This is a genomic window from Bacillus sp. RC252 (assembly GCF_044909215.1).
GTDB classification, from domain to species: domain Bacteria; phylum Bacillota; class Bacilli; order Bacillales; family Bacillaceae_G; genus Bacillus_A; species Bacillus_A mycoides.
In genome coordinates this window covers 115,344-173,014 of the sequence record NZ_JBIYDV010000011.1, presented here as the reverse complement: position 1 = coordinate 173,014, position 57,671 = coordinate 115,344, and the positions used below count along the sequence as shown (strand labels likewise).

At 38.4% G+C, this 57,671-nt stretch carries 26 protein-coding genes, 1 pseudogene and 1 riboswitch (2 of these 28 cut by a window edge); of the genes and pseudogenes, 24 read left to right on the top strand and 3 right to left on the bottom strand.

All coding sequences use genetic code 11. The features are described from left to right. The 8 genes from gatA to ABH960_RS17105 form a co-directional block, all read left to right on the top strand. On the top strand, positions 1 to 308 hold the 3' end of the coding sequence (gatA, locus tag ABH960_RS17140; RefSeq protein WP_002010048.1) for an Asp-tRNA(Asn)/Glu-tRNA(Gln) amidotransferase subunit GatA. 1,150 nt of this gene lie to the left of the window's left edge; the window shows 308 of its 1,458 coding nt (coding positions 1,151-1,458); its start codon lies beyond the left edge, outside the window; its stop codon occupies positions 306 to 308. 14 nt (positions 309 to 322) lie between these two features. Continuing rightward, positions 323 to 1,750, top strand: coding sequence for an Asp-tRNA(Asn)/Glu-tRNA(Gln) amidotransferase subunit GatB (gene gatB, locus ABH960_RS17135; protein ID WP_002063571.1), 1,428 nt, complete (start codon positions 323 to 325; stop codon positions 1,748 to 1,750). A gap of 612 nt (positions 1,751 to 2,362) precedes the next feature. Then, entirely contained in the window at positions 2,363 to 3,268 is a 906-nt protein-coding gene (locus ABH960_RS17130) for a diacylglycerol kinase (RefSeq protein WP_002010051.1), read from the top strand. A 195-nt stretch (positions 3,269 to 3,463) separates the two neighbouring features. Continuing rightward, positions 3,464 to 4,210 carry an HAD family hydrolase gene (locus ABH960_RS17125; RefSeq protein ID WP_404446955.1) on the top strand — a complete coding sequence of 249 codons (747 nt, stop codon included), beginning with the start codon at positions 3,464 to 3,466 and terminating at the stop codon, positions 4,208 to 4,210. A gap of 155 nt (positions 4,211 to 4,365) precedes the next feature. After that, entirely contained in the window at positions 4,366 to 5,730 is a 1,365-nt protein-coding gene (gene gabT, locus ABH960_RS17120) for a 4-aminobutyrate--2-oxoglutarate transaminase (protein ID WP_404446952.1), read from the top strand. A gap of 306 nt (positions 5,731 to 6,036) precedes the next feature. Next, the gene (locus ABH960_RS17115) at positions 6,037 to 7,404 is read left to right on the top strand and encodes a sigma-54 interaction domain-containing protein (protein WP_404446949.1); all 1,368 of its coding nucleotides are present in this window, start codon (positions 6,037 to 6,039) and stop codon (positions 7,402 to 7,404) included. Beyond that, positions 7,397 to 8,848, top strand: a complete 1,452-nt coding sequence (gene gabD, locus ABH960_RS17110; RefSeq protein WP_002091321.1) for an NADP-dependent succinate-semialdehyde dehydrogenase — start codon at positions 7,397 to 7,399, stop codon at positions 8,846 to 8,848. Before ABH960_RS17115 ends, gabD begins: the two co-directional genes overlap by 8 nt. Before the next feature lie 47 nt (positions 8,849 to 8,895). Then, positions 8,896 to 9,219, top strand: a complete 324-nt coding sequence (locus ABH960_RS17105) for a DMT family transporter (protein WP_000263259.1) — start codon at positions 8,896 to 8,898, stop codon at positions 9,217 to 9,219. A gap of 40 nt (positions 9,220 to 9,259) precedes the next feature. Here ABH960_RS17105 and ABH960_RS17100 read toward each other — a convergent pair whose 3' ends face one another. Continuing rightward, positions 9,260 to 10,489, bottom strand: a complete 1,230-nt coding sequence (locus tag ABH960_RS17100; RefSeq protein WP_404446945.1) for an aminopeptidase — start codon at positions 10,487 to 10,489, stop codon at positions 9,260 to 9,262. A gap of 116 nt (positions 10,490 to 10,605) precedes the next feature. Then, positions 10,606 to 11,688, bottom strand: a complete 1,083-nt coding sequence (locus ABH960_RS17095; protein WP_404446942.1) for a polysaccharide deacetylase family protein — start codon at positions 11,686 to 11,688, stop codon at positions 10,606 to 10,608. A gap of 502 nt (positions 11,689 to 12,190) precedes the next feature. Here ABH960_RS17095 and ABH960_RS17090 point away from each other — a divergent pair. After that, positions 12,191 to 12,898: a hypothetical protein gene (locus ABH960_RS17090; RefSeq protein ID WP_404446939.1), complete on the top strand. Its 708-nt coding sequence runs from the start codon at positions 12,191 to 12,193 to the stop codon at positions 12,896 to 12,898. 51 nt (positions 12,899 to 12,949) lie between these two features. On the opposite strand, the gene ABH960_RS17085 is transcribed toward ABH960_RS17090, so the two are convergent. Continuing rightward, positions 12,950 to 14,146, bottom strand: a complete 1,197-nt coding sequence (locus ABH960_RS17085; protein ID WP_404446936.1) for a NupC/NupG family nucleoside CNT transporter — start codon at positions 14,144 to 14,146, stop codon at positions 12,950 to 12,952. Between the two features lie 197 nt (positions 14,147 to 14,343). Further along, positions 14,344 to 14,445, bottom strand: a riboswitch (purine riboswitch). A gap of 121 nt (positions 14,446 to 14,566) precedes the next feature. Here ABH960_RS17085 and rlmD point away from each other — a divergent pair. The 15 genes and pseudogenes from rlmD to ABH960_RS17010 all read left to right on the top strand — a co-directional run. Further along, entirely contained in the window at positions 14,567 to 15,943 is a 1,377-nt protein-coding gene (gene rlmD / locus ABH960_RS17080; protein WP_404446933.1) for a 23S rRNA (uracil(1939)-C(5))-methyltransferase RlmD, read from the top strand. Positions 15,944 to 16,258: 315 nt separating this feature from the next. Next, positions 16,259 to 17,221 carry a tRNA dihydrouridine synthase gene (locus tag ABH960_RS17075; protein WP_404446930.1) on the top strand — a complete coding sequence of 321 codons (963 nt, stop codon included), beginning with the start codon at positions 16,259 to 16,261 and terminating at the stop codon, positions 17,219 to 17,221. A gap of 2,770 nt (positions 17,222 to 19,991) precedes the next feature. Beyond that, positions 19,992 to 20,570, top strand: a complete 579-nt coding sequence (gene loaP / locus ABH960_RS17070) for an antiterminator LoaP (protein WP_404446927.1) — start codon at positions 19,992 to 19,994, stop codon at positions 20,568 to 20,570. A gap of 158 nt (positions 20,571 to 20,728) precedes the next feature. Beyond that, positions 20,729 to 21,487 (top strand): 4'-phosphopantetheinyl transferase family protein, encoded by a 759-nt coding sequence (locus tag ABH960_RS17065; RefSeq protein WP_404446924.1) that lies wholly within the window; start codon positions 20,729 to 20,731, stop codon positions 21,485 to 21,487. 241 nt (positions 21,488 to 21,728) lie between these two features. Then, complete coding sequence (locus tag ABH960_RS17060; RefSeq protein ID WP_404446921.1) at positions 21,729 to 21,884, top strand: MBL fold metallo-hydrolase; 156 nt, start codon at positions 21,729 to 21,731, stop codon at positions 21,882 to 21,884. 2 nt (positions 21,885 to 21,886) lie between these two features. Beyond that, complete coding sequence (locus ABH960_RS17055; RefSeq protein WP_404446919.1) at positions 21,887 to 22,396, top strand: MBL fold metallo-hydrolase; 510 nt, start codon at positions 21,887 to 21,889, stop codon at positions 22,394 to 22,396. A gap of 19 nt (positions 22,397 to 22,415) precedes the next feature. Beyond that, on the top strand, positions 22,416 to 25,850 hold the full coding sequence (gene fabD / locus ABH960_RS17050; RefSeq protein ID WP_404446916.1) for an ACP S-malonyltransferase: 3,435 nt from the start codon (positions 22,416 to 22,418) through the stop codon (positions 25,848 to 25,850). Positions 25,851 to 25,861: 11 nt separating this feature from the next. Next, the gene (locus ABH960_RS17045) at positions 25,862 to 26,110 is read left to right on the top strand and encodes an acyl carrier protein (RefSeq protein ID WP_404446913.1); all 249 of its coding nucleotides are present in this window, start codon (positions 25,862 to 25,864) and stop codon (positions 26,108 to 26,110) included. Then, positions 26,088 to 27,323, top strand: coding sequence for a beta-ketoacyl synthase N-terminal-like domain-containing protein (locus tag ABH960_RS17040; RefSeq protein WP_404446910.1), 1,236 nt, complete (start codon positions 26,088 to 26,090; stop codon positions 27,321 to 27,323). Before ABH960_RS17045 ends, ABH960_RS17040 begins: the two co-directional genes overlap by 23 nt. A 15-nt stretch (positions 27,324 to 27,338) precedes the next feature. After that, positions 27,339 to 28,598, top strand: coding sequence for a hydroxymethylglutaryl-CoA synthase family protein (locus tag ABH960_RS17035; RefSeq protein WP_404446907.1), 1,260 nt, complete (start codon positions 27,339 to 27,341; stop codon positions 28,596 to 28,598). Further along, complete coding sequence (locus ABH960_RS17030) at positions 28,595 to 29,371, top strand: enoyl-CoA hydratase/isomerase (protein ID WP_404446904.1); 777 nt, start codon at positions 28,595 to 28,597, stop codon at positions 29,369 to 29,371. Before ABH960_RS17035 ends, ABH960_RS17030 begins: the two co-directional genes overlap by 4 nt. A gap of 71 nt (positions 29,372 to 29,442) precedes the next feature. Then, positions 29,443 to 38,628, top strand: a complete 9,186-nt coding sequence (locus ABH960_RS17025; protein WP_404446901.1) for an amino acid adenylation domain-containing protein — start codon at positions 29,443 to 29,445, stop codon at positions 38,626 to 38,628. Positions 38,629 to 38,667: 39 nt separating this feature from the next. Then, entirely contained in the window at positions 38,668 to 39,570 is a 903-nt protein-coding gene (locus tag ABH960_RS17020; RefSeq protein ID WP_404447002.1) for a pentapeptide repeat-containing protein, read from the top strand. 22 nt (positions 39,571 to 39,592) lie between these two features. Beyond that, a pseudogene (locus ABH960_RS17015) lies at positions 39,593 to 57,220 on the top strand (beta-ketoacyl synthase N-terminal-like domain-containing protein); the annotation flags it as partial. 234 nt (positions 57,221 to 57,454) lie between these two features. Then, positions 57,455 to 57,671, top strand: partial view of an amino acid adenylation domain-containing protein gene (locus tag ABH960_RS17010; protein ID WP_404446898.1) — the beginning only. 22,100 nt of this gene lie beyond the right edge of the window; only the first 217 of its 22,317 coding nucleotides appear in the window; its start codon is at positions 57,455 to 57,457; its stop codon lies beyond the right edge, outside the window.

Genomic DNA, 57,671 nt, shown 5'->3' with positions numbered 1-57,671 from the left:
TTAAAAATGACTTTGAAAATGTATTTGCTAACTACGATGTTATTATTGGACCAACAACGCCAACTCCAGCATTTAAAGTAGGCGAAAAAGTGGACGATCCAATGACAATGTATGCAAATGACATTTTAACAATTCCAGTAAACTTAGCGGGTGTTCCAGCGATTTCTGTTCCATGTGGATTCGGTGCTAACAACATGCCACTTGGTCTACAAATCATTGGTAAACACTTCGATGAAACGACGATTTACCGCGTTGCACATGCGTTTGAGCAAGCAACAGACTATCATACAAAAAAAGCAAGTCTGTAAGGAGGCGAGCATAGATGAATTTAGAAACAATTATTGGGTTAGAGGTTCACGTTGAGTTAAAAACAAATTCGAAAATTTTCTCTGCGAGTCCAACAGAATTCGGAGCGGAGCCAAATACACAAACAAGTGTAATTGACTTAGGATACCCAGGGGTACTTCCTACTTTAAATAAGGAAGCAGTTAACTTTGCAATGAAAGCCGCAATGGCATTAAACTGTGAAATCGCAACGGAAACGAAGTTCGACCGTAAAAACTATTTCTACCCAGATAATCCGAAAGCTTACCAAATCTCTCAATTTGATAAGCCAATTGGTGAAAATGGTTGGATTGAAATCGAAGTAGACGGTAAAAAGAAACGTATCGGTATTACACGTCTTCATTTAGAAGAAGATGCTGGTAAATCAACGCATGCAGCTGACGGTTCATTAGTAGACTACAACCGTCAAGGTATGCCTTTAATCGAGATCGTATCTGAGCCAGATATGCGTACTCCAGAAGAAGCATATGCGTACTTAGAGAAGTTAAAATCAATCATTCAATATACAGGTGTATCTGATTGTAAGATGGAAGAAGGTTCTCTTCGTTGTGATGCGAATATTTCACTTCGTCCAGTTGGACAAGAGAAGTTCGGTACAAAAGCAGAACTGAAAAACTTAAACTCTTTCACTTACGTGCAAAAAGGTCTTGAGCATGAGCAAGTGCGCCAAGAAAAAGAATTATTATCTGGTGGTATCATCCAACAAGAAACACGTCGTTATGATGAAGCAACGAAGAAAACGATCTTAATGCGTATAAAAGAAGGATCTGACGATTACCGTTACTTCCCAGAGCCAGACTTAGTTGAACTTTACATCGACGATGAGTGGAAAGAAGAAATTCGTGCTTCTATTCCAGAACTTCCAGATGCACGTAAAGCTCGCTATGTTGAAGAAGTTGGCTTACCAGCTTATGATGCGCATGTATTGACATTAACGAAAGAGATGTCTGATTTCTTTGAAGCAACAGTTGCAGACGGTGCTGATGCGAAATTAACATCAAACTGGTTAATGGGTGAAGTACTTGCATACTTAAACAAACAACAAAAAGAATTAAAAGACGTTGCATTAACGCCAGCTGGTTTAGCTAAAATGGTTCAATTAATTGAAAAAGGTACAATTTCTTCTAAAATCGCGAAGAAAGTATTTAATGAATTAATTGAAAAAGGTGGAGACCCAGACGAAATCGTTAAAGCGAAAGGTCTGGTTCAAATTTCTGACGAAGGAACACTTCGTAAGGTTGTAACAGAAATTCTTGATAATAATGAGCAATCTATTGAAGACTTTAAAAACGGTAAAGACCGTGCAATTGGCTTCTTAGTTGGTCAAATTATGAAAGCTACAAAAGGACAAGCAAATCCACCGCTTGTTAATAAAATCTTACTTGAAGAGATTAATAAGCGCTAAAAAAAGAGAAGAATTCTTATTTTTGAACGCTAAAATAGTATAGATTCTTAAAGATTAAACAGAAAAAACACCCGTATTTGGGTGTTTTTTCTGAGTTAATCAAACGTTTGTTTAAATGGTGAAAAATAATTTAAACAAACGTTTGATTAACTGTCAAAAGTGAAAAAATGTTTGTATAGCAACTATGGTATGATAGTTGCAAAAAGGTGGGAATAATGATAAATCTAGACATAGAGAGTTTTTTCATCTCATGAAATAATAGATAATTATTATTCATTATATGTAAATTGATGTGAGAGAATGGATAGACATAAAGTGAAACATCGGGCATTTACGGGCAGCCCGACTCCCACATAACTTCTTTGCCCCAGCCGAATTTTGAGGTGGGAGTTTTACTGCCCGCAAATAGCGGGATAAATTTCTTGGTTAAATAAAGCAAAACTATCAGGAGTGAATAGTTACTTTTGATGGGCTACACGAATCGGGTTCTTACTGCCTGTTTGAGCGGAATTAAAGAAGGATAGGAAGATGAGAGGAGGTAAGCATAGGGATACTGAATAAGGGTTCGGTGTATTCGTTTTTCAATGAATAAGGAATTTCCTGTGCTAATAAATGATGAAGCGAGCAAGAATTATTTATAATCCTACTTCTGGGCGCGAGCTATTTAAGAAGAGCTTACCAGAAGTATTACAAAAATTAGAACAAGCTGGATATGAAGCGTCTTGTCATGCGACAACTGGTCCTGGAGATGCGACTGTGGCAGCGAGGCAAGCTGCGGATCGTAAGTTTGATGTTGTTATCGCAGCTGGTGGTGATGGTACATTAAATGAAGTAGTGAACGGTTTAGTAGGACATGAGCATCGTCCAAAGTTTGGAATTATTCCAGTTGGAACGACAAATGATTTTGCGCGTGCGATCGGTGTACCTCGTGTTATTGAAGAGGCTGCGGATATTATTTGTGAAGGAACAACGGTACCGTTAGATCTTGGTAGAGCGAATGATACATATTTCATTAATATCGCTGGTGGCGGCCGTATTACAGAATTAACATATGAAGTACCAAGCAAGCTAAAAACGGTATTAGGCCAACTTGCTTACTATTTAAAAGGAATCGAAATGTTACCATCATTACATCCAACATATGTTGAAATTGAGTATGATGGGAAACTGCTACAAGAAGAAATTACGATGTTTTTAATTACGAATACTCGTTCAGTTGGTGGATTCGAAAAAGTAGCACCATATGCATCTATTAACGATGGATTATTTGATTTATTAGTACTGAAAAAAGGTTCTATCGCTGATTTAATTAAAGCAGCAACACAAGCGCAGCGTGGGGAACATATTAACAATCCGAAAGTACTATATACACAAGCGAATCGTATTAAAGTGCATTCACCTGATAAATTAATGATCAACTTAGATGGTGAATATGGCGGAGATGCACCAATGGAATTTGAAAATATATATCATTGTCTGGAACTATTTGTTCCTGAACATCAAGAGGATGCCCTGTAAAGGCATCCTTTTTTTTGCTTTCACCTCACTATTTGCGAGCAATAAGATTCCCCCACTGATTAAAGTTTCTCTATGTGCAGATGAATTGTAAATTGTAAGTTAGTTTGATTTTTATGGTATTTTTACAATCCGTTTATTTTATATCCATATTTTATTGATACACTGGAAGAGATAAGAAATGAGAGGTAGGATGCTATGGAGAAGGTAAAAGCAATACTATTTGATAAAGATGGGACATTAATGGATTTTCATTCAATTTGGATAAAAGTAGCTGAAGAGCTTGTCGCTGAATGTATAAAATTATATCAACTCCCACAGTCAATGCAGCAGGCTTTATTAAAAGAGATTGGCGTAGATGGAGCATTTGTTCATCCGCGTAGTGCGCTCGCTGCTGGAACAAGTCTTGATGTGGCCAAGGGGCTTTGTAAGTATGTTGCATCATCTAGAGAAGAAGAGATGCATCAATGGGTGAGTGAAAAGTTGTTTGCTCTTATGTACGAGCATCGTTCACATATGAGAATGACGGCAGATTTACCGAAAGTTTTACAAGCGTTAAAGGATAGAGGGTTTATTCTAGGTGTCGTTACAGCTGATGATTTCGCGCCGACAGAATTATTTTTAAAGCAATATCAATTGGAAGCTTTTTTTGATTGTGTTATAGCTTCAGATACATTTCCAGCACAGAAGCCAGATAAAAAAATTGTAGAATCGTTTTGTGAGAGATTTAATTTAGAGACATGTGAAGTAGCAGTCGTCGGGGATACACCGACGGATTTACATTTAGCGAAAAATGGTGGCGACTGTTATGCGATTGGCGTACTATCTGGTACGGGTGATCGTCAAACGTTAGAACCACTTGCAGATTTAGTATTACAATCTGTTGAAGATTTAATTTCTCATTCAGGTGAGTTTATTTGGGAAGAAGGAAAGTCTAATGTATAAATGGATAAGTCTATAAGGACTCTATATGAGTCCTTATAGACTTATTTTTTTATGCCAAGATAGTAAGAGAATGGGATGAATACTAGAAAGAGGAAGTTGGCATACATCTTGCAATATAAAGAGAAAACATTGTATAGAAAAGGATGGGGTACACAATGAACACAAAAAAATTTGCTAAGGTAAATGAACAAATTCCAGGACCGAAAGCAGCGTCTTTATTAGAACGCCGCCAAAATATAGTACCAAAAGGAGTAAGTAATGGTATTCCAACATTTGTACAGTCTGCAAATGGTGCACTCGTAACAGATGTGGATGGAAATCATTACATTGATTTCGCAGGAGCAATTGGGACAATTAATGTAGGACACTGTCATCCAGCTGTTAAAGAAGCGCTTCATAAACAAGTAGATCAATATATTCATACTGGATTTAATGTGATGATGTATGAGCCGTATATTGAATTAGCGGAAAAGCTTGCCGCATTAGCACCAGGTAATTTCGATAAACAAGTGCTGTTTTTAAATAGTGGGGCAGAAGCGGTTGAAAATGCAGTGAAGATTGCTCGTAAATATACGAAGAGACCTGGAATTATCGCATTTTCTAAAGGATTTCATGGGCGTACATTAATGACAATGACGATGACAAGTAAAGTAAAACCATATAAATTTGGATTTGGCCCATTTGCTCCAGAAGTATATAAAGCGCCATTCCCATATGAATACCGTCGCCCAGAAGGGTTAACAGAAGAGCAGTATGATGACTTTATCATTGAAGAGTTTAAGAACTTCTTCATATCAGAAGTAGCACCAGAAACAATTGCAGCTGTTGTAATGGAACCTGTTCAAGGGGAAGGCGGATTTATCGTTCCAAGTAAGAAATTCGTTCAAGAAGTACGCAGCATTTGTTCAGAGCACGGTATTTTATTTGTAGCTGATGAAATTCAAACAGGCTTTAGTCGTACCGGAAAATACTTTGCAATTGATCATTATGAGGTCGTTCCAGACTTAATTACGGTATCTAAATCATTAGGTGCTGGTGTACCGATAAGCGGCGTGATTGGGCGTAAAGAAATTATGAATGAGTCTGCACCGGGAGAACTGGGCGGAACATATGCAGGAAGCCCACTAGGATGTGCGGCTGCATTAGCTGTGCTTGATGTAATAGAAAAAGAGAAATTAAATGATAGAGCGATAGAAGTAGGGAAAGTCGTAATGAACCGATTCCAAGAGATGAAAAACAAATATAATTGCATCGGTGATGTGCGTGGCTTAGGGGCAATGTGTGCATTCGAGCTCGTTCAAGATCGCAAGACGAAAGCGCCTGATAAAACACTAGCGTCTAATTTATGTGCAGAAGCAAATAAGCATGGATTACTTCTACTATCAGCAGGAACATATGGAAATGTTATTCGTGTTTTAATGCCATTAGTGATTACAGATGAGCAACTTGAGGAAGGTTTAACAATAATTGAAGAATCATTGCAAGCTTGTTATGAGCAAGCAAATATCGCTCGTGTTTAAAGAATTGGGATAACTTAAAAAAGGGCATAAAGCTTTTCTTTTTAGGCGGAAGAGAGCATCTGGTCATATATAGAATCGATCAGCCCCTTTTCCTGCTCCATGCCAAGCTAAAACAAAGTGAGGGTGTGGTTGCGATGGCATTCTGTATTTTTCAAGGCAGCGAATTATGTGTTGAAAAATATAAATAGATTTGTATAAATAACAAATTGAAAACATTCTAGCTTACTCTATATAAAATGCAGAAAATTCACTTTATAATAAAGGTAGTGAAGTGAATCGATGGATTTAAAGTAAGGGGTGGCTAGGATGGTTGCAGAAAAGGAACGAGTGTTGATGGATTTACAAGATGTATTTGAATATGCATTTGACGAAATTTTTGTTACGGATGATAAAGGAATCGTTGTACGTGTAAATAGCATGTGTGAAAGACATTACCAGCTCTCTGCTAAGGAATTGGTAGGAAAGCATGTAAAAGAACTACAAAAAGAAGGGATTTTTTATCCGTCTGCAACGTTAGAAGTAATTGAAAAGAAAAGGCCAGTTGAACTTGTTCAAACAACGAAATCAGGAGAGTATTTGCATGTTCGTACAAGGCCTGTTTTTGATGATGAGGGAAATTTAAGAAGAGTGATTAGTTATTCTCGTGATCTTACAGAACTCTATCAATTACGTCAAAAGGTAGAGGAAATGGATAATCAGTTAAAAACATATAAAAAAGAATTAAGAGAAACATATGAACACGAAGGACTTATTTTTAAAAGTATCACTATGCAAAAAATAATCGAAACAATAAAAAAAGTATCTGTAGTAGATAGTACTGTTCTCGTATTAGGTGAGACTGGAGTGGGGAAAAGCCGATTAGTACGCCATTTGCATGAAGTGAGTCACCGGAAGAATGAAAGTTTCTATGAAATTAATTGTGCGGCATTGCCGACGAATTTAATCGAATCTGAGCTTTTTGGATATTCAGGTGGGTCTTTTACAGGTGCAAATCGTGAAGGGAAAAAGGGGCTATTAGAATCAGCGCATAAAGGAACCCTTTTCTTAGATGAAATTGGTGAAATGCCGCTTGAAATTCAAGCGAAGCTTTTGCAAGTATTGCAAGAAAAAACGTTTCGTCCTATAGGCGGAAGAGAATTAAAAAAGGTGGACGTTAGAATTGTAGCGGCAACAAATAGAGATTTAAGTACGATGGTGAAACAAGGAACATTCCGGAAAGATTTATACTATCGTCTGAATGTCATTCCAATTTCAATTCCGCCACTTCGGGAGAGAATAGAAGACATTTTGCCGCTCATCTATCATTATTTACAGCATTTTAATAAAAAGTACGGACGTGATGTGAAGTTAGCACCTAGTACGTTACAAATGTTTGTAGGGTACCCTTGGGAAGGAAATAATAGAGAGATTGAAAATGTAATTGAACGAATTGTTATCACTGCAGATGATTTTGTAATGGTAGAAGATTTGCCACTATCTATGCAAGAGGCCACAGTTGAACAATCCGGACAAAGTCTTTATAGAATGCTGGAAGAGGTAGAGAGAAATATTATTCTTAAAGCGTATAAAACGTATGGATCAAGTTATAAAGTGGCTGAGTTTTTACAAATAAGTCAATCTGCTGCTACTAGGAAGATTAAGAAGTTCATAGAGGAGGAAGAAAACATTGGATAAAAAAGCGACGTTCGTAAACTTAGAGAAAAAAGCGATGTATATAAATGGTGAGTGGATTACACTGCAAGAACAAATCGAAGTGAATAATCCAGCGACAAAGGAAGTATTTGCAACTGTACCAAAGGGCGGGATTACAGAGGCAAAGCAAGCAGTTGATGCTGCACATGAGGCTTTTAAATTATGGTCAAAATTAACGGCAGCGGATCGCGCAGTAAAGTTAAAAAAATGGTTCACGCTCATTGATGAAAATAAAGAAGAAATTGCAGCAATCATGACGAGAGAGCAAGGGAAGCCGTTTGCAGAAGCACTTGGTGAAGTAAATTATGCAAATAGTTTTGTTGAATGGTACGCAGAAGAAGGAAAGCGAATATACGGTGAAATGATTCCTGCTTCTCATCCGAATAAGCGTATTTTAGTTATGAAGCAACCAGTTGGGGTTATGGCAGCTATTACGCCTTGGAATTTCCCGGCTGCTATGATTACGAGAAAGGTAGCTCCAGCACTTGCAGCAGGCTGTACGGCAGTTGTGAAACCAGCGAGTCAAACGCCATTAACTGCATTGAAGTTAGTTGAATTAGCACATGAAGCAGATATTCCAAAAGGTGTAATAAATATTGTAACAGGTAGTGCAAAAGCAATTGCTGATACGTGGATGGAAGATGAGCGCGTTCGAAAAGTTTCCTTTACAGGATCAACTGAAATTGGAAAAGAATTAATGGCTAGCGCTGCGCAAACGATGAAAAAGGTTTCGCTTGAATTAGGTGGTCACGCTCCATTTATTGTTATGAATGATGCTGATTTAGATAAGGCGGTAGAAGCGGTAATTGGTTCGAAATTCCGTAACGCAGGACAAACGTGTATATGTACAAACCGCATCTTTGTTCAAGAAGAAGTGTATGAAGAATTTGCAGGGAAGTTCACAACAGCTGTAGAGCAGCTTAAAGTCGGAGATGGATTCGGCGAAGGAACAACTGTAGGTCCACTTATTGATGCGAATGCAGTTTCGAAAGTACAAGAACATATTGAAGATGCAATTCAAAAGGGCGGAGAAGTTTTATACGGTGGCCATAAATTTGCAGAGTTAGATGGTTATTTCATTCAGCCAACAGTAATTGGATTGGCAAATGACACGATGCTTTGTATGAATGAAGAAACATTTGGACCGGTTGCACCAGTTGCGAAATTTAAAACAGTTGAAGAAGTAATCGAACGAGCAAATAATACACCATATGGCTTGGCTGCTTATATTTTCACAAAAGATATTAGCCAAGCATTCCAAATTAGTGAAGCGTTAGAGTACGGAATTATCGGCTTAAACGATGGCCTTCCATCAGTTGCACAAGCACCATTTGGAGGCTTTAAAGAAAGTGGTATCGGCCGTGAAGGAGGCCATTTCGGTATCGAGGAATATTTAGAAATTAAATATATTTCGTTAGGACTATAAGTAGTATACTAGAATCTCTATAAGGTAACAGAGAAGGAGATTCTAGTATGGTATATTGGCTATTATTACTCGTAACAATTATTTTTGAAGTAGCTGGAACGATTGCGATGAAGTTATCGAACGGTTTAACAAAGCTTGTTCCAAGTGTACTTATTTTCGTATTCTATGGAATTTGTTTCAGCGTGTTTGCTATCGTTGTTAAAAAGATTCATTTAAGCATTGCTTATGCAATTTGGTCTGGTGTGGGAACGCTACTTATTACAATCATTAGTGTGTACTTTTTTAAAGAGCATATTAATTTATTCCAAGCATTTTGTATTCTCTTTATTGTTTTAGGAGTAATTGGACTGAAAGTGTCATCGGCATCATAAAAGGCTATCTTCCGGCGTGGAAGATAGCCTTTTATTTTTATTAAAACGCCCAGTTACCTTTACGGAAGATCGGTTCATGTCTTCCATCAGCTGTAATACCGTCGATATCAAGCTCAGCTGATCCAATCATGAAGTCTTCGTGTGTAATACTAGCGTTTGCGCCATTTTCAGCAAGTTCTTCTTTAGACATTGTTTTTCCGCCAACTAAGTTAAATGCATAAGCATTTCCGATTGCAAGGTGGCAAGATGCATTTTCGTCAAATAGCGTATTGTAGAATAAAATATTTGTGTTTGAAATTGGTGAATCATGAGGTACTAAAGCTACTTCGCCTAAGAAGTGAGAACCTTCATCTGTTTCCACTAAATGTTTTAAAGCTTCCTCACCAGATTCAGCTTTATAGTCTACGATACGTCCGTTTTCAAATGTTAACGTAAAGTTATCGATAATGTTACCTGCAAATGCTAACGGTTTTGTGCTAGATACTTGGCCGTTCACGCCTGTTTTAAGAGGCATTGTAAATACCTCTTCAGTTGGAATGTTAGCCATAAATGCTACGTTCTTTTCATTTAAGCTACCAGCACCAGCCCATACATGCTTCTCTGGAAGTTCGATTGTTAAGTCTGTTCCAGGGCCTGTATAGTGAAGAGCTTTATAATGTTTTTCGTTTAAGTAATCTACTTTTGTATGTAGTGTTTCATCATGTTCTTTCCATGCTTCCACAGGATTTTCTAAATCAGCACGAGTAGCTTTGAAGATAGCATCCCATAGTTTTGTTTCTTGTTCTTCTGGCGCTACGTCAGGGAATACTTTTGCAGCCCATTCTTTCGTAGGAACAGAAATTACGCACCAGCTTACTTTATCTGCTTGTACATAATCACGGTATACTTTCATCGCTTCTCCAGCTACTTTATGAGCTGTTGCAATTTTCTTTGGTTCTACACCTTTTAATAGATCAGGATTCTCTGCATAGATGGACATAAATGCAGCGCCTTCTTTTGCTAATTCTTCACGAGCATGTGCTTTCCAAGAAGGGAATTCAGAGAAAGCTTCTTCAGGAGCTAGATCGAATTTTAAGCGTGTTAACGTCTCATCATTCCAATCAACATATACGTGTTTTGCACCAGATTGATATGCTTTTTCTGTAACGAGGCGTACAAACTGTACAGCCTCAAGAGGTGCACTAATTGATAAAGTTTGTCCGGGCTGAATATTAATACCAACATTGACTGCAAGGGCAGCATACTTCTCTAACGTTTGTTCAAATGACATATGTATAATCTCCTTTAGTTTGAAAGATTTCTTACTATATATAATACAAGAAAATTCTAAAAATATATATAAATATAACGTAAAAAGAGAGCTCAAAATGTATTGAGCTCTCACATTTATTTAATGGAAGAGGCGAATTGCTCCACAGTAGTTGTATGGTGTATGCGAACACGCTTCATTTTTAACAACTCATCAGGTTCACCCTTCGTAATGAATTGTCCAGGCTTCGTTGTTGTTGCAAATTGATAGTATTTCTTCGTTTCTGCGACAACGTTATCGTCTACATGACCGAATGGATAAGCAATTGCGATAACAGGCTTACCTGTTATTTTTTCTAGCTTTTCTTTTGATCCTTTTAACTCTTCTTCATAGTTTGTAATTTTCGGCAAGTCTGCATGTGTTGCTGTATGAGATTGTACAGAAAAAATACCTGAATCAACCATTTCTTTTATTTCAGATGTAGAAAGGGCGCCTTCTACATCAACGTTATCAACAATCATATATTCCGTTGCCGCTGGTTTAAAAGTATCATCTTTTAGCATTTGTAAAATGTGAAATGCATTCATATTATTTTTCATACCGTCATCAAATGTAACGAAAATCGGCTTGTTTACTTTATTTATATCGCCCCAGCGTTCAAATGTTAATAATGTATAACCATTGTCTTTTAAATACTTCATTTGTGCTTCAAAGTTAGCGGGCGATACGAATAAATCTTTAATACCTTGTCCATGATAATCATCAATTGCGTGGTACATAAGAACAGGAACTTTTTGCTCGAAAGTAATAGTAGATTTTGTAAGTGGAATAGCTTTTCCACCCTCTGTTGTTCCTGTAGCTTCAATTTGATATTCACCGCGTTTCCCTTCAAATTCTTTTATATCAAAGGGCAGTGTAAATTGTTGATCTTTCTCTTTAGAAGAAAAAGATTTAGCACTTTCCTTTCCATCAGCAGTGCGCCAAATTTTATATTGTACTTCGGTTAAAGAATCCTTTATGTCTGTAATATGAATATTTGCGTTTGTAGATTCGTGCGTAATTGGATTATAAGAAATTTTACCTTGTGTTTGTACAGTCGCTTCTTGTTTTTTTACTTCTTGTACCTTTTTCTCTTTTGCAGATTCTGGGCTAGCATTATTTGTGTTACAGCCTGCTAGAATGGCAGACGTACATAAAGCAATTGCTGCGTATTTTCTCATAAAATCACCTTCTATTGTGTATTATGTTGCATACTTACATTAAAATCCCCACCTCTGTAAGAGAGGTGGGGATATACCCTTGTTCATCATATCATTTTTAGATATGGGATAGGTTAGTGACTTTGAATAGAGGTATTCTTTCGTTTCTTATTTGATTTGATAATGATATAACCTACTACAAAAATAAGAGGGATGATGAATACATAGATTGGCATTCCCCACACATAATAGCTTTTCATGCTTAAAACTAGTAAGTGTAAGAAGTCGAAAAGGGCGTGGGCTTTCATAATATCCTCCAATGTTTTTTACAAATTATAACATTATAAGTTTCTGATTTGTATATTTTGGTAATTAATTTAAGCTAATTTTAAAGTGAGAGAAAGGCTTGTTAATATGTAATTTTGCATATATGGATAGTTTTTATTAAAACATCAGGATTTTAAACTATAATAAGAAACGCTATAAATTTAAGTAAGAATGATGTACGGAGTGGAGAACAGAGATGAAGTATAAAAAATTAGTATATATCCTGCTCATATCGCTATTCATAGTCGGTTGTCAAAGTGAAACGAGTAAAGCGAATAGTGTGGAAGAGTATATTCCACAGCATCTTATGAATGCGGAAGTGACGGCGGATATTATGACATTAGAGATGGATCCAGATGCTCTTAAAAAGGTAGGGAATATTGGTCAAAGAATGAGAGAGCATCTAGTGAATAATATGGAATGGTATTTAAAATACGTAGAAGAGCATGCAGAGAAAAAAAGTTTTCCATATCATCCTAATTTCGGTGTTACAAAAGAAGAGTATGAGTTTGTACTAAATGCAATTGATCAAAGTAAATTGGTTAATACAAAGGATGGAAAGCTGAAATTCAAGAAAAAAAGTGACCATGAAGTAGAGATTTTTTCAAGTGAAAGTATAAAACTTCTTAAATATATAGTTATTGATACGGAGAAGAATACAGTAAAAACATCTCTAGGCGAATGTGAATATTTTGGAGAAATACTGGCATCGCCAGAACAGAAGTTAACTGGTCCTTGGCACGGAAAACAATGGATGTTAAAAAAAGATGACTTAATATATATGTTTTCTTTAGGGAAAATGGAAACAGGAAATAAATCAATTATTGATATTTCGGTGAAAGGTGAATATAAGGGAGAAATCCTTAATAAGGAAGAGGTATTAGAGTTTTCTTCAGTTTCTTAAATGATGATAATAAAAAAATCACCTTGCTGTCTAAGCGAAGGTGATTTTTTATTAAATAAACAATCCAGCGATTGTTGCAGATAAAATAGAAGCAAGTGTTGATGCAAATAGCATTTTCCAACCAAATTTAGATACGATGCTTCCTTGTTTTTCAGAAAGGGCACGGATTGTACCAACAATCGCACCAATTTGGCTAATACTTGCGAAGCTAATTAAGAATACTGTAACGATTCCAACTGTACGTGGAGATAATGTTGCAGCAGCGCCTTTTAAATCAAGGATTGCTACGAATTCATTTAAGACAATCTTCGTACCCATAATACCACCAGCTGGGATAATATCTTGAGTTGGAATACCCATTAAGAATGCGAATGGAGAAAGTATATAACCGAAGATTTGTTGTAAAGTAACAGCATATCCCATTGCACCTGAAGCAGCGCTAATTACGTAGTTTACAACTTCCATAACACCAATGAAGGCAATCATTAACGCAGCAACGATACCAGCTACTTTTAAACCATCAAGCGCACCGTTAATCATAGCGCCGATAAGGCTATCTCCGAATAGGTTTCTATCAAATTTTTGAACCACTTCGTCTTCTTTTTTCGTATCAACTGGTGTTAATAATGAACAAACGATTAAGCTTGAGAATAAGTTTAGCGGAAGAGCCGCTAATACATATTTCGCATCTAACATCATAACGTATGATGCTGTTACAGAGGCAGAAACTGAGCTCATTGCAGAACAACAAATGATAAACATACGGTTTTTATTAAAATGTTGTAAATCATTTTTAATAACGATTAACGCTTCACTTGAACCGAAGAATACAGAATTTACTGCGTGGAATGATTCAACGCGTGGTAAACCAGTAATTTTTGAAAGTGCACCGCCGACAATACGAACGATGAATGGTAAAACACCTAAATAACTAAAGATAGAAAGTAGTGCTGAGAAAAATACGATAATTAATAATACATTTAAGAAAAAGACAAAATCTCTTTGAATTCCATTAAAGAGAAAATCGACACCTGTCGTACCAAGTTTAATTAGTTTGTTGAAAACTTTACTAATGAAGATGATAATTTGCTGTCCGATCTTTGTGCCAAACATAAACCAACCGATTAAAATTTGGAAACTAATCATAATAGCAATTGCACGGAAGTTGATTTTACTTCTATTGTTTGACAAAGCAAAGCATAAACCTAAAACGACAAGAATACCGATAATGCTCATTACATATTGCATGTAGTTGCCCCTTTCAGAAGTTCGTATAAAGTTTTTACATAAAACGCTCGTTATATTACTAAAAATAAAGTAATGGAAGTTTCATGTCATACGTAAGATGTCTGACCTTTTTGAAAAATAAAAAAAAGACTCCTATTGATTCACTTTCATCTATAAGAGAAAGCTAATCAATAGGAGTCTTTTTTATACATAGGCTAATATTCATTAGTTTTCCCCATAGTCCAGCAATTTAAGGTTGCCGGGTAGAAACTCTCGATCCATATTATCGACTATATATGAGGTAACATCGTCCGTATTAAATTAGTAGTAGCGTAACATTAGTAGAGAACTATCGTCAATAGCTTTTTTTCTTCCAATAGAAATAGACCATATAAGTATGATAAAATGTAACGCAGTGTTATGAAAAAGAGAGGTCGGAAAATGAGTACAAAAATGACGCCACCAGTTGAAAAAAACGAGTTTATAGATGTAGTGTTTGAAGATTTAACACATGATGGTGCCGGTGTTGCGAAAGTGAAGGGATATCCTATTTTCGTAAAAAACGGATTACCAGGTGAGGAAGCGCAAATTAAAATTATTAAAGTGAAGAAAAACTTCGCGTTTGGTCGTTTAATGAAGCTTCATCAAGAAAGTCCATATCGTAAAGATGCAGAATGCCCCGTGTACAACGAGTGCGGAGGTTGCCAGCTTCAGCACTTAACGTACGAAGGACAATTAAAAGCGAAAGAAAAACAAGTACGTGACGTTATGCAGCGCATCGGCGGATTAAGCGATGTTCCTGTTCATCCTGTACTTGGCATGAAAAACCCGTGGGTATACCGTAATAAAGCACAAGTACCAATTGGAGAACGCGAAGGTGGACTTGTAGCTGGTTTCTATCGTCAAGGAACGCATGACATCATTAATATGGAATCATGCTTAATTCAGGCGGAAGAAAACGATACATTAATTCAAGAAGTAAAACGTATTTGTGAAAAGAACGGTATCTCGGCTTACAATGAAGAGCGTAACAAGGGAACACTTCGCCACGTAATGGCTCGCTACGGACAAGTAACAGGGGAAATTATGCTTGTCTTCATTACACGTACAGCTGACCTGCCAAATAAAGAAGCAATCATTGAAGAAATCGCAGCGAAATTCCCAGAAGTAAAATCAATCGTTCAAAACGTAAACACGAAACGTACAAACGTTATTTTCGGAGACAAAACGACAGTACTGTACGGATCAGAATATATTTATGACTTTATCGGTGACATTAAATTTGCGATTTCAGCACGTTCATTCTATCAAGTAAACCCAGAACAAACGAAAGTGCTATACGATAAAACGTTAGAATACGCAAAGTTAAATGGTAACGAAACAGTAATCGATGCCTATTGCGGAATCGGATCAATCTCCTTATTCCTAGCGCAAAAAGCGAAAAAAGTGTACGGTGTTGAAATTGTTCCAGAAGCAATCGAAGACGCAAACCGAAACGCAGCACTAAACAACATGACAAACGCTGAATTTGGCGTGGGAGAAGCAGAAGTAGTTATTCCTAAATGGTATAAAGAAGGCGTAATCGCCGACACAATGGTCGTCGACCCACCGCGTAAAGGCTGTGATGAAGCACTACTAAACACAATCATCGACATGAAGCCAAAACGCGTCGTATACGTATCATGTAACCCAGCAACATTAGCACGTGACTTAAAAGTACTAGAAGAAGGCGGATATAAAACGCAGGAAGTACAACCTGTTGATATGTTCCCGCATACGACTCATGTGGAGTGTGTAGCTTGGCTTAAGTTGGTATAATAGGAAAGCAGTTGATATAGAAAAAATCTATGCCATCTGCTTTTTGGTTTATCCCGCTATTTGCGGGCAGTAAGACCCCAACTTCAAAATTCAGCGAAAGCAAAGAAGTTAGGTGGGGGTTAGGCTGCCCGTAAAAGCCCGATTGGTGAAGGCTAATAATCAGTGGGGGATGAAGAAAACCCCCACTGATTAAAGTTTCACTTTATAAAAATACCATTCATAAGCGATTTTAGTTAAAATAAATATTACTGATTTTCACAAATTATAAATTGAGAGTTTGAAGATGTATTCATAGTGAGAGGATTTGAATTTGAAATGATAAATAATTTTTGGCGTGATTTACCACGACCATTTTTTGTACTTGCACCAATGGAAGATGTGACAGATGTTGTTTTCCGTCACGTAGTAAGTGAAGCTGGTCGCCCAGATGTATTTTTCACAGAGTTTACAAACTCGGATAGCTATTGTCATCCAGAAGGTATGAAAAGTGTACGTGGCCGTTTAATTTTTACAGAAGATGAACAGCCGATAGTGGCGCATATTTGGGGAGATAATCCTGAATATTTCCGTCAAATGAGTATTGGTATGGCAGAGCTAGGATTTAAAGGTATCGATATTAATATGGGCTGCCCTGTACCGAACGTAGCATCAAGAGGAAAAGGTAGTGGCCTAATTCTACGTCCAGACGTTGCGGCAGAACTTATTCAAGCAGCAAAAGCGGGCGGACTACCTGTCAGCGTAAAAACACGACTTGGCTTTAAAGAGTTAAATGAGTGGGAGGATTGGTTAACGCACATTTTCAAACAAGATATTGCAAACCTTTCTATTCACTTACGTACAAGAGAAGAAATGAGCCAAGTAGATGCACACTGGGAACTAATTCCAGAAATTAAAAAATTACGTGATCGCATTGCACCAAATACGTTAATAACAATCAATGGAGACATTCCTGACCGTCAAACTGGAATGGAACTTGCTGAAAAATACGGTATCGATGGCGTTATGATCGGACGAGGTATCTTTAAAAATCCGTTTGCTTTTGAAAAAGAGCCGAGAGAGCATAGCAGTAAAGAACATCTTGATCTTCTAAGACTGCAGCTTGATCTTCAAGATCAATATGCAGAAGTACTACCACGTTCAATCACAGGGCTGCATCGCTTTTTCAAAATTTATGTAAAAGGATTCCCTGGAGCTGCTGAATTAAGAAATCAATTGATGAACACGAAATCAACTGATGAAGTGCGTGCGTTGCTTGATAAGTTTGAAAAAGAATGTTGATGGGGACAGTGAAATTCCTTTGTAACCGATAACCCTTCTTTTAATAAAGTTTGTTTTCTGAAAGGTACAGCAGTGTAAACTGTACCTAATGTCAAATTATCTTAAGGTGCGAGATTGTAGTGGATATCAATCACAGCATCTTCAAATACCGTAATCTTCACAATGAAGCGTTGAAGAACTTGTTTCATATCTTGCTGGTCTTTAAAATTAAAAAACCTTTTACTATTTTTTGAAGGCTTGGGTGTTAATACCTAAGTCCTTTTTTCTTCTAATTGAAATTTCAGTTCTATTTTTCGACTTGTAAGGAACATTTGCTAATCAGCAATTAATTGATTCTTTTCTTTAAACCATTCCTTAGAGATGGTGCCTTCCGCATGTAAACTGACAGGCTGTTAAATTGATTACTCAGCTTTTCAGCTTCAAGTCTAATTACTTCTTTTAATAGTTCTGTTTGTGCTCTAGAAGCGTTTTTCTCTGCAATAACATAAAGTTTATTAATTTTAATTAGACCTTTTATACGCTGAATAACCGACCATTTCAAGCAGTTTCTTTTCCTCTATAATGTGACTTTCACAGAAACTGGAAGATTGTTTAACAGAGCTACCGCAAATATAGGATCCGTTTCTTTGATCTGATTTGAAGTGCCATAAAAAATTGAGAGCGATTTATGGATAGAAAAGAGTACAAGTATACATGAATTATTCATCCAATTGTTTTAGTTGTTATAAGGATTTCTTCGATTTGCATGAGACTACTCCGAGATAATAAAAATGCCTTCTTTTAAAATAATACAAAAATAAATAAATGAAATAAGATAATTTTACTCTTATCAAAATAAAATATGAGAGTAAAATTGTGAGGTTTTTATAAGTTAGGTTTTAATCTATGGCATAAGTATGTTGTTGACATTTGTGTCAGAAGAAAAGTTCTACATGCTACCTGAGGGATACTAGTTCCTTAATGCATAATAAATAGAACGATTATTAATGTTTTTCGATAATTAATATACCTGAGCACAAATAATTACTAACAAAATAAAAACTAATACCTAGTAGGAGCAGAAATTTTATCAATTTTTTCTTTCTATATGGAATTTTATTAGGATACTTATGTTTTTTATGTAAACGTTAGGCGAATATGGAGGCTGGGCTATAAAGCTTTTCATCGGAAATAAAAATCCTCCATGTTTCTTGCTGTTTATCTTATCAAGGTGAAGTAGCTGTTTGTGATTTAAGTAGTTTTTTTATGTATAAATTTTTAATTTTTTTCACAAGCACCTGAAGGACTAATAACATGAATACCATGTTGAACAGCAGATAGCGAAACATTCTTGCAGCAATTACTCCTTTCTAAATCATAAGGGATGATTTGTTAATATAATACATGTTAATTCCTACTGCATGTATTATAGCAAGAAATGAGGGATATGAAGCAGGAAAATTTATAGGAAGAACTTATTATAGTAAAATAAATCTGAATATCTTTAAAACGTGCAAAACATATACGCTTTGCTTGGATAGAACTAAGATATTATTTTAGCATATGTTAAGAGTTCACCATTCTACTAATAGCATTGTGTGCACTTTTATAAAAGGAATTGAATTTTTTGGTTCAAAAGGTAGGTATTCAAATAATAACTTAATCTTATTTGTGATTTGTTTTTTTAAGGTGAAGTTCGACCTTTTATGTAGAAAATGTAAAGGTGACTATCTTGGATGGTCCTTTTAAAGGGGAAGAAGGAATTATTTAATAGATAGATAGTCCATATAGCACTCGTATTTATGGGAGGTAAAAGATTTCTCGATATAGGTATCCAAATGTTGACATCGAAAAAGGGGAATGGTACCATTTAAATAAAATAAAAGTGAAGCTGATCATTATTGTGGTATATTGGTGTAGGTTTGACTTCATAGTACTCCATCGTAGTGTATATGTGAATATAGACGATTGGGCGAAGTTATGTCTATTAAAAAATAAAAAAGAAGTTCTGATAAATATAGTTGATAAATTTCTATGAGATAGTAACAATTTTATCATAAGTTGCCCGGCGGTTAAATCTGGTGCAATACAATTATAATAGTTAGAAGGTAATATATAACGTTTAATTCTCTAAGGGTGATTGCGAAAATTTCCTATTTATAGCTCATTTTTTTATTCAATACTAAAAGAAGTATAATACGACTCGCTTTACAGAAAATAAATTACAAACTGATATTCAGCGGAAAGTAGTATATACAGATAGACATCTAGAATTATTAAAGATTAGAGCAGATATAGAAAACGTTATTTCTGCATCAAGGAGGGGATTCGGAATTGATGATATCCCCTTTCTTGATTTAATTTTGTGAAAAATAAGGATGTAGTCTGAGATATTGGTATACAATTTCAAATCAGTGGTTAAATACAAAACAATATTGGTACCCAGGTGCCAATATTGTTTTGTAAATTTAGAGATATCCAATCGTTAAATCTTAATAAAATAATAGGTAATAAAATTAAAAGCTATGCTTTTTAGAGCGAATCATGAACTAAATGAAAAAGCGCAGTTTCTAATCCAACTCTTCGTCAGGGACTAGACTAAGTAGCAAATCTACAAATTTAGAAAATGATTTTAAAAGAAAGTTTTTCATCGTTTTTATCTAGTAAATTATTCGTAACACTAGATTTCTTAATTAATATCCTTTTTATAATTTTATGGTGTATAGGTTGGACTACAAATGAATTACGATTGTTTTTTATTTGAATATTTTGCGGAAGGTAGGAAAAGGGGATGGGTTGGCATGCACTTTTTGTTAACACAGGAGAAGAAGACAAAGTACGGAAGATGATCTATCAGTTTCTTGATGAGACGGATATTCATGTAATCGTACCTAAAAGGAGACTAACAGAGCGGAAGCAAGGGAAGAGTTACGAGATTATAAAAAAAATCTTTCCTGGCTATGTTTTTTTAAATACGCAAATGAACGTTGAAATTTACTATGAGCTTCAACAAATACCACAGTATTGTCGACTGTTGAATCAATATGACAATCATATAAAACCGGACAAAAAGAAGAGCAAGATTACAATGGGGAATAGCGTAGAAAATACAAATGACGTCTTCTCGTTTTCAAAAATTGATGAAGAGGAAATGACTCAAGTTTTGCAACTTATCGGAAACGGCGAAGTAATTGACTATTCGACCCTTTATGTAGAAAATGCAAAGGTGACTGTCTTGGATGGCCCACTAAAAGGGAAAGAAGGAATTATTAAAAAGATAGATAAACGGAAGAAAAGAGCCCGTATTGCACTCACATTTATGGGAGATGAAAAAGTCCTTGATATAGGTATTCAAATGTTGACACCGTAAAAGGAAAATGGTACCATTTAAAGAAAGTAAAAGTGAAGCTAATCGTTGCTGCGGTACGTTAGTATAGCTTTGACGTCATAGTACTCCATGGTAGTGTATATGTGAATATAGATGATTGGGCGAAGCTATGTCGATAAAAAACAAAAAAGGAAATTCTGATGAATATAGAGAACAACTGTGACTTATGGTCCGTTGCGATTACAGATAAACAAGAAAAGGGTGCGAGTGCGTATTTGTCCGTATTTCAAACAGCGGAGCTGAGTTCATTCTCACCGGAAATTCATTGCTTGCATCCCCTTGAACGTAGTTACTTTGATTCATTAAAAAGCAAGCGGAGAATCCAGAGCTACCTATCAGGAAGAATGGCCGCAAAACTGGCGGTCTCTATGAGTATACACGAGAATCGACTAGAAACAATCTGTATTGATCGAGGGTTATTTCAACAACCAGTGATTGTGCATCCGAGTAAGGGGAATTATCAGGTCAGCATTACACATAATGTCAAGCTGGCTGCTGCTATTGCCCACACGGAGCACGTACCAATGGGAATTGACTTGGAAAGCATCGACGAACGTTTACTTTCATTTTTTAAACCTTATGTAACCGACTTGGAATTAACGCTATGTCGTTCTCTGATATTTCATGATTCGTTGCTCTTTACAATATTGTGGACAACAAAAGAAGCCTTATCCAAGGTTTTGCGGACAGGGCTTACGGTTCCGATTCAGCTGTTTGAATTGAATCACATGGAAGAGCGACAAGGTTACATAATTAGCCGATTTACAAATTTCCCTCAATATGAGGCAGTTTCTTTCCTTTTTCAAAATGAGGTATGTTCAATTGTTTATCCGAAACAATTGGAGTTAAATAATGAAGTTATTCAACAGTTGTTTGTTAAAGCAGGCTGTAATACATAAATGAGAATAGAAGTGATGTTTTTCTGCTGCTGTTGATTTGATCTAACAGTGGCTTTTCTTTTGAGAAAAATAGCAAATTACTTTAAAATAATGAAGTTATTCAAAGATTATTTGTTAAAGTAAGCTGTAATACATAAATGAAAATAGAAAAGGTGTTTTTCTGCTGCTGTTAATTTGATTTAACAGTGGCTTTTTCTTTTGAGAAAAATAGCAAATTACTTTAAAAAAGAGGTACAAATCTATGACTTATGATGTGCGGGTATTGAGAGTAGGAAAAAAAATCATTAATTATGTATATATTATTATTGATCGTTTGACAAAGCAGGCAGCTATTGTCGATCCAGCTTGGGACATGCCTGCGATATGTAGTGAAATAGAAAAAAAAAAATACAAGTAAAGATGATATTGCTCACCCATTCTCATGAGGATCATGTGCAATTAGTTGAACCCTTAGTATCAAAATATAACTGTAAAGTTTACATATCGAGAAAAGAAGCAGATTATTATGGGTTCCAACGTGAGAATATGGAGACCTTAGAGGATCAAAGAATAATATTATTGGGGGATACATCCATTCGTTGTATTTTGACACCAGGTCATACGGTAGGTGGAATGTGTTATTCATTGTCGCACAGCTTGTTTACAGGAGATACGCTATTTATAGAAGGATGTGGCATATGTAATTCGGATGGTGGCGATCCCTATAAAATGTTTGAAAGTATAAAGAAAATAAAATCCATCATTGATCCGAATGTTTTGGTCTATCCGGGCCACTCTTTTGGTAAATCTCCTGGTTTATCTATGGAAGTGTTAATGGATCATAACCTATATTTTCATATAGATGATGTAGAAACTTTCGTGAAATTCCGAATGCGTCCTAATCAACAATTAAATTATAATTTTGTTTGATTATTAAAGGAGTGGGGATATGGAGCATAAACATATTATTTTTATGTTTTCAGGACAAGGCTCACAGTACTACCAAATGGGGAAGCCTTTATATGAGAATGTGGATACTTTTAGGAAATGGATGAATCAATTAGATCGTATTGTACAAGATTTTCTAGGAATATCTATTGTACAGCTACTTTATTACGAAAATAAGCCCAAAAACGAGATGTTTGATCGTTTGGTCTATACTCATCCTGCAATTTTTATGGTGGAATACGCATTGGCGCAAGTATTAATTACGCATGGGTTGACGCCTGATTATGTGATTGGAACAAGTCTAGGAGAATATGCTGCAGCTGCTGTTTCTGAAGCGGTGGGGGCGGAGGATATACTGAAATGTATAATCAAACAAGCGCAACTCATAGAGGCAGAAAGCCCTATAGGTGGGATGACAACTATTTTACATGATACCAGCCTATTTGACCGAACACCAATTATTTCAAAAAATAGTGAAATGGTTGCAAAAAATTATAAAAATCATTTTGTTATATCAGGTTTATTAGATTCGTTACAACAAATTGAAAGTTATTTGAATCAACACCATATTTTATTCCAAAGGATTCCAGTGAGATATGGATTTCACTCTCGTTGGATCGATCAAGTGCACCCTGAATTCTTGAAAATTTCGAAAGATATAGCCATAACTAAACCAAAAGTACCTATTATTTCGTGTGTAGATGGACAAATCGTTGATCATCTGTCACAGGGCTATTTGTGGTCTGTCATTCGCAAGCCTATATTGTTTCAAGATGCTATAAAAACATTGGAAAAAACAACATCAGGCGTGTATCTCGATTTGGGGCCAAGTGGAACTTTGTCTCATTTTCTGAAGCGAAATCTTCAACCCGAATCTACTTCCAAAGGGTTTCCTATTATGAACGTTTTTCATCAGGATACTCAGAATTTAGAAAAAGTATTACAAGGGTGCAAGCCAGTAAAAAAACAAATCTCAATTTCGAAAAGGAGAGATTATGATAGGATGTTAACTTATCTATTTCCAGGACAAGGGTCTCAGCAAAAGGGGATGGGTGGCAGTTTATTCGATGAATTTCAAGAAATTACGGACAAGGCCAGTAGCATATTAGGATACAGCATCAAAGAATTATGTCTGTCTAATCCCAATAACCTTCTTCATCAGACCCAGTACACTCAACCTGCTCTTTATACTGTAAATGCATTGAGTTATTTAAAAGCGATTTCGGATTCTGGTAGGAAGCCAGACTTCGTGGCAGGACATAGTTTAGGAGAGTTTAATGCTTTATTCGCCTCGGGGTTGATAGACTTTGATACGGGCCTCAAGTGGGTAAAAAAAAGAGGAGAATTAATGAGTCAAGCGACGGGCGGCGGGATGGCAGCCGTGATTGGTTTGACTCAGGAAAAGATACAAAACATATTAATTGAAAATGGACTAACATCTATTGATATAGCAAACTTGAATAGCTTAACACAAAATGTAATCTCAGGTTTGAAAACAGATATTATAAAAGCACAAACTGTTTTTGAATCTGCTGGTGCTTTCATGTATATTCCGTTGAACGTAAGCGGTGCATTTCATTCAAGGTATATGATAGAAGCAAAGAACAAGTTTGAGGAGTATATACAGAGCTTCAATATGGAGTCATTCAATATACCAGTTATATCCAACTTTACGGCAAGACCATATAGCTTATCAGAGAGTAAATCCAATATCGTTGAACAAATTGTCCAACCTGTACGTTGGATGGAGTCTATACAATATCTCATGGGCATGGGAGTTTATGATTTTACAGAGATTGGTCCCGGATCAGTTCTTAGTAAAATCATCGGAAAAATAAAACAAGAAATGCCGCCATTACAACTTGATGTTGAAAGAGAGTTCCGACTATGGCGTGAAAAGAACACCATGAAGCCAATTGGAGAAGCGTCCCATTTTGGTGGAAGGGAGGAGCAATATATTAACCAAATAGAAGTGATCCATAAGACAGTCGACGGGGTGAATAAAAGGAATCATTCATTCCAGCAATCAGAACAAACGTCTATAGAAGCATCCGGGATAGATGCTCCAGATAGAAATAGAATTACAGCCAAATCTTTAGGAAGCTCCGAGTTTAAAGAAGACTATAACCTGAAGTATGCTTATTTGGCTGGAGGAATGTATAGGGGAATCGCTTCAAAAGAATTGGTGATCAAAATGGCGAAAGCGGGAATGATGGGATTCTTTGGAACTGGAGGGTTGAGTTTACAAGAAGTAGAGGATGTAATCTCATATATTCATAGCCATCTAGCAGATGGACAACCCTACGGGATGAATATGGTACATCATTTGAAGAATGAAGAACTCGAAAATCAAATGGTTGATCTTTTCCTGAAAAGAGGTATTAGACATGTGGAAGCATCTGCCTTCCTGAACGTTACGCCTTCGTTAGTAAGATTCCACGCGAAAGGATTGAAGCGAGGTTCCGATGGAAAAGTGATTACCTTCCATAAGGTCATTGCCAAAGTATCACGACCAGAGGTGGCGGAAGCTTTTCTTAGTCCTGCACCAGAGCATATGATTCAGCAATTATTGAATCAAAACTTAATTACACCAGAAGAAGCTGAATTAACTAAAGAAATTCCTGTGGCAGATGATATATGTGTGGAAGCAGATTCTGCCGGACATACAGATGGTGGCGTAGCATACACCCTGATTCCCACCATGTTAAGATTAAGGGATGAAATGATGGAAAAGTACCCATATCATAAAAGAGTGCGAATCGGTGCTGCTGGGGGAATTGGTACACCTGAGGCGGCAATGGCGGCGTTCATGCTAGGTGCAGATTTTATCCTGACTGGCTCCATAAATCAGTGCACGGTAGAAGCAGGGACAAGTGATAAGGTAAAAGATTTGTTACAGCAAATGAATATTCAGGATACGGAATATGCACCAGCAGGTGATTCATTCGAAATGGGGAGTAAGGTACAAGTGCTAAAAAAGGGTTTGTTCTTTCCTTCTCGTGCTAATAAACTGTATGAATTATATCGGCGATACAATGGGTTACATGAAATAGATAATCAGACGTTAAACCAAATTCAGCAAAAATATTTTAAGCGCAGTATCGATGAGGTTTATCAGGAAATTAAAATTTATTATCCACTCCAAGAGATTACCAAGGCAGAACAAAATACGAAACATAAGATGGCGTTGGTTTTCAAATGGTATTTTGGTCACTCCACACGTTTGGCCTTAAGTGGAAGTGAAGAATCTAAAGTAGACTATCAAATTCATTGTGGTCCAGCGTTAGGTGCTTTTAACCAGTGGGTGAAAGGCACAGAGTTAGAGAATTGGCGAAATCGACAGGCTGACAGGATCGGTGTAAAACTAATGGATGCCACTGCTGAATTAATCAATAATCGATTTCATTCGTGGTTTGGTAAAAACAATCTTTATTAGGGGGAATATGTATGAGTAAGCAGGAGATTTTCGAATTAATTGTACGCATAATTTGTGAAGTAATACCGGAATTGGAGGGTCATCAATTTAACCCTGAAGACAAACTGGTCAACTTGGGTGCAGACTCTGTGGAGCGTGCAGAGATCATTACAAATATAATGGAAGAATTGTTACTGTTATTTCCCCGTGTAGAGTTGCATGGAGTCAAAAACATTGGGGAATTGGCAGAGGTAATGTATGAAAAATTGCAATCAGCATGATCTTTTTATCACAGGCGTGGGGGTATCAACCGCAATTGGTCAAGGGAAAGAAGCTTTTACCTCTTCGTTAATGCAAGGAAATCATGCATTTGGATATATGAAGCGTCCAGGGAGACAAAAAGAGACTTCATTTATAGGAGCGGAAATTTCTTCATTGTCTTTCCCAGACGAGCTTTCAAAGAAGTTGCTTCGAAAGGCATCGCTCTCAGGTCAAATTGCGATGATGACGCTTCATGAAGCATGGAAAGATGCAAATTTGGATGCAGCAGAGCCTGAACGTATCGGATTGATTATCGGAGGCTCGAACATTCAACAGCGTGAGATGTTGAAAATCTATCAATCCTATCAAGAACGAGCACTGTATATTCCTCCAACTCATGGGATTACTTTTATGGATAGCGATTTATGCGGTTTATGTACAGAACAGTTTGGGATTCGAGGACTAGCCTATACCGTTGGAGGTGCTTCAGCAAGCGGGCAACTTGCTTGTATTCAAGCGATTCATGCTGTTTTATCAGGTCAGGTCGATATTTGTATTTCGATGGGAGCGTTGATGGATATTTCCTATTTGGAATGTCAGGCGTTCCGTGGGTTAGGAGCTATGGGAACAGATCGTTTTGCGAATAAACCTGATTTGGCCTGTCGACCTTTTGATAAAAATAGAGATGGTTTTATATTCGGAGAATCCTGCGGCGCAATCGTGATAGAGCGGCGAGGAACTGCTGAAAGTAGAAAAGCAAAATCATACACAAAAATTTCAGGCTGGGCGGTTCAAATGGATAGTAATCGGAATCCGAATCCTTCATCGGATGGTGAAATGCAAGTGATTCAGAAAGCTTTGGAGAAAGCAGGGCTCTCATCGTATGATATCGATTATATCAATCCTCATGGATCTGGTTCGGTAGTTGGTGACGAGACCGAGATCAAAGCACTTGAAGATTGCCAACTGTCGCACGCTTTTATCAATGCAACGAAATCGATTACAGGTCACGGGCTGAGTGCTGCAGGCATCATAGAAGTGATTGCAACCGTGATGCAAATGAAAGAGTCACGTCTTCATCCAACCCGCAACTTGGAAGATCCAATTTCCCCTTTGTTTCACTGGGTAAGAGATGACTCTATTTCGTATCGTATGAAACATGCTTTAAGTTTAAGTATAGGATTTGGTGGGATCAATACAGCAATTTGTTTGGAGAATATTGTAAATACTTAAAGGGGATTAATAAACATGGTTTCTGTTGGAATAGAAGCAATGAATGTGTTTGGTGGGGCAGCCTATCTGGATGTAATGGAGTTAGCGAAACATCGTCAGTTGGCTGCAAACCGATTTGAAAATTTATTAATGAGTGAAAAGTCAGTGGCATTGCCTTATGAAGATCCAGTCACCTTAGGGGTGAATGCAGCAAAACCAATCGTAGATGCATTATCTGAGGAAGAGAGAAGTCGGATAGAATTGCTGATTACTTGTACAGAGTCAGGAATCGATTTCGGAAAATCAATGAGTACCTATATGCATCATTATTTGGGTCTGAATCGGAATTGCCGCTTGTTTGAAATTAAACAGGCTTGTTATTCAGGAACCGCCGGATTTCAGATGGCGGTTAATTTTGTTTTATCCCAAACTTCTCCTGGAGCGAAGGCTTTAGTCATTGCAAGTGATATTTCACGCTTTTTGATAACTGGAGGAGATATTTTGGAAGAGGAATGGTCCTACGCTGAGCCGAGTGGAGGAGCAGGTGCTGTCGCTGTTTTAGTCAGTGATACCCCCCATGTGTTTCAAGTGGATGTAGGGGCTAATGGTTATTACGGTTATGAGGTAATGGATACATGCCGTCCGATTCCAGATAGTGAGGCAGGCGATTCGGATCTCTCCTTATTATCTTATTTGGATTGTTGTGAACAGACATTTTTAGAATATCAAAGAAGAGTAGCGAATGCAGATTATCAAAAAACCTTTCAGTATTTATGCTTTCACACTCCCTTTGGAGGAATGGTAAAAGGAGCACATCGCTCAATGATGCGTAAGTGGTACAAAATGAAACCTGACAGTATCGCATCAGATTTTCAAAATCGTGTAGTACCTGGTTTGAACTACTGCCAGCGTGTAGGGAATATTATGGGGGCATCTGTGCTTTTATCACTTGTAAGTACCATTGATCAAGGAGATTTTCAAGAACCAAAACGTATTGGTTGTTTTTCTTATGGATCAGGCTGCTGCTCGGAATTTTATAGTGGAGTTGTAATGGCACGGGGCCAAGAGAGAGTACGTCGTTTTGAAATCGAAAAACAGTTAAACGAGCGTTATCGATTATCAATGGACGAGTATGATGCTTTATTAACAGAGAATAGTATGGTGAAATTTGGAACGAAGAATATTAAATTAGATCTCAATCTATTCCCAGGGGCACTGGATATACAGCGTGGAAAGCATATGTTGGTTTTACAGGAAATTCGTGATTTTCATCGGGAATATAGGTGGTTAGATTGACCTATCAGACATTGAAGGTTCGTTTTGAAGAGAAGGTATGCTTTGTGCAGCTATACCGCCCCGAGGCAAATAACACTATCAATGACCGTTTGATCGAAGAATTTCATCAAGTTTTGAATCGATGTGAAGCTGATTTATATACGGTTGTCGTTTTGGAGGGATTACCTGAGGTATTTTGTTCGGGAGCTGATTTCCAAGCTATCCATCAGAAAATAGCTAATGGAAATCGTACTGAGAGTGAACCCGACCCTTTATATGGTCTATGGCTGAGGCTGGCAACTGGCCCATATGTAACCGTTTCTCACGTTCGCGGAAGAGTGAATGCTGGAGGGATTGGCTTTGTTGCTGCCAGTGACATAGTCATTGCAAATTCAACAGCCCAGTTTAGTCTTTCGGAGTTATTATTTGGACTGTTTCCAGCCTGTGTATTACCGTTTTTAATTCGGCGAATAGGAGTGCAAAAAGGACATTATTTGACATTAATGACATGGCCGATAGACATTCAACAGGCTTATGAATGGGGACTGGTTGATGCATATGATACGAGAAGTGATATGCTGCTTCGTAAGCATATACGACGACTTATGTTTTTATCCAAATCTGGAATTGATCAATATAAGCAATATATGAATCAATTAAACGATTCACTATACCAATCCCAACCATTAGCGTTAGCAGCTAACAAGAAGTTATTTGTCAATCCAGATAATCTCGAACGGATCTATACATATGTAGAGACGGGGCGTTTTCCATGGGAGAGTGAGCATTCGTAGCATTAGAATCATCGTATGGATTGTTGTAAAAAAACTGAGTATTCGATATCAAAGTTAGGGAGGGCAGATCATTGGATAGTGTATTAAGTAATAAAAGTCTTCAAAGTGTAATCGCTAAGGTAAACTCAATGCCTATTGATAAGCAGCAAGCATTGATTGCACTCTTAAAAAAACAAGGGATTGACATTACCCCATATGTTGCTATACCCAAAAGTACATACGAAAGTGATAAAGATATAGAACTATCATTCTCACAGCAAAGGCTATGTTTTTTAGCGAAGCTGGAAGGAAACAGCGGTTATTACAACATTCCGCGAGCATGGCGGCTTAGCGGGAGATTGGATAAGCAGGCACTATTTTGGGCTCTTGAAAAAGTAATCGAAAGGCACAGTGTACTTAGAACTCGATTTGTAGAACGTGATGGTATCCTCTACCAATCTATTGATCAACCTAAGCGATTTAATATACAAGAAGATGAGGTTTCAGAAGGACTTCTAAACAAAAGATGTGAGGAAGAGGCAATCACCCCTTTTGACCTAAGTTCAGAAAAGCTAATTCGTTTGAGGCTGCTCAAATTGGGAGAAACCGAACATGTTCTCCTAGTTACCATGCACCACAGTGTATCTGACGGTTGGTCTTTGAATATTTTTTTAAATGAAGTTAAAAGTTTATATACTTCGTTTTGTAATGGAGGGGCTGTGCAGTTAAAGGCGCTTCCTATTCAGTATTCTGATTTTGCGCGCTGGCAGAGAAAGTGGATATCCGGAGATCTTAAGGAGAAGCAGCTTAACTATTGGAGAAATCAGTTGAAGGATGTTCAATCCCAACTGGTGTTACCAACAGATCGTCCACGCCCCGCTGTAAAAACTTACAACGGGTCTCATGTGGGATTCTTTTGTCCACCCGAGTTACTTTCGAAATTACATCAATTAAGCAACAAGCATGGGGTCACTCTATTTATGACTCTATTATCCATATTTAAGGTCTTGCTCTGGAATTATACCCAACAAACAGACTTGACCGTTGGAACCCCGAGTGCTAACCGAAATCGATCCGAAATTGAAAATCTGATTGGCTTTTTCGTAAACACTCTTGTATTAAGGAGCGATTTATCTGATGATCCAACATTTGTTAATCTTTTGGATCAAGTGAAAACAACGGTGATGGATGCTTATAGTAACCAAGATATCCCGTTTGAATCGGTTGTCGATGCATTAGATCTTGAACGAAGCATGAGTTATTCTCCATTGTTTCAGGTCATGTTCGTATTACAAGAGTCGTTGCCAGTGTATGATAACCAATTGGTTGAATTAACGATTTCGCAAGTTGATTATGATTATAAAATTGCCAAATTCGATATAACACTTGATTTGCAGGAAACGGAAAGTGGACTTTATGGTCATGCTGAATACAATAGTGATCTGTTTGATCGTTCAACGATACAACGATTTATTCAGCACTATTTGAGTTTACTGAAGCAGGTGGTAGAGAACTCTAATCGTAGAATTTCTGAATATGAATATATAAGTGAGCAAGAACGAAGTCAGTTATTGGTTGAGTGGAGCCAAAAGAAGAAATATGACGATGCCCGGTGCTTGCATGAGATGTTTGAGTATTCATGCGAAAAAACACCAGATCGTATTGCAGTGACATTTGAAAATCAGACGTTGACTTATCGGGAGTTGAATGAGAGAGCGAATCAGCTCGCCCATTGTATTCAATCCAGGGGAGTCCAGCCTGATGATTTGGTAGGATTATGTGTTGAGCGTTCACTGGAGATGGTCGTCTCTATCCTTGGCATATTGAAAGCTGGAGGTGCTTATGTCCCTATTGATCCAGATTCTCCAGTAGAGCGAGTTCGCTATATTTTGGAGGATTCAGGAGCAAAACTATTGCTGACTCAGGGGAAATGGATCTCACAGTTGGCGGTAAGCGATAAGCATGTCCTATGTCTCGATGCCCATGACTTCCATCAATATGATACTGTCAATATTCCTTCTTCATCCTTTGGGCTAGAACCTAAACATCTTGCGTACGTGATCTATACATCGGGTTCTACTGGTAAGCCGAAGGGTGTTTTGGTAGAACACCGAAATGTCACTCGTCTACTACATGCGACTGAGAACCAATTCGGGTTTACAAGTGATGATGTATGGACCATGTTTCATTCATTTGCATTTGATTTTTCAGTTTGGGAGCTATGGGGTGCGTTGGCTTATGGTGGACGTGTTGTCGTAGTACCGAAAATTACGACGCAGTCTTTGGACGATTTTTATACATTGCTTGTAAAAGAGAAAGTCACTGTTTTGAACCAAACACCAACTGTGTTCGAACAACTGGCATCAATCGATGCAGATAGAAATGATCAGCTTTCTCTTCGATATGTGATATTTGGTGGAGAAGCATTGAAGCCCGCAATTCTCAAACCTTGGTTTGAAAAATATGGCGACGAGCCCATTCAATTTATAAACATGTACGGTATTACGGAAACAACTGTTCATGTTACATATCATAGGCTTCGTAAGGGGGATGCCTATAGCAATCAGAAGAGTGTCATTGGGAAGAAAATACCGGATTTGACACTGTATGTGCTTAACGAGCAGATGATGCCAGTTCCGATAGGAGTCACGGGGCGTATGTATATTGGAGGAGACGGGGTAACAAGAGGTTACCTGAACCGACCAGAATTGACAGCACAGCGTTTTATTCCTAATCCATTCGTTGATAACGATGGGGCTCGAATGTACGATACAGGTGATTTAGCATGCTGGTTGCCGGATGGAAATTTGAAGTTTATTGGAAGAGCAGATGATCAGGTGAAGATAAGGGGATTCCGAATTGAACTTGGAGAGATAGAATCCCGATTGTTGAAGCATCCGATGGTAGAGGCATGCTGTGTGATCGCGCGCGAAGATGTTTCTGGCAATAAGATGCTAGTGGCATATCTCGTACGTTCAGATGATAGTGATACACAAGACCCAAGCTTTAATCATGAGTTAAATGGATTTTTGAAGTTAATGTTACCGGACTATATGTTACCGAGTGCATATGTGATACTTGATAAATTACCCGTCACATCCAATGGAAAGGTCGACTATAGAGCTTTGCCAAAACCAAGCATTGACGGTTTTGGCTCAAAATTATATGTTGCACCTTCTTCAGAAACGGAAATCACTCTTGCTCGTATTTGGAGCGAGCTATTAGGCTTTGAAGAAAATAAAATTGGTATACATGATAACTTCTTTGCATTAGGTGGCCATTCGCTTCTCATTATGAAATTGATTGCAAATCTGAAAACTCACGGATTAAATTGTGATGTTCGGACAGTGTTTACAGCTCCTTCGCTGGAGGTGCTTGCTGCCTCCCTTAATCAGCAAAGGCGTGGAGAAGTCTATCAAGTGCCGGAAAATAGCATTCCTTATGGATGTGATTACATTACTCCCGATCTGTTGCCATTGATTGACTTAAGTTTAGAGGAGATTGAAATCATTCGTTCAACAGTAAATGGAGGTTCGCGAAACATACAAGATATATATCCTTTAGTGCCGTCACAAGAGGGGATCTTGTTTCATCATATGATTGACGTTGGGAAGGATCCTTATGTCATACCCGTGCTTTTCCGTTTTCAATCCAAGGAAAGATTGGATCAATTTATTGGTGCTTTGCAAACGGTGATTAATCGCCATGATGCCTTACGAACAGGGTTTATTACAGCGGGCCTGACTAAGCCTGTGCAAGTGGTTCATAGACACGCAGCGTTGCCGATAGAGTCAATTATGCTTGATGCAAATGCTGACGCAGAAAAACAAATGTTTGAAAAGTTAAATGAGCCTACGCTGATAAATATTGCACATGCTCCCTTGTTGCGCCTAAAAGTATCACATGATTCTAGCTCGAATGTATGGTATACATTATTTTATATGCATCATTTAATTGAAGATGCGACGTCTCTGAAGTTGATCTTTAATGAGATGCTGGCTCAATTCACTTCTATGGGAGATGCACTTGCTGAACCAATACCATACAGAAATTTTGTAGCCCATACACTGCATCGTCTAGCAGCCTATGATGCAGAGGCATTTTTTCGAAAAAGACTTGGTGATATTACTGAAACCACAGCTCCGTTTGGGTTGTATGATGTACGTGGGGATGGGAGTAATACTAATAGTCTCAGGTGTTCACTTCCAAAGTGGCTTTCAGATGAGATTCGAATACGGGCAAAAGAGATGCATATTAGCCCAGCGAGCATCTTTCACGCTGCTTGGGCATTGGTTGTTGCTAGTTGCAGCGGACGTCAAGACGTCGTATTCGGTACGGTATTTTCTGGACGTCTACAAGATGTGGTAGGTGTAGAAAATATGGTGGGGAATTTTATTAATACGCTGCCAATCCGTCTTTCCCTTGGAGGGAAAAGTGTAAGTGAATCGGTACGAAATGCAGATGCAGAGCTTAAAGAGCTGATACAATATGAACAATCCTCTCTGATCCTTGCTCAAAGCTGCAGTAGTGTAAACAATGAAGTTCCTTTATTTACAGCTATGTTGAATTATCGTCATTTTGAAGAAAATTCACAAGCTGAGGGGAATGGAGGTATTCGTGATTTTGGGGTGGAATGGCTTCATTCACTAGATCGTACGAATTATCCTTTTGGCCTGTCAATAGATGACCTGGGAAGTGAATTTTCATTGAATGTACAGGTCGACAATTCGCTGTCAACTGAGATGATCTATTCTTATATGGAAACTGCACTTCAGGGAATAGTTAGGGGATTATCTGATAGCAAGTCCGATATACTTTTATTGGACATCGATATCTTGTCCGCTAAGGAACAAAAAACCCAGCTTGTTGACTGGAATCCCGAAACCAATCCCTATCCTTCAGAGAACAGTTTACGTGAGTTGTTTGAGGAGCATGTCCGTTCCACACCAAATCGAATTGCTGTGGAGTTTGGGAATGAAGTGCTCACCTATGGTCAGTTGAATGCACTTGCCAATCAGGTAGCTGATTATTTATTAGATCATGGCATTGAAGCAGATACGTTAGTTGGGTTGTGTCTTAACAGGTCGATAGAAATGGTGGTAGCTATGCTAGGCATTCTGAAGGCTGGAGGTGCCTATGTTCCAATAGATCCAGATTATCCCGTTGAACGGATTAACCACATTCTGAATGACTCAGGATTAAAGATACTGATTACAACAAGAAACCTAGCAGAATGTTTACCAGTTTCTACTCAATTAGTAGTCTATATGGATGCAGACAGCAAAGATTCCTTGTTCGCATATCGCTCTACAACAAATTTATCTGCCAAGCAGAGTAGAATTAGACCGGATCATCTAGCGTATGTGATATATACCTCTGGATCGACAGGTAAGCCGAAAGGGGTGCTCGTTGAGCAACGTGGGGTCGTAAGGCTTGTACGTAATCCAGATTACTTTAAGGCCGATAATCATACCGTGATGCTTCAACATATGTCCATTTCATTTGATGTGGGGAGTCAAGAAGTGTTAATCCCCCTTTTAAACGGAGGTAAGTTGGTGATTTTCCCAGGTGATTCCAAGGATATTCATCAAATCATTGATTGCATTCATCATAAAGGCGTAAATATGATGTCGTTGTCAGCGGCATTTCTCCCTGCATTTGCAGAGGCTGTTCAAAAAAGACCTGTAGGTTTAGAATACCTTGGGGTAGGGGGAGAATCTTTCTCTGCACGTGATGTGAAGAGGATTTACGATTGTTTGGATGCTATTACCATCGTCAATGCTTACGGTCCCACTGAAAACTCGATTGCCTCTACTTGCTATGAAATACCGAGAGATGTCGATCCGGATAGCATTATTCCGATAGGTCAACCGATTGCCCAAACGGAGGTATATGTTGTCGATAAGAATTTGCACCTTGTACCCACTGGGGTGATTGGAGAGCTATGTGTTGGTGGCGTTGGAGTGGCTAGAGGATACTTGAACAATCCTGATCTAACGATGGAGCGATTTGTTTGTAATCCATTTAGTCAAAAGGAGAATGATCGATTCTATCGAACAGGGGATTTGGTTCGCTGGCGTTCAGATGGCCAATTAGAGTTTAAAGGCCGTATTGATCACCAAGTGAAAGTACGGGGATATCGAATTGAGCTAGAAGAAGTTGAGAATGCACTTGCGGCACATCCTGATGTCAATAATGCAGCTGTTTCTACGCATTCAACTGAAGGTGGTGACAATAGGCTAGTAGCACATCTCGCTCCTACTTCCAGATATCTTGATAGATTGTCTAAGCTACATAATGATGATCACCTTAAGCGATGGACCACGGTATTTGATGATCAATATGCAGATGGTTGTCAAGAGGAAAACGATGCAGTGGATGATTATATCGGCTGGAATAGTAGCTATACAAATGAGCCAATACCGCAGGAACAAATGCAAGAGTGGGTTTCTGGTACTGTAGACAGAATCAAGTCGTTGAATCCGAGAAAGCTGCTTGAAATTGGCTGTGGCACAGGGCTATTACTCTATCGATATGCTCCGATATGTGATTTTGTACAGGCGATTGATATATCCGCTTTAGCGCTATCCGGCATTCAAAAGCAACTTGAACAAAAACAATGGAATCATGTTAAGCTAGCACAAAGTGATGCGCTACATTTAGAAGCATTTGCAGCGGAACGTTTTGACACGGTAGTGGTAAACTCTGTCATTCAATATTTCCCGAATAGGCTCTATCTTGAACAGATGATTTACAATACGATTCAATGTATGATGCCTGGTGGGAAAATATTTATTGGAGATGTTAGAAACCTAGATTTATATGAAGTTCACTTATATGGTGTTGAGCGTAGTCAAATCAATTCTCCAACGAAGTATGAGACGATGGCAAGCAGAATTTACAAACGAGCACAACAAGAAACGGAATTACTGGTTAGTCCATCATTCTTTACATCCCTGACAGACCACTTCCCAGAGATTGAGCGTGTGGATATTCTGGTCAAGAAAGGCGTCGGCGACAATGAAATGTTAAGTTATCGATATGATGTCGTACTGACAATGAAAGATAGATCTTACGGAAATACTTATGAAAGCCCTGCTATCGAGTGGTATGCTTTCAACCATCTAAAAGACGTTTATAGGTTGATTGAATCAAATGCTCACACGGCATTTGGAATATCCGGGGTAGTCAACGGTCGAGTTGAGGAGGATGTAGAGTGTTCTGATAAAATATTACGTTCCGGTGCAACGGGAGTCATACGTTCTATTAAGCGAGGACAGCGCTTGACAGAACGTGCTGCTAATCAAATAAAGAGTCTTAACGATTTGATCCAGTTCGCAGAGAAACAGGGCTATCGTTGTGAATTAACATGGTCACAGGCATATGTAGCTCACCTCGATGTTATCTTTGCAAAAGGATGTATGCCAGTGGTTCAGGCAAGAGACCCATATCGTGTAAAGAAATTTACCAATTACCCGCAGATTGGATCATTAAGACAAACTTTATCAAAGGTACTTAAAGAATATTTGTCAAGTACATTACCTGACTACATGATTCCAAGCACCTATGTGATACTAGAAAAGCTTCCTTTGACACCGAATGGTAAGGTTGATCGATCTAGTTTACCTCAACCAGATGATGCTGACTTTATGAAAGTTGATTATGCTGAGCCGCGTAATGAAATAGAGAGAATGATATGTAATCTGTTTCAGGAATTGATGGATGTCAATCGCGTGGGAATATATGACGACTTTTTTGACTTGGGGGGGCATTCGCTAACTGCTGTACAGTTGGTCAGTCAATTGAAACAGTTGCTAGGTAGAGATCTTCCATTAAAGTTGATATTTGAGAATACGACAGTCGAATCGATTGCAGCTGCGGTCCAGTCACAATCGCTACTTATTGATGATAAGCCATTAATCACATCTAAGCGTACAGATTATGGAGTTTCACTATCCCATGAGCAGCAAGAACTATGGTTCCTGTACAAAGATAATGATTTTGTCCCTAGTCAAGAAAATGTACTTAGTGCCTATTCAGTAACAGGTAAGGTCAATGTAGAGGCGCTTATTAGTAGCATCGGCGAAATTGTTAGAAGACATGAGATTTTACGTACCAGTTTTATTGATTATGGTGGGGAAATAAGACAAATTGTAAATTCTCCATCAGCATTTAAGCCACAGATTATTAAGATGGAAACTAAATCGCAATTTATTGATTTGTGTCAAGAAGAAAAACATCGTTCTTTTAACAGAAAGGATCGCTACTTATTCCGATTCTATTGGATAGAACTTAAAAATGATGAACAGTTCGTTTTAATTTCTCGTCCTTGGGGGTTATTTGACGGATGGTCGACAGGCCTGTTCATGGGGGAACTTGTGGTTCTGTATGAACATTATGCTCATGCTCGTTCCTTAGATTTGCTTCAACCTGTTATTCAATACAGCGATTATGTTATATGGCAACAATCTGTCTATTCCAATACACTTCTTGATAATCAGGTAGATTACTGGTGTGATAATTTGGAAAAATGTGCTGGGGAATTGCATTTTACTTCGGATATTATTAGCAATGAGCTGAGAAACTCAGTAGAGGAGAGCTTGGAATTCGCCTTGCCTGCAGAGTTGGTGCATGTACTCAAGCAGTTCTGTAGGCAAAACGATGTGACGTTGTATATGGTACTTTTATCTGCCTATTCTATACTCTTGACGCAATATACAGATCAACGGGATATTTGTATTGGATCCCCTGTCTCCAAAAGGTCCCGTCCTGAGCTGGAAGAAGTTATTGGATATTTTGTAAATATTGTCGTGATGCGACTCCGTATTACAGATGAAATGCGATATAGTGAACTGGTTTCCTTGACTAAGAAAGTCGCTATCGAAGCATTTGAGAATAAGGACGTTCCTTTTTCTCGGGTGAAAGAAACTTTATGGTCAGAATCAACAATTGAGAAACAGTCACCATTATTTAATGTGATGTTTAATTTGATCCGAATTCCTGAAGCAAATCAAGAAATTTCGAAATTAACATTAATGCCTATAAAAACGAATAAAGATACGACTAATTATGATCTGAATCTAGTGCTACACGAGACCTCTACCTCTATCCAAGGATATATGGAATACAATACTGATCAATTTAATCAAGATACAATCAAATCGATGGTTGGCCAGTATTTAGAGATTCTCAAAAGGGTGGTAGAAGAACCGGATATAATACTGTCGAACCTTGTATTAGAGTCCGATTTTGATTCAGATTCAATAAGCCGGAGGTGATAGAGATTGAATAATCGATATGAACATGAGGAGGACAATATTTCGTCCGAAGTGGATGCCTCCCTACTCGAAGATGGGCGACACCATCTTCGAGCCAATTGTGAGAAGTGTTTTGGATTGTGCTGTGTAGCATTATGCTTCTCTGCTTCAGATGGCTTTCCAATTGATAAAGAGGCAGGTCAGCCTTGTATTCATTTACAATCAGGCTTTCGTTGTAAAATTCACGAAAGTCTCCGCGGACGCGGGCTAAAAGGTTGTACAACATTTGATTGTTTTGGTGCAGGACAGAAGGTTTCACAAGTTAGTTTTGCTGGACTAGATTGGCAGAAATCTCCCGATAATAAGGGGAAGATGTTCAAAGTGTTTACTATTATGATGCAGCTTCATGAATTGCTTTGGTATTTAGCAGAAGCATTGACGCTGAAACCAGCATACCTGATTCATGATCAGATCAAATATATGTTTGAAGAGATAGAACGACTTACCAGTCTTAGTCCAGATTCACTGTTGGAATTGGGTATGGAAGAACATAAGGCTTCCGTTGATGTTCTCCTCTTAAAAACAAGTGAACTTGTACGAGCCGCAACTCGTCGAAGTCAAAAAAATCATACAGGACAAAAAAGACAATCTGGTCTTAAAAAGAAAATTGGTCCTGGGGCAGATCTTATCGGAGAAGACCTTAGAAAAATCAATCTTAGAGGAGCAAATTTACGAGGAGCATACTTGATTGCAGCTGACCTCAGGGGAGCCAGCCTAAGAGGAACTGATTTTATTGGGGCGGATTTTCGAGATGCAGATCTTAGAGGAGCAGATCTGTCCGACAGTATTTTTGTTACCCAATCTCAGGTTAACGCAGCCAAAGGTGATCGTAGTACGAAATTACCTTCGTCACTTGATCGTCCGGAACACTGGAATAATACCAATTATTTAGATTTTCTTTAGGGGTGAAAAGATGTTAACTATTTTAAATAATTATTCACACGGCTATGTCACCATCCCAGTTATTCTTGCCTGTAAGAAACAAGGTCTTTTTAATAAGCTAGGTACTGAAACGCCTACACCTTTTACTAAATTAGCAAAAGAGCTTAAAGCGAATCATGGATATCTTCGGGTGGCGTTGCATATGCTAGAATCTTTAAATTGGGTTTACCGTAACAACAATGATGAATATATTCTAACCCCAGCGTCGAAAATTTATCATCAAATTCCGAGGGATATCGTGGAGCTGATGACGTATCCAATGGATAACTATTTCAAGCAGAAACAAATATATAGCCTTGAAAAATGGATTAAATTATCTGGTGAGCGTTGGAATATTTCGAACCCGATGTTTGCTGAATTTCTTGATGGCATGCTTGTGATACCACTTTTAATTGCATTGAAAGAGAACGATCTGTTTTCCAGCAAAGATCGTTTGAATGAAGCTGAATTTTCAAAATTAAAACCTGTAGTACGTGAGGAAATCATTTCATTATTTATTAATCAAGGCTGGTTGTCAGATAAGGAAGGAGAGATGAAATTTACTGACACCGGTCGTTTTATTTTGGACAGAATTTTTATTACAGCAACAGTTGCTTCTTACAAGCCGATGCTATCCAACATTTCTGAAGTAATATTCGGTGATTACAACTCCGTTTTTGAGCGAGATCAATCGGATCATGAGTCACATGTAGATCGTACTCTTAATGTATTAGGTAGCGGTTTTCAGCATAAAAAATATTTCTCGGATATGGAAGAAATGATTCTTTCTATATTTAATCAAGAGCCGGTTGCTGAACAGCCTAGATACATTGCAGATATGGGATGTGGAGATGGAACGCTTCTTGAAAAAATCTATACCATCATTAAAAATAAATCATTAAGGGGTAAAGCTCTTGAACAATATCCGATTAAACTTGTGGGTATTGATTATAATGAAAAAGCTTTGCAAGCAACGACCAATACATTGAAAGATATCGATCATATCGTGTTAAAAGGAGATATCAACGAGCCTGAAAAGGTGATTGTTAATTTAAAAAATATAGGTATTCATGATACTGAAAATATTTTACATATCCGTTCATTTCTAGACCATGATCGTCCATATCTTCCTCCTGTTGATATTTCAGCAGCAGAGCAACGATCTAATATTTCATCAGAAGCCGTTTATGTTGACGAGAGTGGGAATAGCATTCCAGGAACATTCGTAATGCAAAGTTTAGTAGAGCATCTCAACAGATGGTCGGCTGTTGTAGGTAAGCATGGATTAATTGTATTGGAGGTACATTGTCTACAACCTAAGACCATAAGTAAATTTATTGATAAATGTGAAAGTCTGCATTTTGACGCCTATCATAGATTTTCACAACAGTTGTTAGTCGAAGCGGATAGATTTTTAATGGCTGCTGCGGAGATAGGCTTGTTTCCTAACCCGGATACATATAATAAATATCCAAAGACCCTTCCATTTGGACGAATTACGCTTAATCACTTTATGCGAAGAGAATACTGTGTGAGGTATGCGCGAGAAAAGGATTTACCAGCACTGGAATTATTAGAGAACAAATGCTGGGATCCGGGGATGCGAACCTCCTCTTTCGTGCTTAGAGATAGAATAAAACATTATCCTGAAGGACAATTAGTGCTCGAACTAGATAACCAAGTAGTTGGCGCGATATTTTCTCAACGAATTGTGAACGCAGGAGATTTGATGTTTCACTCGATGGAGACGGTGGATAAACTTCATAGGAAAGAAGGAACGATTATCCAATTATTAGGATTGAATATTCTACCTGAAATGCAACATCGTAGTTTAGGAGATCAATTATTGGAGTTTATGTTGCAGCGTTGCAGCCTGATGGATGGAATCGAATACGTTATGGGTGTATCAAGATGCAAAGATTATCACAATCATACTAACATTCCACTTGAAGAATATATTAGAATGCGAAATGAACAAGGAAGATTAATCGATACAACATTAAGATTTCATGAAATGCATGGTGCTCAAATTAAGAAACTAGTACCTGACTTTCGTACTCATGATAGAAACAATGCTGGATATGGTGTATTGATTGCTTATGATATTGCTAAACGTAAACGTTCAGCTCTTCAAGTGAAACCAAAATATACAGAAGTAGTAAACGAAGCTTATAGGAATGAGAAGAAACAAACAATTCTAAATTTTATCGAAAATACAATCACGACGATTCTAGGTAATACAAAAAAAGAAGGCTTTTCCTTCGATCGACCATTGATGGAAATGGGGCTGGATTCGGCGGATTTATTAGAACTCAATGAACAAATTAGTTATCGATATCAGATTCCGCTCAAACCTACTTTTTTCTTCAAGTATAATACGGCAGGGCGGATTATTTCTTATTTACAGGAGCATGTAGATATAGAGGTTGAAGTGGATATCGATATCAAGGAGCCAGCCACTTCGAGTCAAGGAGTTCAGGATGATCATGTTATAAGCAGTGGCAAACCAAGAGTTACGGAATCTCCTTCAGATGGCCCAAATGATGGTGTTGCAATTATCGGAATTTCTTGCCGATTGCCAGGAGGAATAGACCATCAACAACAATTATGGGAATTGCTTAAAGAAGGTAAGGATGTCATTGGTAAGATGCCTTCAGAAAGATGGAACTGGCCAGACTCGATAGATCCGGAACACAAGCATAAGGGAATCAATATGGGAGGATTTTTAGAGGATATCACCCATTTTGATGCCTCTTTTTTCCGTATATCACCTAAAGAAGCGGAATTGATGGATCCGCAGCAACGCATACTTTTAGAGCTTAGTTGGGGATGTATTGAAGATGCAGGTTATTCATCCAAAGCATTGTCAGGCAGTAAGACAGGGGTTTTTATTGGTGCTAGTGGATCGGATTACAACAAATTTCTTGATAAGAAGATAGATGAAATTGAAGCCCATTTTGGCATTGGTACTTCTATGGCGGCTATGGCCAACCGAATATCGTATTTCTATGATATAAATGGTCCAAGCCTGCAAATGGACACAGCTTGTTCAAGCTCATTAGTTGCAGTTCATGAAGCTGTGAAATCCATACAGCGAGGTGAGTGTGAGCAAGCATTGGTAGGCGGTATACATATTATGTGTTACCCATCCAATAGTATCGCTTATTACAAGGCAGGAATGTTGTCTAAAGATGGAAAATGTAAAACCTTTGATCAAGACGCGAATGGTTATGTACGTGGTGAAGGAGCGGTAATGTTTCTGTTAAAGCCGTTAGAACAAGCCCTTCAAGATCAAGATTTAATCTATGCTGTTATTAAAGATTCAGTAACTAATCATGGTGGTCAGTCAGGTGGACTAACTGTTCCCAATCCCGAAAAACAAGCGGATTTATTAGTCGAAGCTTATCAATCATCGAATGTCAAACCGGAAACGGTAAGTTATATTGAAGTGCATGGAACGGGTACCTCGTTAGGAGATCCAATAGAAATCAGTGCAATCAAAGACGCATTTTCTAAGTTGTCAAAGGGAAAAGTGGAAAATCAGGAACCATACTGTGGATTGGGATCGATTAAGACTAATATTGGTCATTTAGAAGCTGCTGCAGGCATAGCCGGATTACTCAAAGTTGTCTTGAGTATGAGGCATCAAATGCTTCCTGCTTCTTTAAATTTCAATCAATTAAATGCCCATATCGATCTTTCAAAAACACCTTTTTATATCGTGAATCAAAATCGTCCATGGAAACTACTTAAAAGTCAATCCGTACGGCGGGCAGGGGTTAGTAGCTTTGGCTCGGGAGGTACTAATGCGCATGTGGTACTGGAAGAAGCTCCCGTCGTTACAAGTCAAACGAGCACAAATTTATCAAGTTATTTGATTTGTTTATCTGCAAAAACTGAACAGGCGTTGCAACAAAGAGAGATAGACCTTCTACGTTGGTTAGAGATGGAAGGCAAACAATTTCATTTAAAGGACATCAGTGCAACTTTACTGTTGGGTAGGGAACATCTTGCGATGAGATCCGCTTATGTGGTCAAGGATGTTCAGGAATTGCAAGCCAAACTCAAGGAAGCACTAAACAATGGTCATGCCGAAGGGTACTCGAGGGAAATTAAGCCGGGGGAAAAACATCAGATAGACCCTCTTTTGGAGCAGGTAGGACGGACAATTTTAAGTGAATTGTTTACAAGTGAAATGCAGGACACGACCGTCTATGGCAAGAAATTGATTGCTTTGGCTAATCTATATGTAAAAGGATATGAGTTTGATTGGAAAAATATTTTCGAGAATGAATCTTTTTCTCGTATCAGCCTACCTACTTATCCTTTTGCTAAAGATCATTACTGGATAACAGAAGAGAATGTTCATAAAGAGCGCGAGCGAACCATGCGCTTTTTGAAGAAAAAATGGGAACATGTCCCTGCTAATTCCATCAAAAATTGGAATAGACCCATTGCCATATTAAAAACAAATGAAACAGAAGAGTTAGCATATGAGCTTGCTCAACATATTCCAAATTATAAAATAATAGATTTTCATGATCTTGTATCACATCTTACGCAATCGGAAGAAGAATGGAAGAGTTATGATGGGGTAATTGATTTGATCGGCTGTGGAACGGACAGTATAGACTCTCTGGAGTGGATTCCATGGCTTCAAAAATTGATTGAATACGGACATAGAGAAGGCTTGATGTTGTTAGGTGTAACGAAAGGGTTAGAGTCTTATCAAAATTCAGAAATCAATTTGGTCGGTGCTACCCGAGCAGGATTATATCGTATGTTACAAAGCGAATATGGACATCTTCGCTCACGACATATGGATGTTGAATCAACAATGGATCATCGTCTCTTGGCGAAACAGATTGTTTCTGAGTTCCTTATGGATAATGAAGATGCAGAGGTTTGTTACCGGAACGGCGAGCGATATCGAGCTTATTTACAGGAACATCAAACAAAAGAATGGAAAGACACAAAGATCATTTTTCCTGAGGATCAAGTGCTATGGATTACTGGAGGAACCCGAGGTCTTGGACTTTTATGTGCCCAACATTTTGTGAAAAACTACGGTGTAAAGCACCTAGTTCTGACAGGAAGGGACGTATTCCCACCGAAAGAACAGTGGGAATCGCAAGTTAGAGAGAATACCTCCATTTCGAAAAAAATTCAGGCGATTCAAGCTCTAGAAGCTCAGGGTGCACAAGTTCACGTTTTGACTGTATCATTGGCAGATGAAATGGAAGTACAACAAAGTGTACAAGAAATGAAAATGATCCTGGGACCGATTGGGGGTATTATTCATTGCGCTGGCATTGATGATCAAGAGAACCCTGCCTTCATTCGAAAGCCAATTAATCGGATTCAGCACGTACTCGAACCAAAAATCACCGGACTCGATATACTCTGCAAAAGCTTAAGAACTGAGCCTTTGCAGTTTTTTATTTTGTTTTCTTCGGTATCTTCGATCATTCCAACATTGGCTACAGGAAAAAGTGATTATGCAATTGCCAATGCTTATATGGATTATTTTGCAGAAGCAAACAAACCAAAATGTCCGATTGTGAGTATTCAATGGCCAAACTGGAAAAACTCAGGAATGGGAGAGGTCAAAAGCAGGGCATACCAAGAAACTGGTCTGCTGAGTCATACGGATGCGGAAGGATTACAGATGTTAGATGAAATTCTCTTAAAAAAGATAGCACCTGTCGTTCTACCAGCAGTGGTTCAAATGGATTTGTGGAAACCACATTACTTGCAGAAACGAAGAAATCATCAAATTTTTTCTGGAATTCAGGCACATATAACTGAACCGATAAAATTGAAAAATGCATCAACAGAAGACATTTTGGATGTGACGCAAACTTGGTTGATTTCGTTATTCTCTAAAGAATTGAAAATTGATCCATCAAACATGAGCGTTAAGGTACCGTTTGTAGATTTTGGAGTTGATTCAATCTTTCTTGCCCAAATTTTGCGTGTCATCAATCAAAGGATCAATAAGGATATAGATCCTTCCGTTATCTATGAATATACAACCATTGAATTGCTTACAGAATGGCTTGTTCGCGAGTATTCTTCTTCGCTAACCAAATCATTTCATCCTAAACAGGATTTATTGGCATCTAAGATGATAGACCAGAGAGAGGGCAGGAAGATGATGAAGGAGGTTAAGGGATCCTATAGTAAGGTATCAAACTCATCAGATATTGCAGTTATAGGACTTTCCTGCCGTTTTCCGGGAGCGAATAATATCGATGAATATTGGAAGTTATTATCGGAAGGTCGTTCGGCAATTCGTCCGGTCCCTCAACAGCGCTGGGGTTATTCGAATTCATTTTATGCGGGATTACTTGAGCGCATCCGAGATTTTGATCCGAAATTCTTCCTCATTCCAGAAAATGATATCAAAGCGATGGATCCACAGGCGTTGTTATTGTTGGAAGAAACGTTGAATTTATGGTACCACGCAGGCTATACCCATCAGGAGATAAAGGGGAAATCGGTTGGAGTCTATCTTGGTGGTAGAAGTCAGCATCGCCCAGATGAATCTAGTCTTCTTCAGGCAGTGAACCCGATTGTAGCATACGGACAGAATTATTTGGCAGCGAACATATCTCAATTTTTTGATCTTCGTGGGCCTAGTATTGTTCTCGATACGGCTTGTTCCTCAGCACTCGTAGCAATGAAAATGGCAATTCAAGCCTTGTCTAGTGGCGAAATTGAATCTGCTGTCGTAGGGGGAGTTAATTTATTGAATACAGACGAAACCCATCGGATACTTCAACAACGTGGAATTCTTAATTCAGGATCATCTTTCCATGCTTTTGATCAGCGAGCCAATGGAGTCGTGTTAGGAGAAGGAGTGGGAATGGTTTTATTAAAACCCGTTGAGCAGGCGTTAGAGGACGGAGAACAAATTTATGGCATCATTAAAGCGGCAGCGATCAATAATGATGGGCGAACTGCAGGTCCAGCAACACCGAATATACAGGCTCAAAAAGAGGTGATGCAAGCAGCTTTGACCAAAAGTGGAAAAAAAGCCAAGGAGATTAGCTTTGTTGAAGCGAATGCATCGGGCTCAGAGGTTACGGATTTACTCGAACTCAAGGCGATTCAATCGATATACCGATCAGATTCAACTTCATCTTTAGGATTGGGTTCTATAAAGCCAAATATTGGGCATCCCCTTTGTGCCGAAGGGATTGCAAGCTTTATTAAAGTTGTTCTGATGTTGCACCATCGCCGAATCGTTCCTTTCTTATCTGGAAACCAGATCCCGAAACATTATAATTTCGAATCTTCTCCGTTTGATTTTTGCCGAAAAAGCAGTGACTGGATCAATACACCCCGAATTGCAGCAATAAACTGTTTTGCCGATGGGGGGACGAATGCGCATGTTATTTTGGAAGGATGGGAGGAGTATTCGTCACGTAAAATCATACGTAATCCGATCCAACATCCAAAACTAAATCGATATGAGATCATCGATACTCATGCAAAATCTCAAGATGTATCCTTCGTAAAATCTGACAAGGAAATCGTTGTTAAGAAGTCATTGGGAATCGATCATCCAATATTAAAAAATCATAAAGTTTATGGTCAGTCATTACTACCGGGATTGGCTTATATTGATATGTTATATCAAGTGTTTGAAGAAAGAGGTCATTCATACAATCAACTTGAACTGCGTAAATTAACGATTTTCAACCCGCTCATTGTCGGACAAGATCATCCGATTGTGCTGAGTATTCAATGTTCAAAGAAGACCGAGGGATATTGGCAGATTCAAGTAGAAGGTCAAGAAGGGCACAACGGAGGAAAACAACCTGAAAAGAAACTATATGTGACAGCTGAGATGCACCACATTGAGGTAGTAGATTTTGAGGAGTCTATTAATTTAGATGAGGTAAAGTTGTATTCAAAAAGAATGATGCGCCTTGACGAATTATATGAACGAAGTCGGGGACAGGAATTAGTTCATAGTGGTTTTATCAAGGCAGAAGGAGAGGTTTATGAAGTAGACGATTCGACGATTGTAGATATATCTATTGGTCAGGAAGCCTTAAATAGTGGAGAGAACTCAATGTTTCACCCTACACTTATTGACGGAAGTGCTGTCGGATCAGGATTATTTCCTGCAATGTTGGAAGGGGAACCGAGGTTATTCCTACCACTACATTACGAATCTTTTCGTGCCACGGCGCTATTACAGAAACATTGTATTACGCGAATTCAAACATCGTCTGTGCAACAAAAGAATGAACTCCTTAATTTGACGATGGAATTTTTTGATGAAACAGGAAAGAAAGTAGCGGAATTAAAGCAATTCATTAATAAATTAGTTCGAGATGCTGGATTGATTGATTCAAGTCGTCAGAAGGAGATGACAGAAACAATAAAGCCGCAAGCAATAAAATCCGTTTTATCTCCATCCAATCAGTTAACTAAGAAGTCATTTGCAGTCCATAGGGAAGTATCGATTGAATTTGAAACCTTTTTACAACAATTGTTTGCAGATAAATTACAGAAATCGGTCGATCAAATCGATATACAAGTAGGTTATTATGAAATGGGTTTGAAATCCCGAGGCTTATTAGAAGTGGTCGCAGCCATTGAAGCCAAAACTGAAATGACCTTGTCTCCGACGTTGCTATTTGAATATACAACAATTGCTGAACTATCCGCTTATCTTGCGGAAAGCTATAGCTCTAAATCAATAGAGACAGAAGAACTGTCTGTTGAGCAAGCATCGGTCTCTGATTTCGAGATAAAATCAGAGCATAGGGATGAAAATACCGATATCACAACTAATTTTAAGCAGGATATTGCCATTATTGGGATGGCGGGACGGTATCCTGGAGCAAGCAATCTTCAACAATTTTGGATGAACTTGAAGGCAGGAAAAGATAGTATCAGTGAAATTCCGAAGTCTCGCTGGGATTGGCAACGATTTGACGGATTAAAATCACCTTCAGAAAAAAATATGTCAAAATGGGGAGGCTTCATCGACGATCCAGATTGCTTTGATTCTCAATTTTTCCGGATATCGCCACGAGAAGCAGAAATGATGGATCCACAAGAACGTTTATTCCTAGAAGCTTGTTGGGAAACGATGGAAGATGCGGGCTATACACCTAAGACATTAGTTAAACCCCGAGGAAAGAATAAACGACGACCTGTGGGGGTGTTTGCGGGGGTAATGCATAAAGACTATGCTTTTATCGGAGCAGAAGCGGCATCAAAGGGGCAGGCATTTTCTTTATCATTGAATTATGCGCAAATACCAAACAGGGTCTCCTATTTCTGTGATTTTCATGGTCCGAGTCTTGCGATCGATACAGTGTGTTCTTCTTCGCTCACTGCAGTACATTACGCATTAGAGAGTATTAGACATGGTGAATGTGAAGTGGCTCTGGCAGGAGGAGTTAATCTATCTTTACACCCTAATAAATATATGTCCTACGGAATGATGGATTTACATTCCAGTGATGGCTATTGTCGTACGTTTGGCAAGGGAGGAGATGGATACGTTTCAGGTGAAGGCGTTGGCGCAGTCCTTCTTAAGCCATTAAGTAAGGCAATAAAAGATGGGGATCATATTTATGCGGTTGTTAAAGGTAGTACCATCAACCATGGAGGTACTGTAAGTGGAATTACGGTTCCAAGTCCGGTTGCACAAGCAGATATGATTGCGACGTGCTTAGAGAAAACAGGGATTCATCCGCGTACGATTGGTTATGTTGAAGCTCATGGAACAGGAACTTCATTGGGAGATCCCATTGAAATTCAAGGGTTAGAGAAAGCCTATCGTGAATATACACAAGATCGACAATTCTGTGCGATTGGTTCTGTAAAATCAATTATCGGCCATGCGGAGTCTGCTGCGGGGATTAGCGGTTTACATAAGGTTGCACTGAATCTGTATCATAAAACATTGGTCCCATCGTTACATTCCGATGAATTAAATCCTTATATTCAATTTGAAAAATCACCATTTTATGTACAGCGCCAAACTGAGGAGTGGAAACAACCGGTAATTATGGAAAACAATCGCGAAGTAAAATATCCTCGTCGGGCTGCTTTAAGCTCTTTTGGTGCCACCGGATCAAATGCTCATGTGATTCTAGAGGAATATAACCCGAAAGTAATGGAGCGCTCCAAGGAAGTGGTAATTTCAAAAGATCGACCTGCCATAGTTCCGCTCACTGCCAAGAATAGAGAGCGTTTACTAGCTTATGCGGAGAAATTGCTAGAGTTTCTGAAAAATCAACCTTCTCATTCCAAAACCGAAAATAGAATGCAAGAGGAGACGGCAGAAATTAGTGGAATTCTAGAGCGAAAGATTCGTAGAATTATTGCCAACCTCATTCATGTGCAAGAAGATGCAATCGATTTAGATGAAGACTGGGATGAGTATGGGATAGATACAATACAACTCAAGGCGATCCAACTAAAAATTCAAGAGGAGCTTAATCTCGAGTTCCAAATGCACGATCACAGTCAATATACGATCACAGCGATAGTCGAAGAGCTCCTATATCAGCATCAAGAAATGATTGTTACACATGATTCTATGATGTTGAACAAAGGAATCGAACTGACAGATTTGGCCTACACTTTACAAGTGGGGCGCCAAGCATTTGAAGAACGAGTATGTTTTATCGTTCATAATATTCCAGAACTCATTTCAAAATTGGAAGCCTTTATTGAGCATAAAAATCCGATTCAGCATTGCTATCAAGGGCAAGCTAAACCAAATAATGATATGGTCAATCTGTTTATAACTGATGAAGATTCCCAAGAATTAATTCATCAATGGATTGTAAAAGCAAAACTTGAGAAATTAGCAAAATTATGGACGACAGGCATAGAGATTGATTGGAAATTATTATATAGAGAAAGTAAACCACATCGAATAACTCTGCCGACCTATCCTTTTGCCAAGGAAAGCTATTGGATACCCGGAATTGAAATAAATAATATTGATAAAGAAAGTCTGAATGAAATTCAATCCAGCATTCCATCATCTGAACGTTCTTTCAAATATTTGCAAAAAACATGGAAAAAATCTGATATTACAAGATTTGAAGAAGTAAACGGGGATGTTGTGATTTTTCACAATTATTCTACGAAAGCGATTGCTCAGCTGATTGGTAGACAATTCGACAATGCCTTATTACTCCAACAAGGAGAATCAAGGAAGGATTGGCAAGAACTAGTGAAGGATTGCACGATTTGGGTGAATGTAGCGGATATTGAGGAATGTACAATGTCCCTAGAGTCAATTCCTTATTTGCAGCACTTGGTAGAGTTAGGTAGAACGAAGAATCGTATGAAGCTTATCCATGTTACGAAAGGGCTTGAATCATTCCGAAACGATGATAGCAATATGAATGGTGCAGCATCAGCAGCACTTTATCGATTGATTCAGAGTGAATATCCCTCTGTGAAAAGCCGTCATGTTGATCTCGATCCTAAAGAAGAAAATTTAGAATCGCTAGCCCAAATTATTTTGCAGGAGATACAAGCTCGATCGAGTGTTTTGGAAGTTTGTTATCGAGAGGGTGTACGCTATCAATCTATTCTTTCTGAGATAGACATCAGCCAAAAAGAACGGAAAATACTCAAATTTAGCGATAACCAAGTACTCCTTGTGACAGGTGGGACAAGAGGACTAGGAATGCTATGTGCGCATCATATGGTGAATCAATATGGAGTTAAAAAGCTAGTGTTGACAGGTAGAGATAATATACCTGACAGAAGCAAGTGGAAACATTCAGAACAATTTTCTGAAGCAATGAAAGAAAAAATAAAATCGATTCAAAAAATAGAAGAACAAGGTGTTATGGTTAAGGTATTATCCCTTCCACTGGATGATGTGGAAATGATCAGGTCTCAAATCTCGGAAATTGAATCTTCCATGGGACAGATTACCGGGGTCATTCATGCAGCAGGATTATCCGATACTATTAACCCTGCATTTATTCGAAAGGATAATGAAAGTATAGCGCGTGTATTATCTCCGAAAGTGATAGGTACTGAAAACTTGATACGTTGCCTTCAGCCAGAACATTTAAAGTTTGTGATTTTATTTTCTTCTGTATCAGCTAGTATCCCGACGCTCGGTGCAGGGCAAAGCGATTATGCAATGGCCAATGCGTTTATGGATTACTATGCACAAGCCAATAAATTGAAGTTGCCAATAGTAAGTGTTCAATGGCCAAGCTGGAAGGAAACGGGATTCGGAGAAATCAAAAGTCAGGCGTATATCGATACCGGAATACAGAGTATTACAAATGCAGAAGGGTTGAGCATACTGGATAATTTATTGCTAGGTGTTCAAGTACCTGTAATTATGCCAGTCGTTATCAACGATCAAAATTGGTTGCCAGATTACCTGATAAATAAAGATAATCACCCTGTCACCCAAGAAACACCAGTCAAACAGAAACAAACTCATATTATAATGGAGAAAACAGGGGTTGACGAAGTTCAACGTGCTATTTCATTCTTGCAGCCAATATTTGAATCAGAGCTGAAGTTAAAGCCAGGACATCTTCATGGTGAAGCGTTATTTGCTGACTTTGGTGTTGATTCTATTTTGATGGCTCAAATATTGCAAAAAATAAATCGTACCTTTGACATTCGGATTGATCCGTCTATTTTGCTCGAGCATTCAACGCTAGATTCATTCGCCACATGGTTTTCACAAAACTATTTAAAAAAATTGAAAGCTCGTATTTGTGAGGAGGATGAGCCTCAAGAAGGCGGGACACACAGAATATCTGTTCAAGCAGAACCGCTTGAACAACCATCTAAACAACCACGAGTGGAAAAAGAGGAGGAAGTACGCTCTGTTGTTAACGAGGATATTGCAATAGTTGGTATGGCATGTCGTTTTCCTGGTGCAGAGAGTCTTTCAGCATATTGGGATTTACTATCTAAAGGTCAAAGCGCAATCCGAAAAGTGCCCGAATCTTGTTGGGGTACTAAAAATAATTACTTTGCTGGATTGGTTGATCATATTTACGGTATTGACCCACAGTTCTTTATGCTTCCCGAGGATGATGTGAAAGCGATGGATCCACAGGCGCTCGTATTGTTAGAGGAGAGCTTGAAAGCGATATACCACGCTGGATATAGTCATCATGATCTGAACGGAGCAAATATTGGTGTCTATATTGGGGCGAGGACAATCGAAGGTGCAGACCGTTCACAGATGGAGAGTGTCCGTAATCTGATTAGAGTAGTAGGACAAAACTACTTAGCGGCGAACCTTTCTCAATTTTTCAATTTTAGCGGTCCCTCTGTTGTGATTGATACGGCATGTTCATCTTCCCTTGTAGGATTGCAGGTCGCAATCGATGCGTTGAAGGGAGGATCGATAGATGCTGCATTAGTAGGTGGAATTAGTCTATTGAACAGCCCTTATATACATGAAATTTTTTCTCGACGAAAATTGCTTCAGCCAGATGGAGAGATTCATATTCTTGATCGTCGAGCATCAGGCGTCGTCCTTGGTGAGGGATGTGGAGTAGTTCTTGTCAAAACGCTGTCACAGGCAAAACGTGATGGTGATAAAATTTATGCTTTGATTAAAGGGATGGCAGTGAACAATGACGGTAGAACGGCCGGTCCAGCGACACCAAATATGAATGCACAAAAAGAGGTCATGAAAACCGCATTACAAAAAAGTGGTAGCAAGCCGAAGCAAATTGGTTACCTTGAAGTAAACGGTTCTGGATCGGAAGTGACAGATCTTCTGGAAATCAAGGCTATCGAATCGGTTTATCGGAATCAAACGATGAACCCGCTATTCTTAGGGTCTATGAAACCGAACATCGGTCACCTTCTATGTGCAAAGGGGATTGCCAGTTTAATTAAAGTAGCATTGATGATTGAGAAACAATCCCTTGTGCCTTTCCTGTCGGGTAAGGAGCCTTTAGAGCACTATTCCTTAGAGCGGGCAAATTTCAAGTTTCCTGACCAAGCAATAAATCACGATATCCATTATGCTGCAATAAACTGTTTTGCAGATGGAGGTACAAACGCTCATGTGATTTTAAAGCATCACGATACGGATCAATATACACCAACTCGTCAACCTTTGCTAGTTCCAGAAATGAATCGTGTCGATGCTAGAACACTCGTGCCGATCCATACTAGCTTACAGACTACAATAACGGAAGAGAAAGTATATAATCACAGCTTTTCACAATCGAATGTATGGAGTGATGTGCTGTCTGTAGAGCACCCGATATTGAAAAACCATACCGTATTTGATACGTGCACGCTACCTGGTCTTGCTTGGATTGATTTGCTATACCAGTGGTTCACGGAGAAAGGTTCAGAATATCGCTCTTTGGAGTTGAAGAACCTGGTCATTTATCGTCCACTAATTGTGAATGATTCAATAAACGTGCATTTGTATATTCAGGCAAAAAGGAGCGGAAATGATAGTTGGGATATTCAAGTCACTGGCTCGGATTCACAAAGTGAGCATGCAACGGATGAAACAGTGTATATAACGGCAGAAATGTATCGGATAAAGCCTGTTACTTATACGGAAAAAGTAAAAGTGATTGAGATTCCCACTCTTGCAACGGAAACCATTCCAATAAGAGATATTTACACAGATTATGCTCACAATAGTTTAGTTCATACCGAAGTCATGAGGACGAACGGGAACGTAATGGTTGGTGAAAGCGAATATTGGGTGAATATTTCTGTTGATGAGAGCAACCAATATCTGTTCCATCCGGCATTACTAGATGGTAGCATTGTTGGCGTAAGTGGTATGTTACTACGGAAAATATCTGGGAATAACAAGATGTATTTGCCGTTATTTTATGAATCATTTTATGCAAACGAGGCTCTCGGAAATACTTGCTACGTACGCATCAGGCATGCGGAGATAATTGTGACTGGGGATATCATGACAATGTCATTAGATTATTTTTCATCCGATGGTCGAAAAGTTGGTGAATTAAAGAATTTAAAAATCAAAGCGGTGCGAGATCAGGGCTTTATGGAGAAAAATCAAAATGTATCGCAGCAATCGATTAATATAACTCAACAACATCATATGGAATCTTCACAACAGTCTATTGAGTCACAATTAAAATCGATGATCGCATCCTATTTGAATGGGAATGAACAAGAAATTGATCCCCATAAAAGCTATTATGAGCTGGGATTGGATTCAATTATGTTGTTAGACATGATGAAGCGTATCAGTTCCTTACTTGGTATAAAACTTTCACCAACTCTTGTATTTGAACACATGACAATAGCGACGTTAAGTGGGTACCTAAGATGCAACTACCCAACGGAGATTGAAAAGGCTCTTAGCAAAGAAATTGCATCAGATTTGGGTAAAGGCACTCGTAAACATATTGAGGCTACCGATAAATACATTCCTCCCACTGATTTGATGGCAGGAAGAACCACACACGGACGTAGCAAAGTGATTTCTGATCCGTCTAATCACTCGTTGAATATGAAGGATGTTGCGGTTATTGGCATGGCAGGAAGATATCCGAAAGCCAATAATATCGAGGAGTTTTGGAAAAACCTCTATGCTGGCGTTGATTGTATTACAGAGATTCCGACCAATCGATGGGATAGCAGTCAATTTGAAGGAGTTGTTTCACCTTCAGGAAAGCCAATGTCGAAATGGGGCGGGTTTATTCAAGATGTTGAGTGTTTTGATGCAAGGTTCTTTAATATTTCGCCAGATGAAGCGGCATTAATGGATCCGCAAGAGCGACATTTCCTAGAAGTATGCTGGGAGGGAATCGAAAATGCAGGCTATACACCTGAAAACATTGTGACCCCAACAGGAGAGCTAAACCGCAGATTGGTTGGGGTTTTTGTTGGTGTGATGCATCATGAATATGGATTACTTCAAAGTGAAAATTCACAAAATAACAAAAAAATTCCATTGTCGCTCAATGCTTCAGTCATTGCCAATCGGGTATCTTATACTTGTAATTTCCATGGACCATCGATGGCGATTGATACGGTTTGTACGTCTTCTCTTTCCGCCATTCATTTGGCGCTTGAAAGTATTTACAGAGGGGAGAGCCAGGTTGCCATTGCTGGTGGTGTGAATTTATCATTGCACCCGAGTAAATATCAAAGCTATGGCATGCTTGATATGCACTCCAGTGACGGACGTTGTCGTTCCTTCGGTGCTGGCGGTGATGGATATGTATCGTCTGAAGGTGTAGGGATCGTCATTCTTAAGCCACTGGATCAGGCATTAAAGGATAAGGATGATATATATGCTGTAATCAAGGCGAGTGCAGTCAACCATGTGGGGAAATCCAGCGGTATGCATGTACCAAGTCCAATCGCTCAGGAGTCAGTCATTAGAGATTGTTTAGATAAGTCTAGAATTGATCCTGAGACCATTGGTTATATGGAGGCACATGGTACAGGCACAGTACTTGGAGATTCTATTGAAGTAGAAGCCATGACAAGGGCTTACCAGGAATATTCTAAGAGCAAAGGTTATTGTGCTTTGGGATCAGTGAAGTCCAATATCGGACATGCAGAATCCGCATCAGGTATTAGCGGAATTACACGTGCCATATTGCAATTGCATAATAAAAAATTGCTACATTCATTGCACAACGGGAAGATTAATCCTTATTTGAACCTTGAAGCATCACCATTCTATCTACCAAATCAAGTTATGGAATGGTCACATGAGAGAATTCGAAAAGGAAATGTACGTAGGGCTGCGTTACATTCCATCGGTGCAACCGGATCAAACGCTCATATCATTTTAGAAGAGGCTCCTGAGGTTAAGGAAGATTTCATTCGTGATGCTGGTGGCTTCCTTATTCCTGTGTCTGCCAATAGTCGGGAAGCACTGAATGAATACATTAAGAATTTAATTGACTTTATAGATGCGAACCCAACGCTTTCGTTATCGCGCTTTGCTTTTACACTTCAAACTGGCAGGATAGCATGTACGGAGCGCTTTATTACGTTGGTTCATCATCTGGATGAGATTCGCGACGTCTTTAGCGCTTTTCTGAATGGTCAGGAGCATATTTCAAACAGCTGGTATAGAAAAGACGTTGAAAAACCTAAAGAACAAGGATTATTTGATGATACAGAGGAATTGCAGCGAATAGTCTCGCAGTGGATAGAGAATGGTGAGTTAGATAAAGTCGCGGACCTTTGGGCTAGAGGGTATTCCATGGAATTTAGCGCTTTATACAAGGAATTGCCAGGACGTATACATTTGCCTACCTATCCGTTTGCCAAAGAAAAATATTGGGTAACAGATAGTTCCGCAAGCGTAGCGAATGCGTCGATTGCATCCCCTTTAGAAGAGGAGGAAATGTTAGAAATTGTATTTGTGCGTGTAGAAGGTGATCACTCAAAAGATCTCACTCAGATGCACTTAAGTCAAGATAAAAAAGCTATATTATTTTGCCGTAAACTAGTATCAGATGCTTTAAAAATTCCATTGGATGAGGTCCAAAACGAAGAAGGATTTTTTGAAATGGGATTATCCTCAGCTAATATTGTGAGTATGACAGCAGAAATTGTCGATAAGATTGATTCCTATATATTACCTAGTAAGCTATTTGAGTGTAAGAATGTATCGGAATTATCCAATTTCTTAATTAGGCATTACCCAAGTGCTTTGGATAAACTCATTGTAGTGAAGCAAGATGGATCTTCTTCCGAGTCAGTATCTACTATGGATAATCGTGTGGAAAATCAAAAACAGGAAGTGCAAGAACCCGATCATAAGCTACTGAATGCATTGAGAAGACTCGAGGACGGTTCTATGGATATTGATGAAGTGTTGACGTTAATTTATTAATGAAGGAGATATGTTCAAATGGATCTTGGAAAGATAGGTGAGCTTATCGCCCAGTATAAGGACGACAGATTAGATAAATCAGATATAAAAAAAATACTTTTACAACTACAAAACCAACGCAAGGAACTACAGCTGTCAGAAGCTCAAAAAGGTCTTTGGGCCATACAGGGATCGAATAAACAATCAGCGGCATACAATATTCCTTTGTGTTTTCGGGTCGATCATTTGGATTTAT

What these genes read in the sequence shown, in the direction of transcription:
- gatB (WP_002063571.1), top strand. Translation starts at nt 323, where the DNA reads ATGAATTTAGAAACAATTATTGGGTTAGAGGTTCACGTTGAGTTAAAA.
- ABH960_RS17130 (WP_002010051.1), top strand. Translation starts at nt 2,363, where the DNA reads ATGATGAAGCGAGCAAGAATTATTTATAATCCTACTTCTGGGCGCGAG.
- ABH960_RS17125 (WP_404446955.1), top strand. Translation starts at nt 3,464, where the DNA reads ATGGAGAAGGTAAAAGCAATACTATTTGATAAAGATGGGACATTAATG.
- gabT (WP_404446952.1), top strand. Translation starts at nt 4,366, where the DNA reads ATGAACACAAAAAAATTTGCTAAGGTAAATGAACAAATTCCAGGACCG.
- ABH960_RS17115 (WP_404446949.1), top strand. Translation starts at nt 6,037, where the DNA reads ATGGTTGCAGAAAAGGAACGAGTGTTGATGGATTTACAAGATGTATTT.
- ABH960_RS17105 (WP_000263259.1), top strand. Translation starts at nt 8,896, where the DNA reads ATGGTATATTGGCTATTATTACTCGTAACAATTATTTTTGAAGTAGCT.
- ABH960_RS17100 (WP_404446945.1), bottom strand. Translation starts at nt 10,489, where the DNA reads ATGTCATTTGAACAAACGTTAGAGAAGTATGCTGCCCTTGCAGTCAAT.
- ABH960_RS17095 (WP_404446942.1), bottom strand. Translation starts at nt 11,688, where the DNA reads ATGAGAAAATACGCAGCAATTGCTTTATGTACGTCTGCCATTCTAGCA.
- ABH960_RS17090 (WP_404446939.1), top strand. Translation starts at nt 12,191, where the DNA reads ATGAAGTATAAAAAATTAGTATATATCCTGCTCATATCGCTATTCATA.
- ABH960_RS17085 (WP_404446936.1), bottom strand. Translation starts at nt 14,146, where the DNA reads ATGCAATATGTAATGAGCATTATCGGTATTCTTGTCGTTTTAGGTTTA.
- rlmD (WP_404446933.1), top strand. Translation starts at nt 14,567, where the DNA reads ATGAGTACAAAAATGACGCCACCAGTTGAAAAAAACGAGTTTATAGAT.
- ABH960_RS17075 (WP_404446930.1), top strand. Translation starts at nt 16,259, where the DNA reads ATGATAAATAATTTTTGGCGTGATTTACCACGACCATTTTTTGTACTT.
- loaP (WP_404446927.1), top strand. Translation starts at nt 19,992, where the DNA reads ATGGGTTGGCATGCACTTTTTGTTAACACAGGAGAAGAAGACAAAGTA.
- ABH960_RS17065 (WP_404446924.1), top strand. Translation starts at nt 20,729, where the DNA reads ATGAATATAGAGAACAACTGTGACTTATGGTCCGTTGCGATTACAGAT.
- ABH960_RS17060 (WP_404446921.1), top strand. Translation starts at nt 21,729, where the DNA reads ATGACTTATGATGTGCGGGTATTGAGAGTAGGAAAAAAAATCATTAAT.
- ABH960_RS17055 (WP_404446919.1), top strand. Translation starts at nt 21,887, where the DNA reads ATGATATTGCTCACCCATTCTCATGAGGATCATGTGCAATTAGTTGAA.
- fabD (WP_404446916.1), top strand. Translation starts at nt 22,416, where the DNA reads ATGGAGCATAAACATATTATTTTTATGTTTTCAGGACAAGGCTCACAG.
- ABH960_RS17045 (WP_404446913.1), top strand. Translation starts at nt 25,862, where the DNA reads ATGAGTAAGCAGGAGATTTTCGAATTAATTGTACGCATAATTTGTGAA.
- ABH960_RS17040 (WP_404446910.1), top strand. Translation starts at nt 26,088, where the DNA reads ATGAAAAATTGCAATCAGCATGATCTTTTTATCACAGGCGTGGGGGTA.
- ABH960_RS17035 (WP_404446907.1), top strand. Translation starts at nt 27,339, where the DNA reads ATGGTTTCTGTTGGAATAGAAGCAATGAATGTGTTTGGTGGGGCAGCC.